This is a genomic window from Nocardia sp. CS682 (assembly GCF_004634405.1).
Taxonomy (GTDB): Bacteria; Actinomycetota; Actinomycetes; order Mycobacteriales; family Mycobacteriaceae; genus Nocardia; species Nocardia ninae.
In genome coordinates this window covers 5035828-5093498 of sequence record NZ_CP029710.1, presented here as the reverse complement: position 1 = coordinate 5093498, position 57671 = coordinate 5035828, and the positions used below count along the sequence as shown (strand labels likewise).

Sequence of the window (57671 nt, the reverse complement as noted above, 5' to 3'; positions counted from 1 at the left end):
GTGACCCAGCCGGCCCCCACCCCCACCGTTGCGGATGCCGCGCGCACGCTCGGCGTCGACGTGGGCGCCATCACCAGCTCGCTGGTCTTCCTGCTGGACGAGGATCCGGTGCTGCTCCTGGTTTCCGGCGCGCACGAGGTAGACCTCGAGTCCACCGGAAAACGCCTGGAGGGCACCCTGACTCACGCCCCCGCCGACATGATCCGCCAGGTAACCGGCCAGCCGATCGGCGGCGTAGCCCCGGTAGGCCACCCCACCAACCTGCCCACCTGGGTAGACACCGCCCTCTCGAACCACCGCGAGGTCTGGGCCGCGGGCGGCCACCCGAACACGGTGTTCCGCACCTCTTTCCACGAACTGGTCCGGATAACCGCAGGCCTACCGATAGACGTCGATTAACGAAGCCCCGGAGTCAACCAGCCTTTCACCCCCGATCCCACTGATCTCGCAAGTACATGGGCAACTCACCGGGCACGGGCTAACTCCCACACCTCGATCCCGCCGGTTGCCAACGTCACTTGCGTCGGCACCTAGCTCTGGCCTGAATACGCGGAGAGGCGGACAGCGTAGGTTCGAGGGGTGACCGAAGCTGAACGGCCCGCCACGGATTTCCAGATCCCTGATGATCTGAGCGGGATTACTGCCGAGCAATTCCGCGCATCCATGCGCCACTATCCGGCGGGTGTCACCGTCGTCACACTGAACTCGCCGAAGGGCCCGATCGGTTTCACCGCGACCTCCTTCGCCTCGCTGTCGCTGGCACCGCCGCTGGTTTCCTTCAATATCGCGCACACCTCGTCGAGCCTCGCCGCGCTGCTCGACGCCGACTCGGTCGTCATCCATTTCCTCGGCGAACACCAGCACCACCTGGCCCAGCGTTTCGCCCGCACCGCCGAGGACCGCTTCAGCGACCGCTCCCTCTGGACCACCCTCGACACCGGCGAACCGGTCCTGCACGGCACCCCCATCTGGCTGCGCGCGACCATCCACCAGCTCATCCCGCTGGGTGACCACACCCTCGTCGTGGGTCTGGTGACCCGGGTGCACGACAACACCAACGAAACCCCCGCCGCCGCTCCCCTGCTCTACTACAACGGCCGCTACCACCGGCCCACCAAACTCGGCGACTGAGCTAAGTTTTCGACCATGGCCATCCGGCGTAGTGCCGGGCGGCCACTTTGCACGACTACCCGGTAAGGCAGGGAGCGGCGCCGGTCGGGGCCTGGGACGTGAACGGGCGGGTCTCCGGAGTGGGGTTCCAGAGGTTGTTGGTGGTGGCGTAGTTCCAGCTCGGGCCTTGTTGGACGAGCGTGGCTACGGCTTCGATGAGGCGGTCGACGTGGGCCGCCGTGGTGCCGAGGCCGATGCTGGCGCGGAGGGCGCCGTCGAGGTCGAGGCGGGCGAGCAGCGGGTGCGCGCAGAAGCGGCCGTCGCGGACGCCGATGCCGTGTTCGGCGGACAGATAAGCGGCGACGTGGCCCGGGACGAAACCGTCCAGGGTGAAGGCGACGATGCCGACGGTGTCGGGGGCGTCGGTCCAGATGCGCAGCAGGTTGACGCCGGGGATCGCGGCGAGACCGTCGCGCAGCCGGTCGGCGAGGTGGTGTTCGTGGGCGGCGAGGGTTTCCGCATCGATCTCACAGAGCGCGTCACAGGCGGCGGCGAGGGCGGCGGCCCCGAGCACGTTGGGCGAACCGCCCTCGTGGCGCTGCGGCGCGTGCGCCCATTCGGTGCCCGCGGTGGTGACCTCGCGGACCGCGCCACCACCGGCGAGGTACGGCTCGGCGTTGTCGAGCCAGTCGCGGCGGCCGACGAGCACGCCCGCGCCGAACGGCGCGTACAGCTTGTGGCCGGAGCAGGCGAGGTAGTCGATGCCGGTGTCACGCAAACTGATTCGCCGGTGCGGCGCGAGCTGGGCGGCATCGACGAGGATGCGGGCGCCGCACTGGTGGGCGACGGTGGCCAGCCGCTCCAGCGGCAGCACCTCGCCGGTGACATTGGACGCGCCGGTCACCGCGAGCAGCGCGGCGGGCTTGCTGCACAGCTCGGCGACCAGCCTGCCGATGGTCTCCTCGACGGTGGCCCCGGCCTGCACGACGCGGCGGCCGTGCTTGGTCCAGGGCAGGAAGTTCGCGTGGTGCTCGATATCGAGCACCACAGTGTCGCCGGGCACGCAGGACGCGAGCAGGTTCAGCGAGTCGGTGGTGTTGCGGGTGAAGACCACCACCTGGTCGTCGGCCGCGTCGAGGAACCGGGTGACCGAACCGCGGGCCGCCTCGTAGCACTCGGTGGAGATCCGCGACGCGTAGCCCGCGCCGCGGTGCACGCTCGCGTAGAACGGCAGCAGCTGCTGCACCCGGTCGGTGACCTGCGCCAATGCGGGCGCGCTCGCGGCGTAGTCGAAGTTGGCGTAGGTGGTCGTCCCGCCTTGGACGAGCGGCACCTGGAGATCGTCGCCGGAAACCCGGGCAAGGGGGGCACAGTTCTGGGTTACCACAGCAGTCATCACGAAAATCCCATCGGCTCCGGGACCCGCAATCAGGAGATTCGTCGAGTCCGCGCTTGCCGCGCCCGGTCGGGCGTCGGCCTGGTCGTCACCCGGAGCACCCCACCGCGGAGGAGGGTTGCCGACCAGCAAGCCGGGGCTGAACGCTGGTACTCATGACCTGACCAGAGATTGGCAGATGAGAACCCGAGCTGTCAAGACCAACGGCCGGGTGGGCGCGGCGGCGGAAATGCGTTGCCAATCCGGCGGCATTGGGGTCACATCATTGGGTGTCGCTTTCCCTGCTGCTGAGCTTTATCGGTCTGTGCGTGCTGCTGTCGATCACGCCGGGCCCGGACTCGTTCCTGGTGCTGCGGTTTTCGCTGGTGGACGCGCGACCCGGGATCGCCGCGGCGATCGGGTCGGCACTCGGCGGGATCTTGTGGGCGGTCGTGGTCGCGGCCGGCGTCGCGGCGCTGCTGGAGCAGTCGGCGACCGCGTATCGAGCGCTCAAGGTGATCGGCGGAATCTACTTGGTGTACTTGGGGATTCGCGCGTTGATCGATCAGCGGCGGCAGCGCAGGGCCGCGCGGGCAGCCGACGGCGTCGGGGTTCTGGCGGACAATGCGGCGGGCACCCGGACATCGGTTCGCTCAGCGTTCACCGCGGGGGTCGTCTCGTGCATGTTCAACCCGAAGGTCGGCCTGTTCTATCTCGCGGTGCTGCCTCAGTTCCTCACCGAGGTCACCTTCGTCAACACCCTCGCCCTCGGTGCCATCGAATCGGTGATCGCCGCGGTAGAGATGGTGCTCTTGGCCTTGGTCGCCTCCCGCGCGGTCGCGCTGCTGCGCCGCCCGAAGATCCGGGAGCGGCTCGAACAGGCCAGCGCCGCCATTCTCACCGCCCTCGGCGTGGGTACCGCCGCCTCCGCGGCCTGACCGCTGCGGCGCGAAACGCGCTGAGCTGCAAGATCACCAGCGGGATGAGGGGAATCACAGCGGCGCGTGCGGGGCGGCCCAGCGACCGCCCGGCGAACCCACCGGGTAACCCGCCCACCAGGCGTTGCTTCGGCGCGTCCGACGGAAATCGCCACGACCTGCAACAACCTCGCCCACTACCGCCAGCGCGGCAACCGCGGCGGTGAACAACAAACGTCGACAACCCCGAGTACCGTGGACAACTGGTCACCATGGTGTTTGCCCATTGGTAACCCAGCTATGACACAACAACACCAGGGAAGTGCGAGGCAGGTCGAATGGGAGGTGGGCAGGGCGTCATGCTCCAGCCACAGGTTGACGCGACGGTACACCCGCTACTACGGACCGCGCACACGCCACCGGCCCGCACCCTCGTCGACATCCTGACCGCTACCGCACTGACCCATCCCGACGCACCCGCCATCGATGACGGCGACACGGTGCTCACCTATCTCGAACTCGTGGTGGAGATCGAGAAGACGATGGCCCGCCTCGCCACCGCGGGCGTGCGCCCGGGCGACCGGGTCGGCGTGCGGATGCCGTCGGGCTCGCGCGAGCTCTACCTCACCATCCTCGCCGTCCTGTACGCGGGCGCCGCCTACGTGCCGGTCGACGCCGACGACCCGGACGAGCGCGCCCAGCTGGTCTTCGGCGAGGCACAGGTCACCGCGATCGTCACCGCGGCGGGTATCGAGACGACACCGGCGGGAATCCGTGCGGCAGCGGACAATCCGGCCGACGCCGCCACGAGCACCCTGCCCACCCCCGCCGACGACGCCTGGATCATCTTCACCTCCGGCTCCACCGGAACACCGAAAGGTGTTGCGGTGACCCACCGTAACGCCGCCGCGTTCGTGGACGCCGAGGCCAGGCTCTTCCTGCCGGACGCCCCGATCGGCCCCGGCGACCGCGTGCTCGCCGGACTCTCGGTCGCCTTCGACGCCTCCTGTGAGGAGATGTGGCTGGCCTGGCGCAACGGCGCCTGCCTCGTCCCCGCCCCGCGCGACCTGGTCCGCACCGGCGCCGATCTCGGACCGTGGTTGGTGCGCCGGGAGATCAGCATCGTCTCCACCGTGCCGACGCTGGCCGCGACCTGGCCCGCCGAGGCGCTGGACGCGGTGCGGTTGTTGATCTTCGGCGGTGAGGCCGTACCGCCCGAACTCGCCGAACGCCTTGCCGGCAATGGCGATACGGAGCGCGAGGTCTGGAATACCTACGGCCCCACCGAGGCCACGGTGGTCGCCTGCGCCGCGCTGCTCGACGGCGAGTGGCCCATCCGGATCGGGCTGCCGCTCGACGGCTGGGATCTCGTGGTGATCGACGCGGCCGGAAACCCGGTGGGCGAGGGCGAGTCCGGCGAACTGGTGATCGGCGGCGTCGGCCTGGCCCGCTACCTCGATCCCGCGAAGGACGCCGAGAAGTACGCGCCGCTGCCCTCGGTCGGCTGGGATCGCGCCTACCGCAGCGGCGACCTGGTCCGCAACGACAGCGCGGGCCTGGTCTTCCTCGGCCGCGCCGACGATCAGATCAAGCTCGGTGGCCGCCGTATCGAGCTCGGCGAGATCGACAACGCGCTGCAACACCTGCCCGGTGTCACCGGTGCCGCCGCCGCGATCCGGACAACCAAGGCGGGCAACAAGATCCTGGTCGGTTACCTCACCGGCCCTGGTCCTGATTTCGATCTCAAAGCGGCCAGAACTCAACTGGCCGAACACCTTCCGGCTCCCCTGGTGCCGCGGCTCGCGGTCGTCGACGAACTGCCGACCCGCACCTCGGGCAAGGTCGACCGCAACGCGCTGCCCTGGCCGCTGCCCAACAGCGCCGACGACGAGTCGGACAACGATCTCACCGGTACCGCGCAGTGGGTTGCCGGACTGTGGGATTCGATCCTCGGCGGCGAGGTGCTCGACCTCGACGCCGACTTCTTCGACCTCGGCGGCGGCTCGCTGGCCGCGGCCCAGCTGGTGACCGCGCTGCGTGCCCGTTATCCCCAGATCACCGTCGCCGACCTGTACGACCATCCGCGCCTCGGCGCGCTGGTGGAACTGCTTGAGCAGAGCACCCCGGCCGTCGCCGTCGAGGAACGCGTGGTGCGCCCGACACCGCGGCGCGCGCAGTGGACCCAGGTGCTGGCCACCATCCCGCTCACCACGCTCACCGGCCTGCAGTGGCTCACCTGGCTGGCCATCGTCGGCAATATCGCGGCCTGGTCCGGCTCGCTGCCGTGGCTGCCGCAGCTGTCCTGGTGGTGGACGCTGGTGGCGTTCCTGCTCTTCATCTCCCCGCCCGGCCGGATGGGGATCTGCGTGGTCGGCGCCCGCCTGCTGCTGCGCGGGGTCGAACCCGGACGGCATCCGCGCGGCGGCTCAGTGCACCTGCGGCTGTGGGCCGCGGTACGCCTGTCCGAGGCCAGCGGCGCCGAAAACCTTTCCGGCGCACCGTGGATGGTGCCGTTCGCGCGGGCGCTCGGCGCCAAGATCGGCAAGGGCGTCGACCTGCACACGCTGCCGCCGGTGACCGGCATGCTCGAACTCGGCGACGGGTGCAGCGTGGAACCCGAGGTCGACCTGTCCGGCTATTGGATCGACGGCGACGTCGTCCACATCGGCCCGGTGACCGTCGGCGCGGGCGCGGTGGTCGGCTCGCGATCGATTTTGTTGCCCGGCACCAGGATCGGTAAGAACGCCGAAGTCGCGCCTGGCTCCGCCGTTTCCGGCAAGGTCAAGGCCGAGCAGGAGTGGGCGGGCTCGCCCGCCGCGAAAATCGGTAAGGCACATCATCGCTGGCCCGCGCACACGCCCGATCGCGCGGCGCACTGGGTGGCAATCTTCGGCGTCACCTCGATGGCGCTGGCCGCGGTGCCCATCCTCGGCCTCGGCGCCGGTGGCCTGTTCATCGCCTGGTTCATCCGCGACACCCGCACCCTCGCGGGCGGTTTGGGTCGCGCCTTCGCGATCCTGCCGGTCGCGACGCTGCTCAGCCTGGCGGTGTACGCGGCGATCACCATCATCGCGGTGCGGCTGCTCAGCTTCCGGCTGCGCGAGGGCTATCACCCGGTGCGCAGCCGCACCGGCTGGCAGGTGTGGTCCACCGAGCGCCTGCTCGATTCGGCGCGCACCTTCCTGTTCCCGCTGTACGCGAGCCTGCTCACGCCGATCTGGCTGCGGCTGCTCGGCGCGAACATCGGCAAGGGCGTCGAGGCGTCGACGGTGCTGCTGCTGCCCAAATTCACCACGGTCGCCGACGGCGCGTTCCTGGCCGATGACACCATGATCGCCAGCTACGAGCTCGGCGGCGGCTGGCTGCGCATCGGCGAGGCGAAGGTCGGCAAGCGCGCGTTCCTCGGCAACTCCGGCATGACCGCGCCGGGGCGGCGAGTACCGAAAAACGGTCTGGTCGCGGTCCTTTCGGCCGCGCCGTCCAAGTCGAAGGCGGGCTCCTCCTGGCTGGGCAGTCCGCCGGTGCGGCTGCGCCGCGCCCCGGAGAGCTCCGACACCGCACGCACCTTCGATCCGCCGCCGAAGCTGCGGATCGCCCGCGCCATCGTCGAAACCTGCCGCCTGTTCCCGGTACTGGTGACCTTCGCGATCGGACTCGGCGTGCTGTTCACCCTCGCCTGGCTCGCCCGCACCCTCGGTCATCTGCCGACCGCCCTGCTCAGCGGGCTGGTGCTACTGGCCGCGGGCGCGGTGGCCGGGGCCAGCTCGGTGGCCGCGAAGTGGCTGCTGATCGGGCGGATTCGTGCCGAGGAGCATCCGCTGTGGAGTTCGTTCGTGTGGCGCAACGAGGTGTCCGACACCTTCGTGGAAACCGTTGCGGCGCCGTGGTTCGCGCGCGCCGCGACGGGTACCCCGGTGCTGAACCTGTGGCTTCGTGGGCTCGGTGCCCGGATCGGCCGCGGGGTATGGTGCGAGTCCTATTGGCTACCGGAGGCGGACCTGGTGACACTCGGTGACGGCGCGACCGTGGAACGCGGCTGCGTCGTGCAGACCCACCTGTTCCACGACCGCATCATGTCCATGGACACGGTCACCCTCGGCGCGGGCGCCACCCTCGGCCCGCACTGCGTCGCACTGCCCGCCTCGACCATCGGCGAGGGCGCGACGATCGGCCCCGCCTCGCTGGTCATGCGCGGCGACACCGTTCCCCCGTCCACTCGCTGGTGGGGCAACCCGATCGCGCCTTGGTTCGGAGGCGACCCGGGGGCGGCCCGCTGATGCCGGGCAAGTTCTACGAGGCGCCGATCGACGAATACCTGCCGCAGAACGGAAATCGGGGCTACCGGGTATCGCGGTACGAGCTGGACCTCGTCTACAAGGTGGCCAGCAACCGGCTGGCGGGCCGCGCCGAGATCACCGCGGTGACCACCGTTGTGCAGCCGCGGTTCTCGCTGGATCTGTCCCAGGCGCTGACCGTGTCCAAGGTGTTCGTCAACGGCGCGAAGGCCGCCAGATACGCCCACCAGCGCGGCAAATTGGTGATCACGCCGCAGCAGCGTATTCCGGCGGGCGGTGCGCTCTCGCTGGTCGTCCAGTACAGCGGCGTGCCGCGGCCGGTGCGCGGACCGTGGGGTGCGGTCGGCTGGGAGGAGCTCACCGAGGGCGCGCTGGTGGCCAGCCAGCCGAACGGCGCCGCGTCCTGGTTCCCCTGCGACGATCATCCGAGTTCCAAAGCCAGCTACCGGATTTCGATCACCACCGACAGTCCGTACTACGCGCTGGCCAACGGCACGCTGCTGCGTAAGCAGGTCAAGGCGAGTCAGACCACCTGGGTGTACGAGCAGGCCGAACCGATGGCCACCTACCTGGCGACCATCCAGATCGGGCCGTACCAGAAGCACCGCATCGTTTCCCCGCCCAGCTCGGTGCCCATGCACGCGGTGGCTCCGCCCCGGCTGCGCGCCAACTTCGAGCACGACTTCGCGCGGCAGCCACAGATGATGGAGCTCTTCACCGAACGGTTCGGGCCCTACCCGTTCGAGGTCTACACGGTGGTCGTCACCGACGACGACCTGGAGATTCCGATCGAGGCCCAGGGCATCTCCATCTTCGGCGCCAACCACTGCGACGGCAGGCGCGGCGCCGAACGGCTGGTCGCGCACGAGCTGGCGCACCAGTGGTTCGGCAACAGCCTCACCATCCGGCAGTGGCGCGACATCTGGCTACACGAGGGCTTCGCCTGCTACGCCGAGTGGATCTGGTCCGAGGCGGCAGGCGGCCCGACGGCGGACCAGCTCGCCCGCGCGGCCAGGCACAATCTGTCCAGGCAGCCGCAGGACATCGCGGTCGGTGATCCCGGACCGCAGCACATGTTCGACGATCGCGTCTACAAGCGCGGCGCGCTCACCCTGCACGCGTTGCGGCTGGAACTGGGCGATCAGGCCTTCTTCGATCTGGTGCGGGAGTGGACGATTCGCTACCGCCACGGGTCGGTGAGTACCGAGGAGTTCACCGATCTGGCCGGGCATTACAGCCGGGTTCCGCTGCGGCCGCTGTGGGACAGCTGGTTGGCCGGGAAGTCGCTGCCGCAACTGCCGCCCTCGGCTGCGTAGGTCAGAACACCAGGTATCGGGAGGCGAGTTCCTCCACCAGCGGGTCGTCGTCGGGGACGCTGTTGAGGGCCTCGAGGTCGGCCTCGACCGAGACCTGGCGGGGGTCGTCGTGTTCGGCGTCGGGGCCGCCGTCTTCGGCGAGTTGACGCAGTAGCTTCGCCCTGATGCGGTCTTTCAACGAATCACTCATGGTGCCAGCTTGCCCGGTTCGCGGCGCGGGAATCGCCCCGGGCGCGCCGGACGGGTCTAGACCGGGGCGAACCAGGTGCCCCATGGTGTATTGCGCAGCACGGTGTACACCGCGAGGAATGCGAAGAAGGTCCACATCGTCACGGAGCCGATCGAGGGTAAGCGCATGCGTTGACCACGCCAGGCGCGCAGACCCCAATCGGTTGTCCACAGCAAGAAGGCGAGCACCAGCGGAATCGCAAGCAGGTTGCTGTGCAACGAATCCAGCACCTGGCCGTCGGTGAGGTTGTGAATGGCCCGCATGCCGCCGCAGCCCGGACACCACCAGCCGGTCAGCGCGTAGACCGGGCACACACCGTAGGAACCCTCGACGTGCGGGTCTCGGACGTGCAGCAGCACGCCGATCCCGATGCCGACGCCCGCCACCAGCAGCGGAACCCCCACGCCGCGCCAACCGGATCTGGCCGGATCCTGCTGCGCCGCCGATTCCGGTGCCACGTGCGTGCTCTCCACAGCACCAACGGTAACTGTGGCGCGCCCGTCGCCGCCACCGGATGGACGGGGCGCTATTCGGGCTGAGCGAAGCGCAGGGTGTTGCCGAACGGGTCGGCCAGCTCGAATCCGGGTCCACCGGGCCCGTCCTCGGGGCAGCCCGGTTTTGCGTAGCGGTACTCCTTGCCTGCCAGCTCGGTGTGCCACGCCTGGATGTCGTCCACCGCGATCCACACGACGGTGCCCGGTGTCCCGTCACCGTGGTGCTCGCTGAGGTGCAGTTGCGCCGAGCCGCGCGAGACCTGCGCGTACAGCGGGAAGTCGTCGCCGAATCGGTGTTCCCAGTCGACGGTGAAACCCAAATAGTCGCAATAGAACTCGTACGCTTTGGCGACGTCGAACATGCGGAGAACCGGGATGGGTGCTGCGAAGCCGATCTCATCGGAAGCCACACCGACGATCATCGCACCGGGGTACGACATTTCGTGGATCGTCCACCTATGACGCCTACCCGGACGACCAGGTGCGCGCCTGCCGCCTGATCTGTGTGTCCGCAGTACCGAACCGGGGCATCGCGGTCCGACGTGATCACGCAAAACCGTTACTGGATCGCCACTTTCGCGCGCTAACGCAACCAGCCTGGACGGGCGATGAAGTCAGCAGAGCTAGCTCCACCATGATTTTTTTGTGAACAGAGACAGTGTCACTGCACCGAATTACGGGTATTCCTCCCTTCGAGCCAGAAGATCCGTTGCGGTGCGCTTGCACTAGCAAGCACCCAGCTTGCACTGTACTGTGGCGGCAGACACAAAGGAGTGCCCGATGCTGGTGAAGTCGATGAAGACTTTGGCGGACGCGCGTAATGGCGCCCTGACCGCCGCTTATCGTGCCGGACTGCGATCACGCACCTTCCGGACCGCGTCGTTGAACGCTCCTACCGCTCCCCTCGAGGTCATCCCGGTCACCACCGTGGACGGCGCCCGCCTGCGGGTGCACGCCTACGGCCCCGCCGACGGCGAGGTCATCGTGCTGATCCACGGCTGGAGCTGCAGCATCGAGTACTGGAACCCGCAGATCAACGCCTTCGCCGACCGGTACCGCGTGGTCTGCTACGACCAGCGCGGCCACGGCGAGAGCCAGCTCGGCCGCCTACTGCCCAGCCGGGAAACCCTCGCCGACGACCTGTCCGCCGTGCTCGACGCGACCCTGCGACCCGGTCAGCGCGCCGTGCTCGCCGGCCACAGCATGGGTGGGATCACCCTGCAGGCGTGGGCGGCGCGCTATCCCGAGCAGGTCCGGCGCCGGGCCGCCGCGGCCATCCTGCTCAACACCACGTCGGGCAATATCCGCTACGACACCGACCTGCTGCCGCTGCTGAACAAGCAGCTCACGGTGCAGAACAAGCCGATCACCCTGCTCGGCGCCCCCGTCCGGCTGCCGAACTTCGTCTCCGAAACAGTGCTGACCACCCCGGTTCCGCTGCCCGGCGGCTGGCTGGTCGGCGCGGTCCTGAAGGACCGGGTGATGAACAAGCGAGCGACCGTCGACGAGGTGAACTTCGCCCTCGGCATCGTCCGCTCCTGCCGCCCACTGACCCGCGGCCGCCACGCCGCCGCCCTGGCCGACCTCGACGTCACCGACGGCGCGGCGCACTTGACCGTGCCAACCACGGTCATCGCAGGCCGCCACGACCGGCTGCTGCCGGAGCGGATGGCCCGCCGGATCGCCGACACCCTGTCGCGCACCGGCCACCTCGCCGCGTACCACTGCTGGCCGACCGGCCACCTCGGCAATATCGAGGCCGCCGAGCGCTTCAACGCCGAACTCGCGCACGTCGCCGAGCAGGCGACGCTGCGGACAGCCGCCGCGGGCTGACCCCTCAACTGTTCTCCCGGGCCGGTCAACGGCGCCCGGCCCGGGAGCAACATCCGACCGCACCGGTGAGTTCACCGGGCGCGCCTCGTCCTTACTGCTGAGAACGCAATCGTCCTTCGGCAGAAGAGGTTCCGCCTGTGTTGATCATCGCCGGTTACGCGGAAGTCGACCCCGGCCAGCGCGACGCCTACGTCAGCGCCTTCCACGACTTGCTGCGCCGCTGCCGAACAGCTCCCGGTTGCCTCGACTGCGCCATCACCGCCGACCCCGTCGACCCGGCGCGGGTGAACGTCTTCGAGCTCTGGGATACCGCCGCGAACATGGAAGCCTGGCGATCCGTCGCCGACGCGCCGGACCCCGGCATCGCCATCAAGAACAACTCCGTGCTGAAGTACACCGTCACAGATGCGCGCCCACCCTTCGACTGACGGGTTGTGGCCCAACACTTTTCGTGCACATACGGCGTATCGATAGTGCACTGCCGTGCCCGGATCCGCTGTGCCGCCGGGATGCTGTCCACTGAACAGCGGATATTCGGCAACCGCTCCCGGTGGCATCGTGTTCAACGGACGTTCCCCAACCATTTGTGAAGGAAATACGTTGAGCACTAACAGAATTCGGCATTTTGGTGTGCGCAGTGCGACAGCAGCGGTACTGGCAGGCGCGGCGACCCTCGCAGTTGCCGCAGGCGTTTCCGCAGCACCTCCCTCAGGAAGCAGCGGAAGCGGTAGTGGCAGCAGCGGAAGTGGGAGCGGCAGCGGACCGGCCGCACCGCCCACCCAGCAGTGCAATCAGTCGACCAAGTCCGGCGGCGCGGGCGTCACCGAGACCACGCATCACCTCGGCCGACCCGGCCCCGCCTCCTTCGTCCTGTCCTACGAAACCTTCGCCATCCCCGACCAGATCGAGGTCTTCTACCAGGGCAGCCGAGTCCACAACACCGGTTACATCGGCGACAACATCAACGAAGGCACCGGCTCCGCAGTAATCAACATCCCCGCAGGCACCGCGACCACCGTATCGGTCCGCGTCACCGGCCCAGGCGGCACCGACTGGAACTACACAGTCCACTGCCCCCGCTGACCCGGCCGACCGACCGTTCGGTCGACCAGGGAATTCGTGGAGCCGCCTGCGAGAATCGAACTCGCGACCTTTTCATTACGAGTGAAGCGCTCTACCGACTGAGCTAAGGCGGCGTGCCTTTCGGCGTGGCGAGTCTATCGTCTCGGGGGGTGGAACGCGAAAACGGGTGGTCACCGGGCCGATCGGTCGGCGTCAGGTGGTTTGGGCGGCCATCAGGGCGGCGGCCAGGGCGGCCAGGGCGAAGCGGGGTTTGACATTGAGGTCGAGGGCTTCGCGGCAGGCCAGGACGGCGTCGATGGATTTCAACAGACCCTCGGGGCGGACGCGTTGGGCCAGGTCGTGGATCTGGTCGGACATGTCGGGGTGGGTGAGGGCGACGCCGGAGCCGTTGCGGGCGGCGCCGAAGCGGACGGCGAGGGCGTCGCGGTAGACGCCGGCCACGTCGATGAGGGCGCGGTCGAGGGAGTCGCGGCCGGTGCGGGTGGCGCGCGACTTCTGCCGTCGCTCCAGGTCTTTCAGTACGCCTGCGGAACCGCGAGTGGCGCCCGCGGCACCTTTACCGGTTCCGCCCGCGCCCATCGCGGTGGCGAGTTCTTCGCGTTCGCGGTCGTCGCGGGTGGCGCTCATCTGCTTGGCTTCGTCGTCGGCCGCCTTGACCAGCTCGTCGGCCGCGGCATAGGCGGCGCCGGGCTTCGAGGCGGCGCCGACCAGGGCCAGCGCCCGCTGGCGACGGGCCCGCGCCTCTTCGTCGGTGGCCAGGCGCCGGGCCCGGCCGACGTGTCCGCCGCTGATCGAGGCGGCCCAGTTCGCGGTTTTCTCGTCGAGTTTGTCGCGGTCGCGCAGCACCTGTGCGATGGCGGGCACCGACGGCGTGACCAGGTGCACGTGCCTGCAACGGGAGCGCAGGGTCACCGAGATGTCTTCGGGATCGACCGACGGCGCGCACAGCAGGAACACCGTCCGGTCCGGCGGCTCCTCGACCACCTTCAGCAGCACGTTGCCCGCGGCCTCGGTCAGTCGGTCGGCATCCTCGATGACGACCACCTGCCAGCGCCCGGTGCTCGGCCTGCGCGAGGCGATCTGCACGATCTCGCGCATCTCCTTGGTGCTGATGCTCAGCCCCTCCGGGATCACCCGGCGCACGTCACCGTGCGTGCCCGCCATGGTGGTGGTGCAGGCATGGCAGCGGCCGCAGCCCGGCGAGCCGGGGTCGGTGCATTGCAGCGCCGCCGCGAAGCACAGTGCCGCAACGGATCTGCCCGATCCGGGCGGCCCGGTGAACAACCACGAGTGCGTCATCGCGCCCTGCACCACCTCGGCGCGAGCCGCGACCGAGGCGGCCGTCAGCGCGGACTCGACCGCATCCTGGCCGACCAACCGATCGAAGACACCTGCCACGCCGTACACCCTAGCCGCCCGTACCGACACCGATCGCGGGGTCGGCTCGGTGCGACGCGCGGACCGGTATTGACCCGTTCGCGGGCCGGGCGGATCCTCGAGAGGGAGGTGTAATGACCGTGAAAATTCTGTTGATCACCGGCGATGCGGCCGAAGACCTCGAGGTCATGTATCCGTATCAGCGCCTGCTCGAAGAGGGCCACGAGGTGGACATCGCGGCCCCCGCCGTCAAGAAACTCCAGTTCGTGGTGCACGACTTCGTAGACGGCTTCGACACCTACACCGAAAAGCTCGGGCACAGTTGGCCTGCCGACGTCGCGTTCGCCGACGTCGACCCGGCCGGTTACGACGCGTTGGTCGTGCCGGGTGGCCGGGCACCGGAGTATCTGCGCAACAACCCCGACTGCCAGCGCCTCGCGCGGCACTTCGCGGAGGCGGGCAAGCCCATCGCCGCGCTCTGCCACGGACCGCTGATCCTCGCTGCCGCAGGGGTTTTGGTCGGCCGCTCGTGCAGCGCCTACCCGGCCTTGGCCCCGGATATCGAGGCAGCCGGGGCCAAGTTCGTGGACAGCGCGGCTTATGTGGACGAGAACATCGTCACCGGCCGCGCCTGGCCCGATCACCCCGCGTGGATGCGTGAATTCCTCAGGGTGCTCGGCACATAGCGCCGGCTGAGCACAGAGCTCAGGAGATCCGTGCGTAGGTGGTGTTCGCGCCGTCGAGTTCCTCGCGGATGATGTCGGCGTGCCCGGAGTGGTGCGAGATCTCGCGCAGGATGTGCAGCAGCGTGTAGCGCACCGTCCACCACTCGCGCTCCGGCGACCACGGGGCGGTCGGGGTCGGGACCGAGGTGTCCAGGCTGTCCACCGTACGGATCAGCTCCGCTGTGGCCGCCGCGACCTCGTCCCATTCGGCGAGCAGATCTTCGACGGTCTCGCCCTCGGCCATCAGGTACTCGCCCTGCATTCGCGAGACGTCGAGCTGGGCGTTCTCGTCACGCTCGGTGAGCACGGTGACCCAGTGGCGTTCGCAGCTGATCAGGTGGTGCAGCAGCCCGCCGAGGGTCAGTTCGCTGGCGGTGGTGCGCCTGCGTGCCTGTTCATCGTCGATGCCGCGCACCGTGATGCGGAACAGTTCTCGCTGGTTGGCGAGGATGCTGATCAGCTCTTCGCGTTCCTGGTCGGCCATGGGCAATCCTTTCGCGGGTCGTGCACTTCGGACCGTAGGTTACGGCCCGGCACGACCCGCGAGCTCAGGAATTACCGACGCCGGTCTTCTTCGCCGCCGCCTTCTTGGCAGCGGTCTTCTTGGCGACCGTCTTGGTGGTCGTCGATTTGGCTGCCGTTGCCTTCTTGGCGGCGGTCTTCTTGGCAGCGGACTTCTTCGCAGGCGCCTTCTTGGCCGCAGCCTTCTTCTTCACCGGCCCACGGGCCCGGCGGTCCGCGAGCAACTCCATCGCCCGCTCCGGGGTGATCGACTCGATCTCGTCGCCCTTGCGCAGCGTCGCGTTGGTCTCACCGTCGGTGACGTACGGGCCGAAACGACCGTCCTTGATCACCATCGGCTGACCGGAGGCCGAGTCGTTGCCCAGTTCACGCAGCGGTGCCGCGGCGGAGGCCTGCCTGCCGCGCCGCTTCGGCTCGGCGTAGATCTTCAGCGCCTCCTCGAGCGTCACGTCGAAGATCTGATCCTCGCTGGTGAGCGAACGAGAGTCGGTGCCCTTCTTCAGATATGGGCCGTAGCGACCGTTCTGCGCGGTGATCTCCTCGCCGGAGGCCGGGTCCTTGCCGACCACCCTCGGCAACGACAGCAGCTTGAGCGCGTCGTCGAGGGTGACCGTCGCCAGGTCCATCGACTTGAACAGCGAACCGGTGCGCGGCTTGGGCGCGGTCGCCTTCTTCGCCGTTTTCTTGGCGGGTGCCGTCGTCTCCGCCGCGGCGGGTTCGGGCAGCACCTCGGTGACGTACGGGCCGAAACGTCCTTCCTTGGCGACGATTTCGTGTCCGGTAGCCGGATCCGTGCCCAGCGAGCGCCCCTCCTGCGGGGTCGAGAACAACTTCTCGGCGACCTCGCGGGTCAGCTCGTCCGGCGGCAGATCGTCGGGCAGATTGGCCCGCTGCGAGATCGAATCACCTTCGGGGTCATCGGGATTGGTGACCATCCGCTCCAGGTACGGCCCGTACCGGCCGACCCGGACCACGACGTCGCGGCCCTCGTCGTCGGCGAACAGCTTGATGGAGTTGATCTCTCGCGCGTCGATGTCGTCGAGCCGCTCGCCGACCATCTTCTTCAGCCCGCCGGAGCGCGCGACCGAGCCCTCGACGCCGGTCTCGCCGCCGAAATAGAAGCTGGACAACCAACTTCCGCGCTGTTCGCGCCCGCCGGCGATCGCATCGAGGTCGTCCTCCATGCCCGCGGTGAAGTCGAAATCGACCAGCCTGCCGAAATGCTCTTCCAGCAGCCCGATTACGGCGAACGCCACCCACGACGGCACCAGCGCGCTACCGCGCTTGTACACATAGCCGCGGTCGAGAATCGTCTTGATGATCGACGCGTAGGTCGACGGGCGGCCGATGCCCAGCTCTTCGAGCGTCTTGATGAGCGAGGCTTCGGTGTATCTGGCGGGCGGATTCGTGCTGTGCCCATCGGGATTCAGCTCGACCGCGGTGACGCCTTGGCCCTCGTCCAGCGCGGGCAGCCTGGACTCGGCGTCGTCGGATTGACCGCCCGCCTCCTCGTCCACGCTCTCCACGTAGGCCTTGAGGAAGCCGGCGAAGGTGATGGTGCGACCGGAGGCCGAGAACACACATTCCTCGCCGGTGGTCGCGACGCCGGTGATGCGCAGCGTCAGCGTGGTGCCCCTGGCGTCGGCCATCTGCGAGGCGACCGTGCGCTGCCAGATCATCTCGTAGAGGCGGAACTCGTCGTTGTCCAGCCGCGCGTGCAACTGGCCGGGGGTGGCGAAAGTGTCGCCGGCCGGGCGGATCGCCTCGTGTGCTTCCTGCGCGTTCTTCACCTTGCGGGTGTATTGCCGCGGCGTGGGATGCACGTACTCGGCGCCGTACAGCTGAGTCGCCTGCGACCTGGCCGCGGCGATCGCCGACTCCGACAGCGTGGTCGAGTCGGTACGCATGTAGGTGATGTAGCCGTTTTCGTACAGTCGCTGCGCGACCCGCATCGTGCGCTCGGAGTTGAAGCGCAGCTTGCGCCCGGCCTCCTGCTGCAGCGTCGAGGTCATGAACGGTGGATACGGCTTGCGGCTGTACGGCTTGGCCTCGGCGGAGGAGACGACCAGGTCGGCGCCGTCGAGGGCCTGCGCCAGGCGGCGCGCGTAACCCTCGTCCAGCACGACGACACCGGAGGCGGTCTTGAGCTGACCGTCCGAGCCGAAGTCACGGCCGCTCGCGACGCGCGCACCGGCGACACTGACCAGCCGCGCCCCGAAGGTCCGCGGATTGCTGGTGTCGCCGTCTTCACCCGGGCCCGCGTCGAGTTTCGCGGCGATGTCCCAGTATTCGGCGGAACGGAAAGCCATCCGCTCGCGCTCGCGCTGGACGATCACCCTGGTGGCGACGGACTGCACCCGGCCTGCCGACAGTCGCGGCATCACCTTTTTCCACAGCACCGGGCTGACCTCGTAGCCGTACAGCCGGTCCAGGATGCGGCGGGTCTCCTGCGCGTCGACCAGGTCGTTGTCCAGGTCGCGGGTGTCGGCGGCGGCCGCCTGGATGGCGGGCTCGGTGATCTCGTGGAACACCATGCGCCGGACCGGGACCTTGGGCTTGAGCGTTTCCAGCAGGTGCCAGGCGATGGCCTCGCCCTCGCGGTCGGGGTCGGTCGCGAGGTAGAGCTCGTCGGCGTCCTTCAGCAGGTTCTTGAGCTCGGCGACCTTGGCCTTCTTATCGGGGCTCACCACATAGATGGCCTCGAAGTCGTGGTCCACGTCGACGCCGAGCCGGGCCCAGGACTCGCCCTTGTATTTGGCGGGAACGTCCGCCGCACCACGCGGCAGGTCCCGGATATGTCCGACCGAGGCCTCGACCGTGTAGTTACGGCCTAGATAGGGCGCTATCTTGCGGGCCTTGGTTGGGGACTCGACGATCACGAGACGACGCAGGGGACGGCCCTGGTCGGCTGCACCGCGGTCTCGTGTTGCCACCGGCGAATACACCTTTCCTGTCGACCCGCGCGGGCGCTTTTCGGCGCTGTGCGCGGCTGGGGCAAGCGGGGACGACGGCTGGGCGTCGCCACCAGACACGTTTATACCTTGACGCTACGTGTGGCCGAGTGCTTGCGACTTGAACCACAGAGCGTACGCGCGTCACTGCGACTCAGTATGCCTTGTGTTCAGGCCCAGGCTGTGCCACGGCGTGTTCACAGGCTCCTGACCTCAGTCGCCGGGTGTGTCTTTGCCCCGGATATAGCTCGTCCCCCACCTCCGGCTGACCGGCGGTGAGGGACGAGTGTGTTGGATTGCGTCGCTCAGCTGAGCGCGCGAACTCCGGTGGCCTGCGGGCCCTTGGTGCCCTGGCCGACCTCGAACTCGACCTTCTGGTTCTCTTCGAGGGTGCGGAAGCCCGACCCCTGAATTTCGGAGTAGTGGACGAAGACGTCAGCGGAGCCGTCCTCGGGCGCGATGAAGCCGAACCCCTTCTCCGCGTTGAACCACTTCACAGTTCCCTGTGCCATTCTGTTCCTTCTCTTTTCTTACCGGAACGGCGGACAACTGGGTTCGTCCACCGGGCCCGTTCCGACCGCTGTACTGTTGGTTCCCCCTGCAGGAAAGCACCAAGCACACCGTTCGCAACATCGATCCTGCTGACGGTTTGGACTTTGGATCCGACCCTCGAACACAGAAGCTTGCGACCAGGAACCAGTGAACCATGTCTTCGAGCAATTCAACAGTCGAGTTACCGACAATTTGCAAAAAAGTTGATCTTGCGAATGCGCAGGTGAGGGACACAATGCCGGAATCCAGACTTGAGGTTCGTTTGCCTCCCGATAACCGAGTGCGCGTATGGCAAAGGGCCTGTGACCCAGGTCGCTATTTGGTATCGAATTGGCAGGTAGACGTTCCTAACCGTCCACGTTTCACACTTTCTGAGCGTGTCGTGGCGCGCGCCGCATGAATCCGACCAACTCGACCGCTCGCCCGGCACCCCCTAACGGCATCGGCTACGGGACATCGTTGCTGAATCGTGTCCTAGTCGGAGTGCCCGCCGACGAGCCCCGGTTGACCCACGTCGTCGAGCTACCCGCCCGCGCCGCCGAGCTCACCACCTGGCCCGATTGGACATCGCCGGAGGTGATCTCGGCATTACGGGACACGGGCGTCGACGCGCCGTGGAGTCATCAGACCCGCACCGCCGACCTCGCGCACGGCGGCGCCCACGTGGTGGTCAGCACCGGCACAGCATCCGGCAAGTCGATGGGATATCAGCTACCGGTATTGAGCGCGCTGCGTGAAGACCCGCGCGCCACTGCCATTTATCTGGCACCCACCAAAGCGCTCGGCGCGGATCAGCTGCGGGCCGTCGGCGCGCTGACGCACGAGGGACCGCTGCGCGATATTCATCCAGCAACCTATGACGGCGATACTCCTGCCGAGATCAGGCAGTGGGTGCGGGCGAACGCACGCTGGGTTTTCACCAATCCCGACATGCTGCATCTCGGCATCTTGCGCTCGCATCAGCGCTGGGCGCGGGTGCTGCGCAGGCTGCGGTACATCGTGGTCGACGAATGCCATGCCTACCGGGGCGTTTTCGGCTCGCACGTGGCGCTGGTGCTGCGCAGGCTGCGGCGGATCGCCGCACGCTACGGCGCGGATCCGGTGTTCGTGTTGTGCTCGGCCACCACCGCGGAGCCCGCGGCCGCCGCCTCCCGGTTGATCGGGGCGCCGTGTGTCGCGGTCACCGAGGACGGGTCACCGCAGGGGCCACGCACCGTCGCGCTGTGGGAGCCGCCGCTGCTCACCACCGTGACCGGCGAAAACGGCGCGCCGGTGCGGCGGGCGGCCACCACGGAGGCCGCGCGGATCATGGCCGACCTGGTGGTCGAGGGCGCGCGGACGCTGACCTTCGTGCGGTCCCGCCGGGCCGCCGAGCTCACGGCGATGGACGCGCGGCGGTTGCTGAGCGAGGTCGATCCGGACCTCGCCGAGCGCGTCGCCGCGTATCGGGCCGGGTACCTCGCGGAGGATCGGCGCGAGCTGGAGACGGCGTTGTCGGACGGTTCACTGCTCGGTGCGGCCACCACCAACGCACTCGAACTCGGGGTCGATATCGCCGGGCTCGACGCCGTGGTGATCTGCGGTTTTCCGGGCACTGTCGCCTCGTTCTGGCAGCAGGCGGGCCGGGCGGGCCGGCGCACCCAGGGGTCCTTGGTCCTGCTGGTGGCCAGGGACGATCCGCTGGATACCTACCTCGTGCATCACCCGGAGGCGCTGCTGGACAAGCCCGTCGAGGCCACCATCACCGACCCGCGCAATCCCTATGTACTGGGTCCCCAGTTGCTTTGCGCGGCGTTGGAGCTGCCGCTCACCGACGCCGAGGTGGACGAGCTCGGCGCGCGGGAAGTGCTGGCCGGTCTCGCCGAGAAGGGATTGATCAGGCGTCGCGTGGTCACGGGCGCCGAGGAGCGGGGGCGCTGGTACGTCACCGCGGAGACGCAGCCGCACGACGCCGTCGATGTGCGCGGCGGGATCGGTACGCCGGTGGCCATCGTCGACGGCGAGACCGGGCGATTGCTCGGCACGGCCGATGCCGGGCGTGCGCCGGCGACGCTGCATCAGGGCGCTGTTCACCTGCATCAGGGCGAGACCTTCGTGGTCGACGAGCTGGATCTGGAGGGTGGCGTCGCGTTCGTGCACGCCGCCGAACCGGGGTGGACCACCAGCGCTCGCTCGGTCACCTCGATCGCCATCGACGAGCTGACCGACGAGCGGCGCTACGGCCGGGTGACCACCGCATTGGCACAGGTCAGGGTGACCAGTCAGGTGGTCGGGTATCTGCGCACCCTGGTCACCGGCGAGGTGCTCGACCTGGTCGAACTCGACATGCCCGAACACACCCTGCCCACCAGGGCGGTGCTTTATACGGTGTGCCCGGAGTTGTTGGCGCTGGCCGGCATCGACCCGGCGGACGTGCCCGGCGCGCTGCACGCCGCCGAGCACGCGGCGATCGGGCTATTGCCCCTGGTGGCGACCTGCGACCGGTGGGATATCGGCGGCGTCTCCATCGCCGAGCATCCCGATACCGGGCTGCCGACGGTGTTCGTCTACGACGGTCAGCCGGGTGGGGCGGGCTTCGCTGAGCGCGGGTACGCCCAGTTGCAGCGCTGGCTGTCGGCCACCCTCGCCGTGATCGAGTCCTGCGCCTGCGCCGCGGGCTGCCCGTCGTGCGTCCAGTCGCCCAAGTGCGGGAACGGGAACCATCCGCTCGACAAGGCCGGTGCGGCGCGCCTACTCACCGCAGTGCTGGCCGAGCTGTCGGCCCGGTGACGACGCCGAGCTCGGTTCGTGACGGCGCCGAGCTCCGCGTGTGATCGAATGTCTACCTGACCTGGGGCGATCTGCCTGGATCCGGACGCGGTGCGGGCAGACCGCGCTCCGGGCTCCCCGGTCGAATAAAGAGGAATGCATTCAGGTTAACTGTGCTATTGCCCAGTTGTCGCCTGCGCACATGCGCATTCGTTCGTTTCTTTATCCGCGTCCCTGCGGACAATTGTGCCGTCTGAAATTATTTGGCCAGGCTATTTACCGATTTCCGCTACTCGCGACAACGTCCGGGTGCGAGTCCACACTTAGGTTTCTCTCAGTTTTCAACAGGCCCGGCTCGTGCGACAGCGCGCACCGTGTGGGTTCCTAACAGACCCATTGGTACATTCCTGTTAACAATCACAGTCGCATCCCACTCGGCGACTTCGCACTGTTCCATCCAGGCCGCCATCCGCCGCACCACCGCTGCCGCCGCAGCGCATCCCGCGTCGGCCCCCTCGGCTAATGCCGCAGCTGCCGCCAGCGCCGCCAAGTCGGCTGCTGCCTGCGCCCGATGCCGGGTGACAACCACCACACCGACCTGCCCGATCATCAGCGTCGCCGCGATGAGCGCGGTGAGGGCGAGACACGCGAAGACCGTCGCCGCGCCGTCATCGGCCCGAAGCTTGCCCCTCATCCCCTCCCCCGCCGCTCGGTGACTGCTTCTCTGTTCACGCGCTCTCATGGTGTCGTTCCCGGCTCGCGGACCGCGACGGCGTCCGCGTGCAGCGTCAGCAGCGGTAGCAGGGGCGCGCGGGTGGTGACTCGGGCGATCACGTGGTTGCCCTCGCTGCGCAGCGAGATGTCCGCGGCCGGAGGTGCGACGCGGCGGGCCGCGGCGATCGCGTTCGCTTCGTCGCCGCGGGCGGACAGGCGGGCCGCCTCGCGGGCGGCGTCGACACAGCGCACCTGCGTCGACGCCGCCAGCAATGCTCCGATACACAGCACGACCGCGACGACCAGGGTGGTGAGCGCGATCGCCGCCTCGACCGTCACCGAACCCCGATCATCACCGAGAGTCTTTGCGCTCCACTGTTTTACCCGAAACGGCCAGGCTGCTACACGGTGGTGTTGAGGGCGCGGTCGATGATCTTCGTCAGCGCGTTCACAATGCTGTCGCCGGTCACCACCCCGTACAGCACGGCACCGAACGCCGCGGCGGCGATGGTCCCGATCGCATACTCGGCCGTGCTCATCCCGTCGTCGGCGGTCGCCGCGTGCAGGATTCGCGAACGCAGCTCCATATATACAGCCCTCGAACCGTGGATCGCGTTGCTCGTCACTCGCTCGATCAGCACCTGATTCCCCTCTCACTGCGGCCCGCGCGGCCGATCCGCGCGGACACGTTCCGGTAGGCCGAGCAAGCGGTGCGGGCACGGATCCAAGCACGCCGACGACACCCTTCGTGACGTAGTCGCCTGCGTGCGGGCTCAGCAGGCCCGCAGGCGCACAGCGCCTTCGACGCACGCGGCGGCGCTCGCCCATGTCCCTAACCGCACTGGCACCGAGTCCCGCAGCACACGAGGCCATCCCGATCCTGCTGCCCAGCGGCTGGTGCTCGTTCGCAACGCCACCTGGCTGAGGCGGAGCCCCGCCGTGCACGAGAGCACTTGGTCTGCAGCCCACCCGCCAGCGCTCGCTCACAGCAGCCCACCGCCGAGCACCCGGCCAGCGAGACCGATCACCACCGGCACGATGCCGAGGCAGACGAACGCGGGGAGGAAGCAGAGGCCGAGGGGGCCGCCGATCAGTACGCCGGCCCGCTCGGCCTTCGCTGCGGCGGCATCCTCGACCGCACCCCGTCGCTGTTCGGCCAGTTCGCCGACCGCGACCGCCAGCGAGGCGCCCGATCGCGCGGACCGGCGCGCCATCCGCGCCAACGACTCCACCTCTTCGGCGCCCGCCCGGCCGGTCTCGGCTGCCGCCGCGCGCTCCCAGGCCGTCGCAGGATCGGCACCGAGGGCGAGCAGATCCGCGGCTCGTCGCAGCGCCTCCCCCAGCGGTTCCGGCGCACCGGGTGCCACCGCCCGCGCCGCGCCCGCCATCGGCAGTCCCGCTCGCAGGCACGCGGCCAGCAGATCGAAGACCGAGGCCGTGGCCAGCGGGTCGAGCTGCTGGTTCGACGCGGGCACGACGGCGCGCACCACCGCGGGGCGCCGGAGTGCCTGCAGGCGACGACTCACCGCCACCCGGCCGGGCAACAGGAGCAGCGCGACCGCGAGCAACACCACCGGCAGAGCCGGATACATGGCCGGCTCCATCCAGCACCTCATCCCACCAATTCGACTCGAACACAGCACAATTCGCATAGCCAGGGCCGAATGGGCCCGGACGGTCCGAGGGATTTCTCGAATTCGTTTGCCACACAGGGGATCGGCCGCGCTTACGGCAACGCTCTCGATTCATACGAGCACCTTTCGGGTGATGGCATCGGTCCACAGCAGGCCCGCGCAGGCGAGAGCGGCACCGAGTGGGAGCAGCACAGCCCCTGCCGACGAAGCGAAAAGCACGTGCAACGGAGCGGCGCCCATCAGTTGACCGAGACCGAGCCCGAGCAGTGGCAGGGCGGCCAGCACGGTGGCGGTGGCGCGAGCACCGGCGAGAGCGGCGGTGGTGCGGCCGTGGAAACGGATGCGGCCCACCAGGTCCGTGCGCGCGGCGGACAGCAACTCCGCCAGCGCCAGACCGTGCTGCTCGGCCACCTGCCACGCGTCGGCGATGCGGGACAGCTCCACCGCGACGATGGAATCCGGCTGACGCAGCCCCGCGGCCGCGGAACCCCCCAGCCTGCTGCGCCCGGCGCTCACCGCGAACGCCTCGGCGGCTTCGCCGCGCGCCTCGCAAGCCGCGACCTCGGCCGCCGCACTCGGATGGGCACCGACCCGCAGCTCCCCGATCACCGCCTCCAATGCGTCCAGCAGGTAGGTACATTCGGCGCTTCTGCGCCGATCCACGCTCGCCCGGCGAACTCGGAACCCGACCGTTCCCGCCACCATCGCCGTCGCAAGCAGTGGACCGATCCCGAAGACCGACACCACAGCCACGCCGACGCAGACTCCGAGCCGGAGCACCCTGCCGCGCTGCATCTTTCGCGCCACCACCGGTACGGCGAACAACCCGCCGAACCGACGACGAGACGGCGATGTCGGTGCCGCCAGCAGTGCGAGCGCGAGACACACCAACGCTGCGCTCATCGGTCGAGCCGCTCATCGAGCAACCGATTCAGTTCGCCCGCCGCAGGAGCCGGGGCGCACGCGTGCCATGCGGGAGCGATGTGGACGCGGCCGTTGTCGTCGCGGCGGACGAGACCGATCTCGCGCAGGCCCCGCGAACCGTCTGTCCGACGGTGGACGTGCAGCACGACCTGGACGGCGGCGGCGAGTTGGCTGTGCAGTGCGGCGCGGTCCATTCCACCGAGTGCCGCAAGGGCTTCCAGCCGGGCGGGCACCTCCTGTGGCGAGTTCGCATGGACAGTTCCGGCACCGCCGTCGTGGCCGGTGTTCAGCGCGGTCAGCAGGTCGACCACCTCGGCACCTCTGACCTCGCCGACCACGATCCGGTCGGGACGCATGCGTAGCGCCTGCCGTACCAGGTCGCGAACGGTCACCGCACCGACGCCCTCGACGTTCGCGGTGCGCGCGACGAGTCGCACCACATGCGGATGCGGCGGCGCCAGTTCGGCGGCGTCCTCCACACACACGATGCGTTCGCGCGGACCGACCTTGGCCAGCAGACCGGAGAGCAGCGTCGTCTTACCCGCACCGGTACCGCCGACCACCAGAAACGCCAGTCGGGCTCGAATGATCCGCTCCAACAGCCGCTTTGCGTCGGCTGGTACCGCGCCCGCGGCCGCCAGTGCGTCCAGGCCCTGGGTGGCGGGCCGCAGCACACGCAGCGACAGACAGGTGCCGCCGTGCGCGACCGGAGCGAGCACGGCGTGCAGTCGCACACCGAACGAATCCCCCAGCGCCGCTCCGGTTCCAGACAACCTGCCGTCGACCCACGGCTGCGCGTCGTCCAGTCGCCGACCGGCCGAGAGAGCCAGCCGCTGGGCCAGCCTGCGCACCGCGGCCTCGTCGGGGAAGGTGATCGCGGTCTTCTCCAGACCGTGCCCGCGATCTATCCACACCGCGTCCGGCGCGGTCACCAGCACATCGGCGACCTGTGGATCGTGCAGCAGCGGCTCGAGCACTCCGGCGCCGGTCATCTCGGTCTGCAACAACCGCAGCGCCCGCAGCAGATCCGTATCGCCGAGTACCGCACCAGCCTCGGCCCGAATAGCGGCGGCCACCTGGGCCGGGTCCGGATCACCCGAACCACCGGACAGCCGTTCCCGCACCCGATCCAGTAGCTCGGAGGTCACCAGCGCACTCATCGCCATCCCCGTTCAGCCGTGCTTGCCGCCGATGATCGAGGGCCCGCAGGCGACGCGGATCGAAGACGATCCGGCGGGCATGCTGTCGCAGGGATACATCTGCCCGGGCACCCACGAGATGTCCCGTCCGCCTGTCGCACTCGCCAACCACCCACCGCCCCCGATCGACGATCGATCGTTCGAGCGCACCGCTCGCTGAGCCGACCCACCTGCTCGACTCTCATCGCCGCTGCCCAGCAGGCGCACTCAGCACCGCGAGCACCGCATCGGCCGCGTCGCGCAGCGGCCCGCGCCGGTGCACGGTGAGACCGCCTCGTTCCAGCCGGGCAGCCAAACCTGCTTGGGCGCGCACGGCGGCGAGCAGTGGCAGGTCGAGGACCTCGGCGACCTCGGAGCCACGCAGACCGCCGGGGGCAGGCCCGCGAACGATCAAGCCCTGATTGGGGTTTCGGCGCCCGATGTGCGCGGCGACCGCCTCGGCGGCGGCTACGGCGCGCAACCGCGCGGGTACCACCAGCACGACCAGGTCGGCGGAGTCGAGCATTTGATCGGCGTGCGGGCCGCGTTCGCCGGAAATGTCGCAAACCACCAAATCGCCTGCGGCACGGCCTGCTTCGATGACCGCGCGGACAGCCGCGGAACCGATCTCGCGTGGCAACCGGCCCGCACCGCAGCGTCCACAGGCGAGCACGGCCAGGCCGGGCGCCGCAGTGGGCAACGCGGAGTGCAGCGCCGCCGCGGAGACCCTGCCGTCCTCGACGACCAGGTCCGGCCAGCGCGGTCCGGTGCTTGTTTCGATGCCGAGCAGCAGGTCGAGGCCGCCGCCGAGGGGCGCGCCGTCGACCAATACGGTGTCGCGGCGGAACCCCTCCGCTGCGGCTCGCAGCGCGACGGCGGCGGCCAGGGTTGACGCGCCTGCCCCGCCTGCCGCGCCTGCGACGGCGACGACCACACCGTCTCCGGTGCGGTGCTCGCCGTACTCAGCAAACATCTCGATAAGTCCTTCGGCGGCACCGGGCAGCGCGATGACCCGCTCGGCGCCGACGGCCGCGGCGGCTTGCCAATCGGGCAGTCCCGGTTCGCCGTCGGTGGCCAGGACGACGCCGACCCGGCGCAGATATCCGGCGTCGGCGGCCGCCCGCGCGGCGGTTGTGTCCAGGATCACCAGTGGCGCCGCGGTCCATGCATGCCGTCCGACGGGTAGCGGGCGTTCGTCGAGTCCGCGTTCGGCCGCGGCGGCCACACGCCGCACTTCGTCGCGAAGCCGGGGGTCGTGCAGGAGCACGAGGGCCGGTGGCGGGCTGCTGTTGTCCGGCGCCACTTCAAGATTCATGCGGCTGAGCGTGGCCGAAATCGGCGGACGGCAGAAGAGGCGATGTGCCGATTGTGGATAACTCGGGGGTGTGTAGAACTTTCGAGTTCCGCGACGAGGGGATTCGGCACCGGCGAAGGGGGAGGTGAACCGTCCTCGGAATAGAGGACGGCCCCAGCCGGGGGGGGAGGAGGCTGGGGCCGTCGGGTTCAGCCCCGGGGGGTCGGGCTGAACGCGCCTGGACCATGTCCAGGTGCCAGCAATACTACACCCAAGCCCCGCCCACAACGCAAGTCTGTTGCGACAGAACTTTCCGGCGATTACGGGCTCCGCAGGGGTGCGGCAAACTCCCCGCTCGCGGCCGTGGATACCGCCGTGTGGGCCGCCGCAGCCCCCGTCGCACCGCCCGCGCTCGATCCCCAGTCGGATCCCCAGTTCCGCGCCGCCCGGCGGCCACTGCGGGCCCGCGCGTGCCGGAAGGGTGGGGGCGGTACGCCTATGCTGGTCGGGTGGACTCACCCACCGCGGACGGACGCGTCGCCGCCTTCTTCGATCTGGACAAGACCGTGATCGCCAAGTCGAGCACGTTCGTCTTCAGCAAGCCCTTTTACGCGCAAGGCCTGTTGAATCGCCGCGATGTGCTCGAAAGCAGCTACGCGCACTTCCTGTTCATGCTGTCCGGCGCCGACCACGACCAAATGGAGCGGATGCGCGCCCATCTCACGAACATGTGTGCCGGGTGGGACGTCGAGCAGGTGAAAACCATTGTGGCCGAGACGCTTCACGAACTGGTGGATCCGCTGATCTACGCCGAGGCGGCCGATCTCATTGCCGACCACAAGATCCGGGGCCACGATGTGGTGATCGTGTCGGCTTCGGGCGAGGAGATCGTCGGCCCGATCGCGGAAGTGCTCGGCGCCTCGCACACCGCGGCGACGCGGATGGTCGTCGCGGACGGCAAGTACACCGGCGACGTCGAGTTCTACTGCTACGGCGAGGGCAAGGTCGCCGCGATCGAAAAGCTCGCCGCCAGTGAGGGTTACGATCTCTCGCGCTGTTACGCGTACTCCGATTCGGTCACCGATCTGCCGCTGCTGCACGCGGTGGGCCATCCGACTGCGGTCAATCCGGATCGCGGCCTGCGCCGCGAGGCACTCGCCGAGGGCTGGCCGATTTTGGCCTTCTCGAATCCGGTGTCGCTGTGGGCTCGGTTCCAGGCACCGTCGTCCACCACCCTTGCCGCCACCGCGGTGGTCGGCCTGAGCGCCTTGCTCGCCGGCGCGATCAGCTATCGATTGCTGCGCCGGCGCAGCTGAGCTTTAGCCACCACCGGCACAGGCGCGACCGCCGCTGCTCGAGCGGAAGCCTGGTGCTTGCCGGAGAGGTTTGCTGAGCGCACGCGCAAGAAGTTGCGACCAGGCATTGAACCACGAAACGCCGATCGACACGCCGCAAATCGAATGTCTGAGCAGCTCTTGATGTGAAGGCTGTCACAGAGTAGAAAGGTAACTACGGAAGGTCGGAAGGCCAAGGCAGGACCGGAAGAGAAGGTTCCGTCTCCCGTCCATCCTTCCCAGCACGGGCACCAGGCACCCACGCGGAGCGCGCCGCGACAAGGGCAGAAGCGTTGTGGGCCTGCGAAATCCGGGTCTTCGTCGGCGATGGCCTCGCACAGGTTGCGGGGATGAACCGCCGGAGGTCGGACTCTCGCCGAGGCCGTAGAACACAACCCACCCAGCACGCTTGGTAACCGGGTAGTCCGTGCTACGCGGGCGGTGAAGTCGGCAACGACGCGCCGCCCGCTTTGACGTGTAGCGCTTACCCCGATGCCGAATCGGCGATCGACGTGGCCTCCCGCGCACCGTCCTCCAGCGCGCCGCAGCACAGCAGCACCCAGCTGCCGACAGCGTCCGCCGCACCGGTCCCGAAAGCGGCTGCGGCCTCGAGATACGCCTGCCTGCGCCGCAGCCAGAAAACCTCGGGCACTCCCAAACTGTGCGGGTCCAGCCCGCTCGACACCGCGACCAATCGCGAGGCCGCGCGTGCGACCACCCCGTCCGCGGTCCCGAACGGCCGCAATGCGAGCAGCTCGCCGTGCACCACGGCGGCGATCACCGGAGCGGGCGCACGCGACCCGAGCACCGTCTGCACCAGCAGATCGAGCCGCTCCGCCACTCCGGCATCCGACCGTGGCCTGCCGAGCGCCGCCTCGTCGGCAACCAGATCGGCCGCGGCGAGCAGATGCAATCGAGCCAGCGCCTGCAATGGCGCCCGCTGCCAGGTGCCCACCAGATTGCGCAGCGCGTCACCGTCCAAGGCCTGGCCAACGCGCAGCGACCCGGCCAGAATCGGGTCGCCGACCTGACCGTCGGCGGGCAATTCGGTGCTACCGCCGTCGATGGCGGCCGACGATCGGGCGGCCCGCACCGCGGCTTCGGCGGCGGTGGTCGGCCAGCCACGCCGATTCGCCTTGTGCCGATGCACCTCGGCGAGCGCATCGCGGGCGCGGTCGGCCGCGGCACGGACACCGGGGAGATCGACGAGAGGCTGCAGCGGATCGGTCACGGTTTACGAGGCTACTTGCGCCCGCCCCGCCCCCGGATCCAAGCCCACCCCGCTGCGGCCGGACCCCACCCGACCCCAGCTCGTGCCCGCCCCGGTCGGCCGCGCGGTGCAGCGCGGTCCGGGGCAGCGCGATGCCATGCCGTGCCGTGCACTGCTGTCCGTGCCCGCAGTGCTGTGCGATGCAGTTCAGTTCCGGGCATCCCTGGCACCGGACAACGCCCCAGAACTGCGCGAGCAGGTCCGTGCACAGCCGCCGCTGACTGACCCCATACTCGGCGCTGCACAGCGAGCGGCCACCCCAACCCAACGGGCCGGGGTGGCCGCCGAACTTCGAGTGTGCCGCCGATCTCGACGAGCCGATTGTTCAGCTCACCAACAGATCTCGGCCCGGGATGGCGTCGAGCAGCCGCCGGGTGTACTCCTCCCGAGGATTGTCGAAGACCTCCTGTGTGGACGCCGCCTCGACCACCTTGCCGGTCTGCATGACCAGCACGTCATCCGCGATCTGCCGGACAACAGCCAGGTCGTGGGTGATGAACACATACGACAGACCCAACTCGGCCTGCAGATCATTCAGCAGTCGCAGAATCTGCGCCTGCACCAGCACGTCGAGCGCGGACACCGCCTCGTCACAGACCACGACCTCGGGCGAGAGCGCGAGGGCGCGGGCCACAGCGACGCGCTGACGCTGACCACCCGACAACTCGTTCGGGTACCGGCGCATCACAGTGGACGGCAGCGACACCTTGTCGAGCAGCTCGCGCACCGTGGCCTCGCGCTCCTTCGGGGTGCCGATGTCGTGCGTGCGCAACGGCTCCTCGATGGTGCGGTAGATCGAGTACATCGGGTCCAGCGAGCCGTACGGGTCCTGGAAGATCGGCTGCACCCGGCGCCGGAACGCGAAGGCGCTCTTGCGATCCAGCTTCGCCACCTCTTGACCGTCGAAGGTGACCTTGCCCGACGTCGGCTCGAGCAGACCGAGGATCATCTGCGCGACCGTCGATTTACCCGAGCCGGATTCGCCGACGATGGCGGTGGTCGTGCCGCGCCGAAGCCGGAACGAAACATCCTGCACCGCAAGGAAGTCAGTCGACTTCCACGGGACGCTGCCGCGGATCTTGAACGCCTTGGTGAGGTTCTCGACCACCACTACGTCGTCGGGCACTACGGACAGCTCGGTGTCGGCCGCCGCGATCTGCTCGGCCACCTGCACCGCCTGCTCGCGGATCTCGATGCGCTGCTTCACCGAGGACAACCGCTGCGACGCGAGCGAGGGCGCCGAGTTCACCAGCCGCTTGGTGTACAGGTGCTGCGGTTCGCGCAGAATCTGCAGGGCCGGACCGGATTCCACGACGCGACCGCGATACATCACCACCAGATGCTCCGCGCGTTCGGCGGCGAGGCCGAGGTCGTGCGTGATCAGCAGTACCGCGGTACCGAGCTCGTTGGTGAGGCCTTCGAGGTGATCGAGGATCTGCCGCTGCACGGTGACGTCGAGCGCCGACGTCGGCTCGTCCGCGATCAGCAGCTTGGGCCGGCACGCCAGACCGATGGCGATGAGCGCGCGCTGGCGCATGCCGCCGGAGAACTCGTGTGGGTACTGGTTCACCCGGCGTTCCCCGTCGGACATGCCCGCTTCGTGCAGCAGTTCGATGGCTCGCTGTTTGGCCGCCTTACCCTTGGCGATGCCGTTGGCCTCCAACGTCTCCCGGATCTGGAAGCCGACCTTCCACACCGGGTTCAGGTTCGACATCGGGTCCTGCGGGACCAGCCCGATCCCGCTACCACGAACCGCGATGACGTCTTTCTTCGACGCCTTCGCGAGATCCTTGCCGTCGAACAGGATCGAGCCGGAGGTCACCTGCCCGGTGCCGGGCAGCAGATCGATGATCGCGTGCGCGGTGGTGGACTTGCCCGAGCCGGATTCGCCGACGATCGCGACGGTCTGGCCCGGGTACACCGACAGGTTCACATCGCGGACGGCGGGTATTTTCTTGCCGTCGGAGGTGAAACAGACGTTCAGGTCCTTGATTTCGAGCAGGGGCGACTGTGCGCTGCGGGACTCACTCATCGCTTCCTAGCCTTCGGGTCGAGGGCTTCGCGCAGTGCGTCGCCCAGCAAGATGAAGCTCAGCACCGTGAGCGCGAGTGCCGTTGCCGGATAGAACAGGATCGCGGAGGTGCGAATCTCCTTCTGCCCCGACGAGATATCGGCGCCCCACGACACAATCGTGCGCGGCAGGCCGACACCGAGGTAGGACAACGTCGCCTCGGTGACGATGAACACGCCGAGCCAGATCGTGGTGACGACGATCAACGGGCCAGCCGCGTTCGGCACCACATGGCGCAGCAGTGTGCGTATTCGAGAGACGCCCAAAGCCTTTGCCGCCGTGACGTAATCGCTGTTCTTCGCCTGGATCACCGCACTGCGTGCGATCCTGGCCGCCTGTGGCCAGGTGAACGAGGCGAGGACCAGGACCACGGTCCAGATGGTCCGCGCATCGAGCAGCTGCATGATCACGATCGCGGCCAGCATCAGCGGGATCGCGAAGAAGACTTCCGCGATACGCGACACGATCGAGTCGAGTAGCCCGCCGTAGAACCCGGACAGTGCGCCGAGGACGCCGCCGATCAGCACGAACAGGACGGTCGAGCCGACGCCTGCCAGCACCGAAGCCCGTGCGCCGTAAACGGTTCGGGCGTAGATGTCACAGCCCTGTTTGTCGAAGCCGAACGGATGACCAGGACCGCGCGGATCCATGCTGAAGTCGCCGTTGCAGTAGCGCGGATCCTGGCTGGTGAACAGGCCGGGCCAGAGGACGACGATGAGCACGAACAGGATCATCAGCATGGCGACGATGAAGATCGGGTTGCGCCGCAGTTGTCGCCAGGCGTCCTGCCAGATGCTGGTCGGCGAGCCCGCGTCGACGACCATGTCGGTGGCGAGCACCTCGACCTCGTCGGGCGGGGCGACGAAGTAGGTCTGCCTGCCGCGGGCCGCACTCTCCGCGAGGTCGATTCCTTTTCCTTTGTCGAGGTCAGGCATAGCGAATCCTCGGATCGAGTGCGGCGTAGAGCAGGTCGACGACCAGGTTGGAGATCAGGAAGATGATGATCAGGACCGTCACGAACGACACCACGGTGGGCGGTTCGCCGCGGGTGATCGCCTGGAACAACGTGCCGCCGACGCCGGGAATGTTGAAGATGCCCTCGGTGACGATCGCGCCGCCCATCAGCGAGCCGAGTTCGGCGCCGAGGAAGGTGATCACCGGGATCATCGAGTTACGCAGGATGTGCACCGTCACCACCCGGGGCCTGCTCAGCCCCTTGGCGGTCGCGGTGCGGACGAAGTCGGCGGACATGTTCTCCGCCACCGAGTTCCGGGTCAGCCGCAGCACATAGGCGAACGACAACGACCCGAGCACGAAAGCGGGGACCAGCAATTCGGTGAAACTCGCCTTGCCGGTGACGGTCACCGGTGCGATCCCCCACTTCACCCCGAGCAGGAACTGCGCGAGGAAGCCGATGACGAAGATCGGGACCGCGATCACGACCAGGCTGACGACCAGCATGGTCGAGTCGAACAGCTTGCCCTTGCGCAGCCCGGCCACCAGGCCGAAGATGACGCCGAACACGGCCTCGATGCACACCGCCATGGCGGCGAGTTTGATGGTGATCGGGAAGGCCCGCGCCAGCTCGTCGCGCACCGGCCTGCCGGAGAAGGCGGTGCCGAAGTCGAACGTGACAATGCCCTTCAGATACAGCAGATACTGCATGATGAAGGGCTGGTCGAGGTGGTACCGCGCGCGGAGCTGGGCTTCCACCGCGGGGGTCATGGGTTTGTCGCCGGCGAGGGCCTGAATCGGATCGCCGGGAATGAGGAATACCAGGGCATAGATGAGCAGCGTCGCCCCGAGGAACACGGGGATCATCTGAAGCAGACGCCGCACGACATACCAGGCCATTTCGTCTCCTGGGTCAGTGGTGAGCCGCGCCGTCGGGTTCGACGGCGCGGCTCATCAGCGGCTACTTCTCGATGTTTTCGAAGTCGAACAGACCGTTCCAGGCGAGCTCGGCCTTCTTCACCTTGTCCGAGCGACCGGCGTTGGCGATGTAGTCGAGCACCGGGATGTCGGCCATGTCCCTGAGCATCAGGGTCTGCGCCTGCGCGACGATCTTGTAGGACTCTTCCTGGGTCGGCGCGGCGAGCGCGGCGTCGAGCAGCTTGTCGAACTCCAGGTTCTTCCAGTCGACGTTGTTGGTCTCGGAGTAGCTGTAGTACTGCGAGGTCAGGAACTGCAGCATGGTCGGGTAGTCACCCTGCCAGCCGTAGCGGAACGCCTTGCCGATGCTCTTGGCGTTCACCTCGTCGCGGATGTTCTTGAAGGTCGGGTACGGCGCGCCGACGGCCTCGATGCCGAGGGTGTTCTTGATGCTGTTGGCCACGGCTTCGATCCAGGCCTGGTGGCCGCCGTCGGAGTTGTAGGCGATCTCGTAGCGACCCGACCACGGGGAGATGGCGTTGGCCTGGGCCCACACCTTCTTGGCCTCTTCGGGGTTGAAGTTCAGCGCCTCGGAGCCGGGCAGGTTCGGATTGAAGCCGGGCAGCGAGGCCGAGGTGAAGTCGCGCGCGGGCAGCCGGGAGCCGTGGAAGATGTTCTGGCAGATCTGCTCGCGGTTGATCGCCATCGACAGGGCCTTGCGGCGCAGGACGCCTTCCTCGCCACTGAAGTGCGGGACGTTGGCCTGGATGCCGATGTGCTGGTTCTGCGCGGTGGGCTTGGTGATCGCCCGATCGCCGAGGTCCTGCTTGTAGGACGCGAGCGCGCTGTCGGGAATCGTGTCGAGCGTGTCGAGGTTGCCTGCGAGCAGATCGGCATAGGCCGTGTCGAAGGACTGGTACATCACGAACCGCAAGCCCTTGTTCTTCGGCGCGCGGCCGCCCTTGTAGTCCGGGTTGGGCACCAGGTCGATCTGGACGTTGTGCTGCCACGCACCGTTACTGGCGAACTTGTACGGGCCGTTGCCGATCGGGTTCTCGCCGAAGGCCTTGATGTCCTTGAACGCGGCTTCGGGCAGCGGGTAGAACGGCGCGTAGCCGAGTTCGGTCTCGAAATCGATGGAGGGCGACTTGAGCTCGACAGTGAAGGTGCGGTCATCGACCACCTTCAAGCCCCGGAGCGTCTGGGCCGTCGGCTTCTCCGCGGACACCTCCTCGAACCCGACGATCGGGGTGAACACGTAGCTCTGCAACTGTGCGTTGGTGCCGAGCGCGCCGTAGTTCCACGCGTCGACGAACGACTTCGCCTTGACCGGGGTGCCGTCACTGAACTTCCAGTCCGGCTTGAGGGTGATCTTGTAGTTCTTCCGGTCGGACGACTCGATCGACTCAGCCATCTCGTTGTGCGCCACACCGTTGGCGTCGTAGTACTTCAGGCCGGCGAACAGCCGGTCGACTACGCGGCCGCCCATGTTCTCGTTGGTGTTGGTGGGCACCAACGGGTTCTGCGGCTCACCACCACCGGTGGTGACGATGCCCTCGTCGGCACTGCTGTCCGACGAACACCCGGCCAGGCCGAGGCTGGTAGCCAGCAGCGCGGCCGCGGTCAGCGCCATTGCTCTGTTGAATCTCAACGCGTTCTCCCGTTTTCGAGAAGGGCGGAATCCGTGGCATGCGCATGAGGTCACCAGGCGCATGCCAGCACAATCCGCCTTGGGTGTCTCGGAGGGTAGCCACCGAAACGGACTCTGTCATCGGATTGACCAAGGTTCATTCCACTTGTTCCCAATCCGGCAACACGGTCGAAACACCAAAAACATCGCGCGAAAACGACCTATCCACCGGAACATTGCCTCCGTAGAGGTCGCCCGGCATCTCTCGGGTCGGACCCTTCCGTTGCGGATTGCGCGACGGCGTGACGGGACCGAAACCCGGTGGACACACCGGACGCGGCGTAGGTCACAGTTGATTACTGTCGAACGTGCTGCGTTTGAATTGTGCGCTCAGGCTACGTGGAAAGAAGAACCGAGATGACCGAAACCGCCGACCACAAGGACTCGTACTCGCCGATCGCGGAGTTCGCGGCCGCGGCGAACGCCGGTGCCGAGCTCTACGAGCAGGCGTCGGCCGATCGCGACGCGTTCTGGGCCGAGCAGGCGAGTCGGTTGCACTGGCATCAGCCGTGGGGTCAGGTACTGGACTGGAGCGACGCGCCGGTGGCGAAATGGTTCGCCGACGGCAAGCTCAACGTCGCCTACAACTGCGTGGACCGGCACGTGCTGGACGGCCACGGTGACCAGGTCGCCATCCACTGGGAGGGCGAACCGGGCGACTCGCGCGCCGTCACCTACCGCGAGTTGCTCGCCGAAGTCAGCCGTGCCGCAAACTACTTCACCGAGCTCGGCCTCGAAGCCGGCGACCGTGTCGCCATCTACATGCCGATGGTGCCCGAGGCCATCGTCGCGATGCTGGCCTGCGCCCGGCTCGGCCTCACCCACTCGGTGGTGTTCGCCGGCTTCTCCCCCACCGCGCTGCGCCAGCGGGTCGACGACGCGAGCGCCCGGCTGATCGTCACCACCGACGGGCAGTGGCGCCGCGGCAAGGCCGCCCCGCTCAAGGAGGCGGTGGACGAGGCGTTGTCCGCGAACGGCGATGTGCCGCGCCCGGGGACGGCAGGCGGCGGAGCCGACGGGGTGGGTAAGCACAGTGTTGAGCATGTCTTGGTCGTCCGGCGCACCGAAATCGAGGTGCCGTGGACCGAAGGCCGCGACCTGTGGTGGCACGAGACCGTCGCCGAAGCTTCACCGGAACACGAGGCACAGCCGTTCGATGCCGAGCACCCGCTGTTCATCCTCTATACATCCGGCACCACCGGAAAGCCGAAGGGGATCCTGCACACCTCCGGTGGCTATCTGACCCAGGCGTCCTACACCCACCACAACGTCTTCGATCACAAAGCGGGACAAGACGTCTACTGGTGCACCGCCGACATCGGCTGGGTCACCGGGCACAGCTACATCGTCTACGGACCACTGTCCAACCGCGCCACCCAGGTGGTCTACGAGGGCACGCCGAACTTTCCGGACGAGCACCGGCACTGGCAGATCGTGGAAAAGTACGGCGTCAGCATCTATTACACGGCGCCGACGCTGGTGCGCACGTTCATGAAGTGGGGCCGCGAGATCCCCGCCGCGCACGATCTGTCCAGCATCCGGCTGCTCGGCTCGGTCGGCGAGCCGATCAACCCGGAGGCCTGGCGCTGGTACCGCGACGTGATCGGCGCGGGCACGGCGCCCGTGGTGGACACCTGGTGGCAGACCGAGACCGGCGCCATCATGATCTCGCCGCTGCCCGGCGTCACCGCGACCAAGCCCGGCGCGGCGATGGCGCCGCTGCCCGGTATCTCGGCGCTCGTGGTGGACGAGGAGGGCAAGCCGGTGCAGCGCGGCGAGACCGAGGCCAACGGCTACCTCGTGCTCGACCAGCCGTGGCCGTCGATGCTGCGCGGCATCTGGGGCGACATGGAGCGGTACCGGGCCACCTACTGGGAGCGCTACGCCGCGCAGGGCTGGTACTTCGCCGGCGACGGCGCCAAGCTCGACGCCGACGGCGACCTCTGGGTGCTCGGCCGGGTGGACGACGTGATGAACGTGTCCGGCCACCGGATCTCCACCGCCGAGGTGGAGTCGGCGCTGGTCGGGCACTCCGGCGTGGCGGAGGCCGCGGTGGTCGGGGCCAGCGACGAGACCACCGGGCAGGGCATCGTCGCGTTCGTCATCCTGACCGCCGAGGCCAAGGACACCGGCGCCGCGCTGGTCGACGAGCTCAAGGCCGAGGTGTCGCGCGAGATCAGCCCGATCGCACGGCCGAGGGAGATCCACGTGGTGCCCGAGCTGCCCAAGACGCGCAGCGGCAAGATCATGCGCCGGTTGCTGCGCGACGTCGCCGAGGGCAGGGAACTCGGCGACACCTCCACACTGGTCGATCCCAACGTCTTCGAGGCGATCAGGGCGACCAAGGCGTAAGCCGTTCAGCGGGGCACACATAGTAGGGCCGGTGGCGGTGTTCCGTCACCGGCCCTACCCGTTAGGATTGCGTAAGGTGTGCCGGGAAGTCTGGTCGGCCTGCGAGCGTGCCCGACTGCCGAGTCGGTGGATGGCGTGGTCGCAGCGTTGACCGACCGACGCCGAAAGGTTCTCCGTGATCACGCAGGTGCGCTCGGAACTATCCCGCTATCTCCGCACCGAAACAGTCGGCGGCGCAATCCTTCTCATCGCGGCCGCCGTGGCGTTGCTGTGGGTGAACTCGCCGTGGGGCGACAGCTACGTGACGATGACCGAGACGCCGCTGGCCATCGCGCCGCTGCACCTCGACCTCACGCTGGCGGACTGGACCAAGGACGGTCTGCTCGCCATCTTCTTCTTCGTCGCCGGGCTGGAACTCAAACGCGAGCTCGTGGTCGGCGAGCTGGCCGATCCGAAACGGGCGGCGCTGCCGATCATCGCCGCGCTCGGCGGCGTGGTCACCCCCGCATTGATCGCCCTGGCGGTCGGCTTCGGCGAGCCAGGGATGGATCGCGGCTGGGCCATTCCGGTGGCCACCGACATCGCGTTCGCGCTGGCCGTGCTCGCCATGACCGGTTCGCGCATCCCGGCGAGCGCGCGGGTGTTCCTGCTCAGCCTCGCGGTGGTCGACGACCTGGTGGCCATCATCCTCATCGCCGTCTTGTTCACCACCACGCTGTCGCTGCTGTGGCTGCTGGCCGCCGCGGCCTGCTTCGCCGGCTGGGCGCTGGCCCAGCACAAGCGGGTCAGCACGCCGTTGCTCTATGTTCCGCTGGCGCTGGTGTCCTGGTACGCGCTGCACGAGGCGGGTATCCATCCGACGCTGGCCGGCGTGGCCCTCGGCCTGCTCACCAGGGTGCGCCTGGACCCCGGCGAGGAGCAGGCGCCCGCCACCCGGTTGGAGCATCTCGTCCAGCCGATCTCGGCCGGGCTGTGTGTGCCGCTGTTCGCGTTGTTCGCCTCCGGAGTTCCGTTGGACGGCAAGGTGTTCGGCGAGCTGTTCAGCGACAGGCTGGCGCTGGCCGTGATTCTCGGCTTGCTGCTCGGCAAGACGGTGGGAATCTTCGGGATCAGCTGGCTCGCAATCCGGTTGGGCGTGGCGAAGCGCCCGGCCGGATTGGGCTATCGCGACATGTTCGCCCTGTCGGTGCTCGGCGCGATCGGGTTCACCGTTAGCCTTCTGGTGGCAGAACTCGCGCTTGCCGACGTCGACGACGGCTCCGCGGTCGAATTGGCGAAGGCGGCTGTGTTGGTCACATCAATGGCGGCGTCGCTCGCCGGTTCGGCGCTACTGTTGCGACGTGGGCGTGTCCACCAGGCGCGGCGGGACGCCCGTGCGCTACAACGAAAGAGTGAGGCCGAAGCAGTGCCTGGACAGGGAGAAGGGTCTACCAAGTGAGTTTCACAAACGGCGGTAACGGAAACGACGCACAGCGCGGTCGTACGGTGACCTCCATTCCCCTGTCCGACGCCAACCCCAGCGGCAGCGCCAGCTTCGGCACGCTGGTGCGCGACGCGACCGAGCAGATGTCCACCCTGGTCCGCGCGGAGGTCGCCCTGGCCAAGGCCGAGGTGACCGGCGAGATCAAGAAGGGCCTGCAGGGCAGCGTCTACTTCATCCTCGCGCTGACCGTCCTGCTGTTCAGCACATTCTTCTTTTTCTTCTTCCTCGGTGAGCTGCTCGACGTGTGGCTGGCCCGCTGGGCCGCCTTCCTGATCGTGTTCGCGCTGATGATCGTCGCGACCGCGCTACTCGCCTTCCTCGGCTATCTGCGGGTGAAGAAACTGCGGGCGCCGGAGAAGACGATCGACTCGCTCAAGCAGGCCAAGGCGGTGCTGCCGCACGGCTTCGGCGCGGCCGCGCACGACGACTACCGTTCGCTGGAAAAACCCGCTTCGTAACCGCTCGCTCGCGCGCGGATACCCCGAACTACTAGGCTGCCTCGGCGTGTCGTCGCACTTCATTCCGGATCCGTCCAGCGTCCGTTTCGACGGGCCGTGGGCGCATCGGGACGTTCATGCCAACGGCATTCGATTCCACGTGGTGGATGCCGCCCCCGAGCGCACCGACGCGCCGCTGGTCGTGCTGTTGCACGGCTTCGCCGACTTCTGGTGGTCCTGGCGACATCAGCTGACCGGGCTCGCCGAGCTCGGATATCGCGTGGTGGCGGTCGACCTGCGCGGGTACGGCGACAGCGACAAACCGCCGCGCGGCTACGACGGCTGGACCCTGGCAGGCGATATCGCCGGGCTCATCCGCGCGCTCGGCTACACCGACGCGACCCTGGTCGGGCATGCCGACGGCGGACTGGTGTGCTGGGCGACCGCGGTGCTGCACCCCCGGCTGGTTCGGTCCATCGCGGTGGTGAGCTCACCGCATCCCGCGGCCCTCAAGAGCGCGGTGCTGCGCAACCGGCACCAGCGCGCGACCTGGCTGCCGAACTTTCTGCGCTACCAGCTGCCCCGCTACGGCGAACGGCTGCTGACCACCGGTGACGGCTTCGAGGTCGAGCGCATGCTGCGCGCGAGGGTGAGCGGATCCTGGTCCGGCACCACCGAATTCGTCGACACGGCGCGGCGCATGCGCTCGGCCATCCAGATTCCCGGCGCGGCGCACTGTGCGCTGGAGTATCAGCGCTGGGCCTTCCGCAGCCAGTGGCGGCCTGACGGCCGCCGGTTCATGGCCACCATGCGCGAGCCGATCCGCATCCCGGTTCTCGCCATGCGCGGTGACCTGGACCCCTATGTGCTCGGCAGCACCTTCCGGCGCGGCAGCCACCTCTCCCCGGACCGCCGCCTGGCCACCATTCCCGCTGCGGGGCACTTTGCGCACCAGGAGAATCCGGATGTGGTGACCGCGGAGCTGGCGAAGCTGCTGGCATAGTGCGGCGGTGACCCCGGCGGCTCTCGGGTCGAATCCGCGAGTGCTGAACGCGACATCAGCCGGGTCCTGGTCGAATTCCGACAGATGCCAGACGCGACATGAGCCGGGTCCCGGTTGAATTCGACGCTGCAAGCCAACCCAGCCGGGGCCCGGGTCGAGTACGGCGACGCCGAACCAGACCCGGGAGTAGCGCTCAGCTCAGTACGCAGGCACCGGTGCCCACCGGGATGTTCGACCCGGTCGCGGCGTCGAGCTGGGCGCGGACCTCGGCCAACGTGAGCACGTAACCCGTGTCGTCGTCGGTCACGGCGGCGCCGAAGACGACTCCGAGCACCTCACCCTCCGTGTCCACCAGCGGCCCACCGGAGTTGCCCGCGCGGACGCGGCCACGCACGGTGTAGACCTCACGTTCCACGGTGCCGTCCCGGTAGATCGTCGGACCGGTGAGGTCCAACGTCTCGCGGATACGGGCCGCGCTCGCCGTGTACGGACCACCGCCGGGGTAGCCGAGCACGATGGCACTGTCGCCGGGCCGCGCGGCGGCGGGCGCCTGCGGCACCACCGGGGCGGTGAGCCCGGGCACCGCGAGCACCGCGACGTCCTTGGACGGGTCGAACAGCACCACGTTCGCGTCCAGCGGCCCACGCACCGTGTCCACCACGACGCTGGTGGTGCCGGCGACCACGTGAGCGTTGGTCATGATCCGCTCGGGGGCGATCACGAAACCCGAACCCTCCAGTGCCCGCTGGCAGCTCGGCGCGACGCCGCGGATGCGCAGCACGCTCTGCTGCAGTGCGGCGGCGACCGGGCTGGACAGCACGCTCGGGTCCGGCGCGTCGACGGCGGCGATCGGGGCGCGGCCGAAGGGGCCGATCACGTCCGGCAGGCCGGAGGTGTTGAGCAGCTTGGAGAACTCGTTGGGCAGGCGGCGCAGCCAGTTCGGCGCGACCTCGTTGACGTCGGTGAGCACCCGCGAACCGTTGATCGCGGTGGCGATCGACGGCTGCGACGAGGTGGCCAGCGGCAGCGCGAGCAGCCACGCGGTGACCAGCACGGCCACCGCCTGCAGCACGGCACCGACCACGCTGTCCACACTGCGGGTGAACGGATGCCGCATGCCGCTGCGCGCGGCGCGCCCGAGCACCATGCCCGCGACCTCACCGATGATCACCAGCACCACGATCAGCAGCACGCCGGTGAGCACCCGGGTGCGGCCCTCGTCGACATGGACCAGGATGTGCGGCGCGATGAGGATGCCTGCGACCGCACCGAGCACCACGCCGAGGAAAGCGAGGGCAGACGCGACCGCGCCTTGCCGCCAGCCCGAGGAGGCGGCCAGCAGCGCGAGCAGCACCACCGCGATATCGAGCCAGGCCGAGGAGGTCATAACGTCATGCCCACGTCGGCGAGGGCGGACTCTAGGTCACGAACGTCCTTGTGGTCCCAATCGCGTTCCCAGCCTGCGGCTTTGAAGATGCCCGCCAGGATGCCGCCGGTGAGACCCCAGACCAGCATGCCGTCCACCTGGAAGGCGGGGCTCTGGTAGCCGAGGCTGCCGCGCACCAGGAAACGGTTCGCCGGATCGAGCAACGCGGACAACGGCACTCGCACCACCCGTTCGGTCTCGCTCTCGTCGACCACGCCGACCTCGCTCGGCGTGCGCCAGTAGGCCACCACCGGTGTCACATCGAAACGCGACGGCGGCACGAACAGCTTCGGCAGCACCGCAAGGGGTTCCACGCCGGAACGTTCGAGTCCGGTCTCTTCGCAGGCCTCGCGCAACGCGGTGTCGATCGGTCCGGTGTCACCGGGATCCACCGCGCCGCCGGGGAACGCGACCTGGCCGCGATGCTGGCGCATGGTGGCGGCGCGCTGGGTGAGCAACACCTCCGCGTCGGCGGGCAGTCCGCCCGGCGCGGCCGGATCGACCTCGGGCGAGCCGCCGAACAGCACCAGGACCGCCGCTTGCCGCGGGGTCGCGGTGAGCGACATGGCGCGACGCAGCGTGCGCGCGAGGGTGAGCGTGTCCGAGGCATCCGCCGCGGGCTCGGTGGCTTTGCTCAGCCACTTCGGGATGTCTTCGGGTACCGGGATGGTCATGCGGCCACTCCCAGTTCCCGCGCGACGGTGTCGCTGATGTCGTCCACTCCGCTGAACGCGCGCACCACGACCTGCGCGACCGAACCGTCCGCGCGCAGCAGCACTGAAATGGGCAGCACCGCGGGAGCGCCGACGGCCGTGCGCACGCGTGCGTCGGCATCGAGGACACCAGGGAGTTTCACGTTCAATCCGGTCAATCGTGAAATCGCCTTGGCCTCATCGGGGTCGCTGTGCACGGTCAGCACGGTAATCGCGTTTCCGGCACGTTGGGCGAACTGCTGCAAATACGGCAATTCTTGCGCACACGGTCCGCACCAGTATGCCCAGAGATTCAGCAGCGCAGGCTTACCCGCGAGCGCGGCGGAAAGCTCGACGGTCCCGCCGTCGGCCAGGCAGCCGACGGTGAGGCCGGCCAGCGGGCCGGAACCGGTGGCGCCCGCGGCGGGTCGCGGGCAGGCCGCGAGGTTCGCGGCGAGACGTTGCTGCTCGGATACCCCGGCACCGGCGCGGGCCGGCCGGCCGTTGTCCGCCGCGTTATCGGCAGCACGGTCCCGCGGCCACAGTGCAACCGCCAGCGCGATCACCGCGATCAATCCGGCCAGCGCCCATCGCCAGGCGACCGGGAGTTGTCTCACCGGCCCACCAGCTCGAGCAGATGCTCCTTCTCCGGACCCTTGACCAGCTCGGCGGCGGTGTCCGGGTCGGTGGGGCCGGTCCCGAACGAGGGGCAGTCCTTGGCGAGCACGCACACACCGCAGGCCGGCTTGCGGGCATGACACACCCGGCGGCCGTGAAAGATCACCCGGTGCGAGAGCATCGTCCAGTCTTTGCGCTCGATGAGCTCGCCGATGATGTGTTCGACCTTCACCGGGTCTTCCTCGGCGGTCCACTGCCAGCGCCGCACCAGCCGGCCGAAATGGGTGTCGACGGTGATGCCGGGCACACCGAACGCATTGCCGAGAATCACGTTGGCGGTCTTGCGGCCGATCCCGGGCAATTGCACGAGTTCGTCCATGGTGTGAGGCAATTCACCATCATGTCGCTCCAGCAGTGCCTGACCGAGGCCGATGAGCGAGTTGGCCTTGTTGCGAAAGAAACCCGTCGAGCGGATGTATTCCTCCAGCTCGGCCCGGTTGGCCTCGGCATAGGCGCGCGCGTCGGGGTACTTGGCGAACAGCGCGGGCGTGGTGAGATTCACCCGCACATCCGTGGACTGCGCGGAAAGTATTGTCGCGACCGCTAATTCGAGCGGCGTGGTGAAGTCCAGCTCACAATGCGCATCCGGGAAAGCGGCGGCCAGTGTGCGATTCATCCGGCGCGCCCGGCGGACGAGTCCGAGCTGGGTTTCCGCCTGTCGCGCCCGGGATTTCCGTTTCGGGGCTGCGACCGCGGCGGGTTGCGCATCGGTCGCCTCGGGGGCGGACGCACGCCCGTTTCCGGCGGCTGTGGAGGGGGTGACACGCACCTGTCCACCATACGGAACCGTCGGCCAACGTTGCCCGTCCAGTTCGGTTGCCGTGTTCCATCTGAGACCTAGACCGTGTTTACTCCTCCGTATGCAAGGACTCGCTGTGGTGCTCTTCCCAGTGCTGTTGATGCTGTTCGCACTGGGTATGGAGCGGGTCGAGAACCGGCTCCGCAAACTTCTCGAACCCGACGAAGAGGTTCAGCAGTACCTGGACAAAGCAAGCAACGCAGAAGTGAAAGAGCTGACGAGGCTCGGCCTGCCGGCGGCCGTGGCACGGATGCGCAAGCGCCGTACCCGCGGCGAAGAGCTGGATGTGGCCCGGGCGAGTTAGCGCTCGCCTGAGGCGGGAACCGCGCACCGGCCACCGGGGCCGCGACGGGCCCGGCGGCGGCAGCGCGGGTAATCACGCAGGGACCTGCGAACACCGCCGACAAACACTGGTACGGTTCTTCGCTGCGCCACGCAATCCACTCGTTACGTGGTGTCTGTCACTACGCTGTCATCATGCCGCGTAGACTGCGCTGTTGGCCGAGTCGCTTTCGGTCCAGTACGGAGCCATTTCCCATAAGGAGCACATAAGTGGACGAGGCCCTCGCCAGAGCAGGCATCTTCCAGGGCGTCGAGCCCACTGCGGTGGCCGCCCTCGCCAAGCAATTGCAGCCGGTGGATTTTCCGCGCGGCCACGTCATCTTCAACGAGGGTGAGCCAGGAGACCGGCTCTACATCATCACCTCGGGCAAGGTGAAGATCGGCCGCAGATCACCGGATGGCCGGGAGAACCTGCTGACCATCATGGGCCCGTCGGACATGTTCGGCGAGCTGTCGATCTTCGATCCGGGCCCGCGTACCTCCACCGCCACCACGGTGACCGAGGTCCGCGCCGTCACCATGGATCGCGACGCGCTGAAGTCCTGGATCGACCAGCGACCCGAGATCGCCGAGCAGCTGCTCCGCGTGCTCGCGCGCCGCCTGCGCCGGACCAACAACAACCTGGCCGACCTGATCTTCACCGACGTCCCCGGCCGGGTCGCCAAGGCGCTGCTGCAGCTCGCGCAGCGGTTCGGCACCCAGGAGGCAGGCGCGCTGCGGGTCACGCACGACCTGACCCAGGAGGAGATCGCCCAGCTGGTCGGCGCCTCCCGCGAAACCGTGAACAAGGCGCTCGCCGACTTCGCGCACCGCGGTTGGCTGCGGCTGGAGGGCAAGAGCGTGCTCATCTCCGACTCGGAGCGACTGGCGCGCCGCGCGCGCTGACGCGAGCTCGCGACGACCGGACAACGCGCTGGGTTCAGAGCTCCTGGAGCCCAGCGTGTTGTCGTGCGCTCAGCCTTCGGCGGGTTTCAACTGCTCAGCCTTCGGCGCGTAGGTACTCCAGCTGCGCCTGCACCGAGCTGCGGGCGGCCAGCCAGAGTCGCTTGTCGACATCGGCGTAGACACGACGGACCACGGCCATCGCGCTCGCCTTCGGGCCGAGCACCCGCAACGCCTCACGCACCTGCTCGAGGCGTTCCTGCCGGTGCGTGATGTAGTACCGGGCGACCGGCGCCAGATCGGGATGGTCCGGTCCGTGCGCGGGCAACAGCGCCTTCCCGGCACCGATCTCGACCAGACGGTCCAGTGAGGCCAGATAGTCGGCCAGGGTGCCGTCGCTGGAATCGAGCACGGTGGTGCCGCTGCCCAGAATCGTGTCACCGGTGAGCACCGCGTCGTCGAGCAGGAAACTCGTCGAATCCCCGGTGTGGCCCGGCGTCGCCACCACGGTGAGGCGCAGGCCGGCGGCCTCGATCACCTCACCGTCGACCAGCGGCGCGTCCGAACCGCGCAGAAAACCGGTGTCCTTGGCGCGCACGGGCGTTCCGGTCAGTTTCACCAAATGATCGATGCCGCCGGTGTGATCGTGGTGCCGATGCGTGATCAGCGTGAGTGCGATATTGCCCCCGGTGACCTCGGCGATCCGGGCGCCGTGCGCCTTGTCCTTCGGACCGGGATCGACCACCACACAGTCCGACCGCCCCGGCGCCCGCAGGATCCAGGTGTTGGTGCCGTCCAGCGTCATCTGGCCGGGGTTGTCCGCCAGCAGCACCGCTGCCGTCGGGGTCACCTGCCGTAGTTGTCCGTACGCGGGATGAGTCAGCGTCATCGATGTACCCCAGTCGATCGAATCCCAGTCCGGGACTTTTCAGTTGTTACCGCACCTCGGCGATGAGTTCTACCTCTACGGGAGTGTTCTTGGGCAGCTCGGACACGCCGACCGCAGAGCGCGCGTGCACGCCCGCGTCACCGAAGACCTCCGCCAGGAACTCCGACGCGCCGTTGATCACGACCGGCTGGTCGTTGTAGCCCGGTGCGGAGGCGACGAACCCGACCACCTTCACGATGCGCACCACCGCGTCCAGGCCGACCAGGCTGTGCACCGCCGCCAGCGCGTTCAGCGCGCACAGCCGCGCGGCTTCCTTCGCCTGCTCGGTGGTTACCTCGGCGCCGACCTTGCCGACCGCCGACAGCTCGCCGTCCACGAACGGCAACTGGCCGGAGGTGTAGACCAGCGAACCGGTCCGGATCGCCGGAATGTAGGCGGCCACGGGCGCGGCCACCGGAGGCAGGGTCAGGCCGAGGCGGGTGAGGTTGGTCTCCCATTCGGTCACTGCGGTCATCCCCTTCTCCTTTACTTCGGGCGCTTGAGATAGGCGACGTGCTGCTCGCCGGTCGGCCCGGGCAGCACGGTCACCAGCTCCCAGCCGTCGGCGCCCCACTGATCGAGAATCTGCTTGGTCGCGTGCGTCAACAACGGCACGGTCGCGTACTCCCACAAGCTCGCTTCACTCATGGAGGTGAGCGTAGCTGTGTCTAATTGGCGGCGCCTGCGGCGGCGCGTGTTCGGTCTCGCTTCGCTCGGAAGCCTGGTCTGCCGACGAGAATGCCTTGCGTTGCTTACCACGCAATCATCCGCTGTCTGGTACAGATACACGCCCTGGACCAGGCACTAGGCGGATCCCTCGGGCGCGATCTCAGAACGGGTTATAGGCTCGCGAGCGTGGGAGTACCAACAGCAGTGCCTGTTTCGGCGGAGCCGGGACTGGAAACAGGGTGGCCGAAGCGGGCCGAGAAGGCGCGTCTGCACTATGTCTCCGGGAAGGGCGGCACGGGCAAGTCCACGGTGGCCGCGGCGCTCGCCTTGGCGTTGGCCGCGGGTGGACGCCGGGTGTTGTTGGTGGAGGTGGAGAGCAGACAGTCGATTGCGCAGCTGTTCGATCTGCCGCCGCTGCCGCCGACCGAGACCAGGATCGCCACTGCCGACGGTGGCGGCGAGGTGGTCGCGCTCGCGCTCGACATCGAGCATGCGTTCCTCGAGTACCTGGACATGTTCTACAACCTCGGCTTCGCGGGCCGGGCGATGCGCCGGATGGGCGCCATCGAATTCGTCACCACCATCGCGCCCGGTCTGCGGGACGTCATCCTGACCGGCAAGATCAAGGAGACTGCGGTCCGGGTGGACAAGGCGGGCAAGCGGGTCTACGACGAGATCGTGGTGGACGCCCCGCCGACCGGCCGGATCGCCAGCTTCCTCGATGTCACCCAGGCCATGCTGGAGGTGGCCAAGGGCGGGCCGATCGCCTCGCAGGCCGAGGGCGTTTCCAAGCTGCTGCACTCCGATCAGACGATGATCCATCTGGTCACCCTGCTGGAGGCGCTGCCGGTGCAGGAGACGGCCGACGCGGTCGCGGAGTTGAAGGCGGCGGATCTGCGCATCGGCACGGTGATCGTGAATCGCGCCACCGAGGGCCAGCTGCCCACCGAGCTGCGCGCCAAGGCCGCACAGGGACATGTCGACACCGACGCTGTCCGGGCCGGACTCGCTTCGGCGGGAATCACCCTTTCCGACAACGACTTCCAGGGCTTGATCACCGAAACCGTCGAGCACGCAGCCACTTTGCAGGCGCAGGACGACAGCGCAGCCGACCTCGCCAAGGTCGATGTGTCCCGCATGTACCTACCCGCCCTGCCGGACGGCATGGACTTGGGTGGCCTGTACGAACTAGCCGAACACCTGAGCAAACAAGGGGTCCGATAGTCATGACGACGCCGACTGTGGCCGCGCCACTGGATGTTTCGGACATCATCGACGACCGCACGGCGCGGGTGATCGTCTGCTGCGGCTCCGGCGGCGTCGGTAAGACGACCACCGCGGCCGCGATCGCATTGCGCGCCGCCGAGCAGGGTCGCAAAGTGGTGGTTCTCACCATTGATCCGGCGCGTAGGCTGGCCCAGTCACTCGGCGTCGCCGATCTCGGCAACACCCCGCAGCGGGTGCCGCTCGGCCCCGAGGCCAAGGGCGAGCTGCACGCGATGATGCTGAACATGCGGCGCACCTTCGACGACATGGTGCTCGAGCACACCAGCCCGGACAAGGCCGAGCAGATCTTCGCCAACCCCTTCTACCAAACGGTCGCCTCCTCGTTCGGCGGCACGCAGGAGTACATGGCGATGGAGAAGCTCGGCCAGTTGGCCGGGCGCAAGGAGTGGGACCTGATCGTGGTCGACACTCCCCCGTCGCGCAACGCGCTGGACTTCCTCGACGCGCCGAAGCGGCTCGGAAACTTCTTGAACGGCAGGATGATCCGGGTGATCATGGCGCCGGGCCGCGGCGTCACCCGGCTGGTCACCGGCGCGATGAGCCTGGCGGTGCGCGGGGTGTCCACCATCGTCGGCGGCCAGATGCTCAAGGATGCGTCGAACTTCCTGCAGTCGCTGGACTCGCTGTTCGGCGGCTTCCAGGATCGGGCGGACCGCACCTACGCGATGCTCTCGAAGCCGGGCACGCACTTCCTGGTGGTCGCCGCCGCCGAGCCGGACGCGCTGCGCGAGGCGTCGTTCTTCGTCGACCGGCTCTCCACCGAGCGGATGCCGCTGGCCGGGCTGGTGCTCAACCGCACGCATCCGGCGCTCAGCTCGCTGTCCGCGGACCACGCGCTGACGGCGGCAGAGCAGCTCGGCGACACCGATCCGCTCACCGCATCGGTGTTGCGTATCCACGCGCGCCGGGTGGCCACCGACAAGCGCGAACAGCATCTGCTGCACCGGTTTACCGGCGCGCATCCCCGGGTACCGATCGTCGCGGTGACCGCGCTGCCGTTCGAAGTGTCGGATCTTGCGGCACTGCGCGCGGTCGGTGATCAGCTCACCGGCCACCGAGCATCTGCTTGATACATAGACGCATCGGCTATTGGTCCAAACGGAAGTATTTGCCCCCAAACGGAACTGAGCCCGCTTTCGCAGGCTCAGTTCCGAATGTCGGTCGGGGCTACATGGCCACCTGATGTTGGCGTTGGGCCTGGAAGAAATCGGCCCACGAGGTGACCTCGGGATGCTGCTTGAGGAGCGCGCGACGCTGCCGCTCGGTCATACCGCCCCACACGCCGAACTCCACTCGATTGTCGAGGGCGTCGGCACCACACTGCATCAGCACCGGGCAGTGCCTGCAGATCGTCGCGGCTTTGCGCTGCGCAGCGCCGCGCACGAACAACTGATCGGGATCCACTTCCTTGCATCGGGCCTGGGCTACCCAGGCGATCCTTGCTTCGGCCTGCTCCACGTCCAATCGAGCGATGGGGGTTGTCATGTGCATTTGGTGTGCCCCTTTGCAGTCCGAACACCGGGTCAACGGCGCTCCAGAATCGCGTGTCAGCGTCGCAGCAACCCAAACCCCGCTGCGAACTGCACCACATTCCACTTTGAGTGTTAGCTCTATCACACTGGGTTCTCAATCTAGGTAAAGGTATGGGCCTAGCGCAAGACCGCCCTCGGAATTTTTGGTACGTCCGTCCCTGCAAAATGCCGGGAGCGGCGGCGGGTCCGGCACATTCGCGGCGCGCCGTCCCGCGACACGCCAGACTCGCGGCCGCGACACGCCCAATCGTCCGCACGAATCGCCTTCCGGTAAACGCCCGGAAGAACCCTCGGACCCCACCCCGTAGGCTGGGGATCGTGCCGATCACACAAACGCTAGCGAGGCTGGCCGGCAGCTGCGCGCTGGCCGCCGTGCTCGTCGCCGGGTTGCTGTTCCCGCTCGCCGGTGGCTTCGGGTTCGTCTCGAACCGAGCCGCCGACGCCGTCGACAACGTGTCCTCGGAACTGGTCGAGGGTACGGTCCCCGCCGTCTCGACCATGGTCGACGCGAGTGGAGCACCGATCGCCTGGCTGTACGAGCAACGCCGCTTCGAAGTCCCCAGCGACAAGATCTCCAACAACATGAAGCTGGCGATCGTCTCCATCGAGGACCGGCGCTTCGCCGAGCACGAGGGTGTCGACTGGCAGGGCACGTTGCGCGCGTTCCTGACCAACACCTCCAGCGGTGAGGTCCAGCAGGGCGCGTCCACCCTCGACCAGCAGTACGTGAAGAACTTCCAGCTGCTCGTCGTGGCCAAGACCGACGCTGAGCGCCGCGCCGCCATCGAGACCACGCCCGCGCGCAAGATCCGGGAGATCCGGATGGCGCTCACCCTGGACCGCGAGCTGACCAAGGACGAGATCCTCACCAGGTACCTGAACCTGGTGCCGTTCGGAAACTCCTCCTACGGCATCCAGGATGCGGCGCAGACCTACTTCGGCGTCGACGCCTCCGAGCTGAACGTGCCGCAGTCGGCGATGCTCGCGGGCATGGTGCAGAGCTCGTCCAAGCTGAACCCGTACACCAATTCCGAGGGCGTGCTGGCCCGCCGCAACACGGTGCTGGACACGATGATCCAGAACATCCCCAGCCGCGCCGACGAATTCCGCGAGGCCAAGACCATGCCGCTCGGCGTGCTGCCGGAGCCGAAGGGCCTGCCGCGTGGCTGCATCGCCGCCCACGACCGCGGCTTCTTCTGCGACTACGCCATCCAGTACCTGGCCAACGCGGGCATCAGCAGGGAGCAGATCGACAAGGGCGGCTACCTGATCAAGACGACGCTCGACCCGGTCGTGCAGGACTCGGTGAAGCGGTCGGTGACCGAGGCGGCCAACCCGAACCTCGACAACATCGCGCAGGTGATGTCGGTCGTCGCGCCGGGCCAGGACTCGCACCCGCTGATCGCGATGGCGAGCAGCCGCACCTACGGCCTGAACCGCGACGCCAACGAGACCGTGCAGCCACAGCCGTACTCGATGGTCGGCGACGGCGCCGGCTCGATCTTCAAGCTGTTCACCACCGCCGCCGCCATGGAGAAGGGCCTGGGCATCAACGCCCAGCTCGACGTGCCGAGCCGGTTCGAGGCCAGGGGCATGGGTAACGGTGGCGCCCGCGGCTGCCCGCCGGCCACCTACTGCGTCGAGAACGCGGGCAAGTACAAGTCACCGATGTCGGTGACCGAGGCGCTGGCGACCTCGCCGAACACCGCGTTCGTCAAGCTCATTCAGGCCGTCGGCGTCACGCCGACCGTCGACATGGCGGTCCGGCTCGGCATGCGCTCCTACACCGAGCCGGGCAGCTCGGGCCACGGCAACCAGAGCCTCGCCGACATGATCAAGGAACAGAACCTCGGTTCGTTCACCCTCGGCCCGGTCGCGATCAACCCGCTGGAACTGTCGAACGTCGCCGCGACGATCGCCTCCGGCGGCAAGTGGTGCCCGCCGAACCCGATCAAGGAGGTCGTCGACCGCCAGGGCAAGCAGGTGCCGCTCACCCAGCAGGCCTGCGAGCAGGTCGTCGAGCCCGGCCTGGCCAACACCCTGGCCAACGCGATGAGCAAGGACGACATCAGCGGCACCGCGGCGGGCGCCGCCAAGTCCGTCGGCTGGAACGCACCGATGTCGGGCAAGACCGGAACCACCGAGAGCCACCGCTCGTCGGCCTTCGTCGGCTTCACCAACGCGCTGGCCTCGGCCACCTACGTCTACGGCGACAGCCCGACGCCCGGTGAGATCTGCTCGTTCCCGCTGCGCAACTGCGGCGACGGAAACCTGTTCGGCGGTAACGAACCCGCGCGGACCTGGTTCAACTCCGTCAAGCCGATCCTCGACCGGTTCCCGGCGCCCGCGCTGCCGCCGCTGGACGACAAGTACGTCCGCGGCTCGAACAACGCGCAGGTGCCCGATGTGGTCGGGATGACCCAGGGTCAGGCGACCGCGGCGCTGGTCGGCGCGGGCTTCCAGGTGACCCCGGTGACCGGTCCCGGTGCGCAGGCCAAGGGCACCGTGATGGGCACCGCGCCGAACGGTTCGGCGATCCCCGGTTCGGTGATCACCCTCTACATCAGTGACGGCACCCAGCGCGCCGCACCGCCGCCCGGCCCGCCACCAGGGCCACCGGGGATCCCCGGGCTGCCACCGCCACCGCTGTTGCCGCCCATCCCGATCCCCATTCCCATCCCGCGTTAGCCGCAAAGGACCGCCGACCCCAACAGGGTCGGCGGTCCTTTTTCCTGGCCAACTGATTTCGCGCGCACATGGGTAACTCGTCGGGTACCGGCGAACTCAACCCACTACGCCGCCGCCGGTCGCCCGCGCGACAGCCATGACACTCGAGTCCGGCCTGAATACGCGGAGAGGCGGGACAGCTACAGCCGGGCTTTCACGGCCGCCGACAGCCGGGAGCCATCGGCCTTGCCCTCCGCCAACGCGGTGGCGACCTTCATGACCTGGCCCATCTGCCGCATACCCGGCCGCTCACCGAGTTCCTCGGCGACCTGCGCGATCGCGGTGTCGGCGACGTCGGCCACCTCCGCCTCGCTCAGCTGGGTGGGCAGGTACTCGTCGATGATCCGCGCCTCGGCGTGCTCGTTGGCGGCCAGCTCACCGCGACCGTTCTGGGTGTAGATCTCGGCCGACTCGCTGCGCTTCTTCGCCTCTTTCTGCAGCACCGCGATCACGTCGGCATCGGAGAGTTCGCGCGCCTCGGTGCCTGCGGTCTCGGCCGTCTGGATGGCGGAGAGCAGCATCCGCAGCGTGGCGAGGCGCAGCGTGTCCTTGGCTTTCATCGCGGCGGTCATGTCCGTCCGCAGTTGCGCTTTGAGTTCCGACATGAGGCTCACGGTAGCTGGTCCTTCGCAACCCGCCCACCACATTTGCGCTGCTGCGGCGAATCCCGACGCTGTTTTCCGGGGCATGCGCAAGCACTTGTGCGTAAACACACTCGGCGTTCCACAACGGGGTCACCTATGCTGGGCAAATGCCCGTAATCTCGACCTCTGCTGTCCGCACGACCGCGTTGGGAGCCGCCGGGGCGGCCGTGGCCGGAATCGGCTATGCCTCGCTGGTCGAACGCAACGCCTTCGTTCTGCGGGAGGCCACGATGCCGGTCCTCGCGCCGGGGTCGTCGTCGCTGCGGGTGCTCCACATCAGCGATCTGCACATGACCCCCGGTCAGCAGCGCAAGCAGCAGTGGCTGCGGGAACTGGATCGGCTGGAGCCGGACCTGGTCATCAACACCGGCGACAACCTCTCGCATCAGAAGTCGGTACCCGCGGTAGTCCAGGCCCTCGGCGGATTGCTTTCCCGCCCGGGGCTTTTCGTTTTCGGGAGCAACGACTACTTCGCGCCGGTGCCGAAGAACCCGATGAAGTACTTCAAGAAGGACCACCGCCGCGTCTACGGCGCCCCGCTGCCGTGGAAAGACCTGCGCGCGGCCTTCACCGAGCGCGGCTGGCTGGATCTGACGCACATCCGCCGCGACCTCGAGGTCGCAGGCATCCGGATCGCCACCGCCGGCGTCGACGACCCGCATCTGCACCGCGACCGCTACGACACGATCGCGGGCGCCCCGAACCCGTTGGCCGACTTGCGCATCGGCCTGACCCACTCGCCCGAGCCGCGCGTGCTCGACCGCTTCGCCGAGGACGGCTACGACCTGGTCATGGCCGGGCACACGCACGGCGGTCAGCTGTGCCTGCCCGGCTACGGCGCGCTCGTCACCAACTGCGGTATCGACCGGTCCCGGGTCAAGGGCGCGTCCAAGTGGGGTGAGCACACCCAGCTGCACGTCTCCGCGGGTGTCGGCACCTCGCCGTGGGCGCCGTACCGTTTCTGCTGCCGCCCAGAGGCCACCCTGTTGACGCTGGTCGCCGCGCCGCCGAAGCGGCCCTCGGCCGACACCGGCCAGGGCGTGTCCACATCGGAGGCCGTCGCCCGCTAAGGTCGCGTGCCGAGACGTGTGTCAGGCAGGGGACAACTGTGAGTGGATTCGACGACCGGCGCAACGACCCGACGGTTCTGGGCCGCCCCGGTGCGGCCCACCCAAATCAGCAACAGCCATCCGGCGCTGACCAATTCGACCAGGCAGGCGCGCAGGACGAGGCCGCGCGGCAGGCGCCCGCGCGGCCGTGGAAGCGGGATTCGGGCTTCCACGAGCAGGTGCAGTGGCCGCCTGCCGACCCGGGTGCGCAGTGGCAGCAGGGTGCGGCGGGTTCGAGCGGGTCGCCCACTCCTGATCCCACCGTGCAGTGGCAGCCGAGTCAGACGCCGGCGGCCGACTATCAATGGCAGCCCGGCCCCAGCGGGCAATCTCAACCGGCACAGCAGTGGCAGGCCGGCGGCTCACCCGCGGCCAACGCCCAGTGGCAGCCGACCGGCTCGACCCCCGACGCCAACGCCCAATGGCAGCGCAGCGGCAGTTCGGCGCCCGACGCGCAATGGCAGCCCGGCGGGAGCGGCCAGGCACCGTCGGCGCCGCAATGGCAGGCCCCCGCAGCGGGATCCGGTCGCGCCGACCCAACGCAACTGGCACAGCCCGTATCCGGCGGGCAAGCGCAGTGGCAGCCATCGACCGCCACGCCAGGGCAGGCTGACCCGACCCTGTTGGCACAGCCGCTTTCCGGTGGACAAGCCCAGCCCGCGCCGTGGCAACCGCCGACCGCCACGCCGGGGCAAGCCGACCCAACCCTGTTGGCACAGCCGCTTTCCGGTGGACAAGCCCAGCCCGCGCCGTGGCAACCGCCGACCGCCGCACCGGGGCAAGCCGACCCAACCCTGTTGGGACAGCCACAGTCCCGCGATTTCGGTGAACCCGTCGGCTTGTGGCAGCCCAGCCTCGGCACGCCCGAGCCGAGTCAGCAGGCGCCGAGCGAGGCGGCACCGACCATGCTCGGCTACCCCAACGCCACTCGACTAGGCCAGCCCGACCCCGCCCTCCAATGGCAGCCTGCGCCATCGGCACCCACCTATGCCGCGCCGCAGTACGGACAGCCGGTAGCGGGTGCGTACGCGCCGCAGAGCGGGTTCGGCGGACCGCCGGGGCAGCAGCCACCCGGCTACGGTGCGGGCGGTCCACCGCCCAGCGGGCGCGGGAAAGCGGTACTGCTGGTCGGACTGGTGGTGCTGCTGGTCGCGGCGGGCGCGGTGACCGCGGTGACGCTCGCGAAGCGCGGCTCGGACAACTCCGATTCGCAACGCAACTCGCCCTCGATGGTCAGCGCACTGACCACCAGCGCGGAGGCTTCCTCGACCCCGTCGAAGTCCAGCGCCCCGCCCACGCCGGCCAACGGCCGCAACGAGCCTCCCCTGATCCCCGGCTACCAGGTGGTCGTCGCCCCCGACCGGGGTGCGGCCTACGACGTGCCCGCAGGCTGGACGATCGCACCGGAGACCGCCATCGGCGGGTTCGGTGAGCCGCCGAACGCGGTGGCGGGCAAGGGCTACGCCAGCGATGGCAAGGGCTACTGCCCGGGCTCGACCCGCACCGCGTCGTTCCTCACCGGCTCGAAGGACCCCGATTCCGGCGCCGCCGCAACCGAACTCGGCACCAGAACGGCCAAACTCGCCTACACCGCCTCCGCCGACGCCCACCCGTCCCCGCCCGTCCCGATCGACTCGCTCGACGGGACGCAGCACGGCATGTTCGTGGAAACCAAGGGCACCGTCACCCAGGCCAAGCCCGGCTGCGCCACCGCGTACTCCGTCTACACCGCCGCGTTCCCCACCGAGAACGGCAGCTTCGTCATGGTGATCGCCGCCGACACCGGCGTCCCCAACGCGCTGGACGCCGAGACCGCCAAGCGCATCTTCACCAGCATCCGCCCGCACGACAACTGACGGCCTACCCCGAATCGCTCCGCGATAACCCCCTCTGAGCTGGGGGTTTAACGTCTACACCGACCTTGTTGTAAGGTAGTCCAGGTTCGATTCACGGGGTGTGGCGCAGCTTGGTAGCGCGCTTCGTTCGGGACGAAGAGGTCGCAGGTTCAAATCCTGTCACCCCGACTCGTGGTTGAGACGAACACTTTGCCCCCGGCCTGCCAAGGCCGGGGGCAAAGTGGTTTCCGGGGGTGCTATCGGCGCGGACCCGTTGAGACGCAAGCCATTCAGCTGAGTAAAGCCGATCGTGGTCGAGCAGTATCCGAATTAGTATCTATCATATAGTATCTGCCACATACTTATTACCCGCACGATCGACGGAAGCCGGAAACCATGACCGATCAGCTGGTCGCCCCCCGCGCCCGCATCTACGACGTAGACGCCCTGCGCGGGTTCGCGCTGCTGGGGATCTTCATCGTCAACATCACCTTCATGTCCTCCGGATACCCCGGCAACCTGGCGATCGACCCCGCCTACACCGCGCCACTCGACGACCTGGTCCGCGCGCTCTCGTCGGTCTTCGTCGACATGAAGTTCTACCTGCTGTTCTCATTCCTGTTCGGCTACAGCTTCACGCTGCAGACGATCGCCGCGGCCCGGGCGGGCGCCGCCTTCGAACCACGCATGCTGCGCCGCATCGCAGGCCTGTTCGTGCTCGGCGTGCTGCACATCGTGTTCCTCTACGGCGGTGACGTTCTCACCACGTACGCGCTGGCCTGCCTCGTCCTGTTCTGGCTGCGCGGGGTCACCGACCGCACGGCGCTGCGGGTGGTCGCCGCGATGTACGCCTTCGTGCTGGCGAGCCTGCTGCTGAGTGGCCTGCTGCTGGACACCTCGGCAATGCTGCCCTCGGCCGCCGAGGCGCAAGCCAACGGCAGGCAGGCCACCGAGGCGCTGCTCGGCGGATGGGGCGACATCATCGGCGAGCATCTCGCCGGACTGCCGCTGCTCGTCCTGCAGGCAGTCACCCTGCAAGGACCGACGGCGCTGGCGATGTTCCTGCTCGGCCTGATCGCCGGGCGCCGGAAACTGCTGGCGCAGGTGCGCGGCGACGAACCGATCCTGCGGCGCGTCCAGTGGATCGGCTTCCCGGTGGGCCTGGCAGGCAGCGTGCTCTACACGCTGGGCGGCGGCACCGGCACCGCGCTGCCCGTCGCGGTCAGCGTCGCCACCGCACCGCTACTCGCCGCCGCGTACGTCGCGACCCTGCTGCGCCTGATGCACAGCCCACGCACTGCCTGGCTGCGCACCGCTCTCGCGCCCGCCGGACGGATC

General features: G+C 68.3%; 53 protein-coding genes, 2 tRNA genes and 1 riboswitch (2 of these 56 only partly in view). Of the genes, 25 read left to right on the top strand and 30 right to left on the bottom strand.

Annotated elements, in window-relative coordinates; genetic code table 11:
• Positions 1-399: the 3' portion of a YbaK/EbsC family protein gene (locus DMB37_RS22965; RefSeq protein ID WP_107653807.1), read on the top strand. The gene continues 78 nt to the left of window position 1, outside the view; only the last 399 of its 477 coding nucleotides appear in the window; the start codon falls outside the window, past its left edge; it ends in the stop codon at positions 397-399.
• Between the two features lie 180 nt (positions 400-579).
• Positions 580-1131, top strand: coding sequence for a flavin reductase family protein (locus DMB37_RS22960; protein ID WP_135234466.1), 552 nt, complete (start codon positions 580-582; stop codon positions 1129-1131).
• Positions 1132-1186: 55 nt separating this feature from the next.
• On the opposite strand, the gene DMB37_RS22955 is transcribed toward DMB37_RS22960, so the two are convergent.
• The gene (locus DMB37_RS22955; protein ID WP_135234465.1) at positions 1187-2506 is read right to left on the bottom strand and encodes an aminotransferase class V-fold PLP-dependent enzyme; all 1320 of its coding nucleotides are present in this window, start codon (positions 2504-2506) and stop codon (positions 1187-1189) included.
• Between the two features lie 47 nt (positions 2507-2553).
• A riboswitch (SAM riboswitch) is annotated at positions 2554-2667 on the bottom strand.
• Positions 2668-2775: 108 nt separating this feature from the next.
• Here DMB37_RS22955 and DMB37_RS22950 point away from each other — a divergent pair.
• The 3 genes from DMB37_RS22950 to DMB37_RS22940 all read left to right on the top strand — a co-directional run bounded on the left by DMB37_RS22950 (position 2776) and on the right by DMB37_RS22940 (position 9013).
• Positions 2776-3423, top strand: a complete 648-nt coding sequence (locus tag DMB37_RS22950; RefSeq protein WP_135234464.1) for a LysE family translocator — start codon at positions 2776-2778, stop codon at positions 3421-3423.
• Between the two features lie 338 nt (positions 3424-3761).
• Complete coding sequence (locus DMB37_RS22945; protein WP_135234463.1) at positions 3762-7679, top strand: Pls/PosA family non-ribosomal peptide synthetase; 3918 nt, start codon at positions 3762-3764, stop codon at positions 7677-7679.
• Complete coding sequence (locus DMB37_RS22940) at positions 7679-9013, top strand: M1 family metallopeptidase (protein ID WP_135234462.1); 1335 nt, start codon at positions 7679-7681, stop codon at positions 9011-9013. Before DMB37_RS22945 ends, DMB37_RS22940 begins: the two co-directional genes overlap by 1 nt.
• A 1-nt stretch (position 9014) precedes the next feature.
• On the opposite strand, the gene DMB37_RS22935 is transcribed toward DMB37_RS22940, so the two are convergent.
• Genes DMB37_RS22935 through DMB37_RS22925 form a run of 3 tightly spaced genes read right to left on the bottom strand, consistent with a single transcriptional unit; the run spans position 9015 to position 10176 of the window.
• Positions 9015-9203, bottom strand: coding sequence for a hypothetical protein (locus tag DMB37_RS22935; RefSeq protein ID WP_135234461.1), 189 nt, complete (start codon positions 9201-9203; stop codon positions 9015-9017).
• A gap of 56 nt (positions 9204-9259) precedes the next feature.
• Positions 9260-9715 carry a DUF2752 domain-containing protein gene (locus DMB37_RS22930; RefSeq protein ID WP_135234460.1) on the bottom strand — a complete coding sequence of 152 codons (456 nt, stop codon included), beginning with the start codon at positions 9713-9715 and terminating at the stop codon, positions 9260-9262.
• Between the two features lie 53 nt (positions 9716-9768).
• Entirely contained in the window at positions 9769-10176 is a 408-nt protein-coding gene (locus tag DMB37_RS22925) for a glyoxalase superfamily protein (RefSeq protein WP_240771623.1), read from the bottom strand.
• Between the two features lie 340 nt (positions 10177-10516).
• Between DMB37_RS22925 and DMB37_RS22920 the strand changes: the two genes are divergently transcribed.
• From DMB37_RS22920 to DMB37_RS22910, 3 genes are all read left to right on the top strand, one after another.
• Positions 10517-11569 carry an alpha/beta fold hydrolase gene (locus DMB37_RS22920; RefSeq protein WP_135234459.1) on the top strand — a complete coding sequence of 351 codons (1053 nt, stop codon included), beginning with the start codon at positions 10517-10519 and terminating at the stop codon, positions 11567-11569.
• A 137-nt stretch (positions 11570-11706) separates the two neighbouring features.
• Positions 11707-11997: a putative quinol monooxygenase gene (locus tag DMB37_RS22915; RefSeq protein WP_135234458.1), complete on the top strand. Its 291-nt coding sequence runs from the start codon at positions 11707-11709 to the stop codon at positions 11995-11997.
• Positions 11998-12169: 172 nt separating this feature from the next.
• Positions 12170-12652: a hypothetical protein gene (locus DMB37_RS22910; RefSeq protein ID WP_240771622.1), complete on the top strand. Its 483-nt coding sequence runs from the start codon at positions 12170-12172 to the stop codon at positions 12650-12652.
• Positions 12653-12689: 37 nt separating this feature from the next.
• Here DMB37_RS22910 and DMB37_RS22905 read toward each other — a convergent pair.
• Together DMB37_RS22905 and DMB37_RS22900 are read right to left on the bottom strand one after the other, a co-directional pair.
• A tRNA-Thr gene (locus DMB37_RS22905) sits at positions 12690-12765 on the bottom strand.
• A gap of 79 nt (positions 12766-12844) precedes the next feature.
• Positions 12845-14050 (bottom strand): DNA polymerase III subunit delta', encoded by a 1206-nt coding sequence (locus DMB37_RS22900; RefSeq protein WP_135234457.1) that lies wholly within the window; start codon positions 14048-14050, stop codon positions 12845-12847.
• Positions 14051-14163: 113 nt separating this feature from the next.
• Here DMB37_RS22900 and DMB37_RS22895 point away from each other — a divergent pair, with 113 nt between their 5' ends.
• Positions 14164-14715, top strand: a complete 552-nt coding sequence (locus tag DMB37_RS22895; protein ID WP_135234456.1) for a DJ-1/PfpI family protein — start codon at positions 14164-14166, stop codon at positions 14713-14715.
• A gap of 19 nt (positions 14716-14734) precedes the next feature.
• On the opposite strand, the gene DMB37_RS22890 is transcribed toward DMB37_RS22895, so the two are convergent.
• The 3 genes from DMB37_RS22890 to DMB37_RS22880 all read right to left on the bottom strand — a co-directional run bounded on the left by DMB37_RS22890 (position 14735) and on the right by DMB37_RS22880 (position 18739).
• A complete protein-coding gene (locus tag DMB37_RS22890; protein ID WP_135234455.1) occupies positions 14735-15238 on the bottom strand; it encodes a DinB family protein in 504 nt (167 codons plus the stop codon).
• Positions 15239-15302: 64 nt separating this feature from the next.
• The gene (gene topA / locus DMB37_RS22885; protein ID WP_135234454.1) at positions 15303-18209 is read right to left on the bottom strand and encodes a type I DNA topoisomerase; all 2907 of its coding nucleotides are present in this window, start codon (positions 18207-18209) and stop codon (positions 15303-15305) included.
• A gap of 323 nt (positions 18210-18532) precedes the next feature.
• The gene (locus tag DMB37_RS22880) at positions 18533-18739 is read right to left on the bottom strand and encodes a cold-shock protein (RefSeq protein ID WP_011206895.1); all 207 of its coding nucleotides are present in this window, start codon (positions 18737-18739) and stop codon (positions 18533-18535) included.
• A 436-nt stretch (positions 18740-19175) separates the two neighbouring features.
• Between DMB37_RS22880 and DMB37_RS22875 the strand changes: the two genes are divergently transcribed.
• Positions 19176-21548: a DEAD/DEAH box helicase gene (locus DMB37_RS22875; protein ID WP_135234453.1), complete on the top strand. Its 2373-nt coding sequence runs from the start codon at positions 19176-19178 to the stop codon at positions 21546-21548.
• Positions 21549-21861: 313 nt separating this feature from the next.
• Here the strand turns inward: DMB37_RS22875 and DMB37_RS22870 are convergent, their stop codons facing one another.
• The 6 genes from DMB37_RS22870 to DMB37_RS22845 all read right to left on the bottom strand — a co-directional run bounded on the left by DMB37_RS22870 (position 21862) and on the right by DMB37_RS22845 (position 25959).
• Complete coding sequence (locus DMB37_RS22870; RefSeq protein WP_135234452.1) at positions 21862-22221, bottom strand: Rv3654c family TadE-like protein; 360 nt, start codon at positions 22219-22221, stop codon at positions 21862-21864.
• Positions 22222-22265: 44 nt separating this feature from the next.
• Positions 22266-22580 carry a TadE family type IV pilus minor pilin gene (locus tag DMB37_RS22865; protein ID WP_135234451.1) on the bottom strand — a complete coding sequence of 105 codons (315 nt, stop codon included), beginning with the start codon at positions 22578-22580 and terminating at the stop codon, positions 22266-22268.
• 62 nt (positions 22581-22642) lie between these two features.
• Positions 22643-22828 carry a DUF4244 domain-containing protein gene (locus DMB37_RS22860; RefSeq protein ID WP_135237768.1) on the bottom strand — a complete coding sequence of 62 codons (186 nt, stop codon included), beginning with the start codon at positions 22826-22828 and terminating at the stop codon, positions 22643-22645.
• Positions 22829-23224: 396 nt separating this feature from the next.
• Positions 23225-23845, bottom strand: coding sequence for a type II secretion system F family protein (locus DMB37_RS22855; RefSeq protein WP_240771621.1), 621 nt, complete (start codon positions 23843-23845; stop codon positions 23225-23227).
• A gap of 141 nt (positions 23846-23986) precedes the next feature.
• Entirely contained in the window at positions 23987-24778 is a 792-nt protein-coding gene (locus tag DMB37_RS22850; protein WP_135234450.1) for a hypothetical protein, read from the bottom strand.
• On the bottom strand, positions 24775-25959 hold the full coding sequence (locus tag DMB37_RS22845) for a TadA family conjugal transfer-associated ATPase (protein ID WP_135234449.1): 1185 nt from the start codon (positions 25957-25959) through the stop codon (positions 24775-24777). Before DMB37_RS22845 ends, DMB37_RS22850 begins: the two co-directional genes overlap by 4 nt.
• Before the next feature lie 31 nt (positions 25960-25990).
• Here DMB37_RS22845 and DMB37_RS40625 point away from each other — a divergent pair, with 31 nt between their 5' ends.
• Complete coding sequence (locus DMB37_RS40625) at positions 25991-26158, top strand: hypothetical protein (RefSeq protein WP_167768908.1); 168 nt, start codon at positions 25991-25993, stop codon at positions 26156-26158.
• 21 nt (positions 26159-26179) lie between these two features.
• Here the strand turns inward: DMB37_RS40625 and ssd are convergent, their stop codons facing one another.
• A complete protein-coding gene (gene ssd, locus DMB37_RS22840) occupies positions 26180-27292 on the bottom strand; it encodes a septum site-determining protein Ssd (RefSeq protein WP_135234448.1) in 1113 nt (370 codons plus the stop codon).
• A 356-nt stretch (positions 27293-27648) separates the two neighbouring features.
• Here ssd and DMB37_RS22835 point away from each other — a divergent pair, with 356 nt between their 5' ends.
• Positions 27649-28587 carry an HAD-IB family hydrolase gene (locus tag DMB37_RS22835; protein WP_370465182.1) on the top strand — a complete coding sequence of 313 codons (939 nt, stop codon included), beginning with the start codon at positions 27649-27651 and terminating at the stop codon, positions 28585-28587.
• A 502-nt stretch (positions 28588-29089) separates the two neighbouring features.
• On the opposite strand, the gene DMB37_RS22830 is transcribed toward DMB37_RS22835, so the two are convergent.
• The 5 genes from DMB37_RS22830 to DMB37_RS22810 all read right to left on the bottom strand — a co-directional run bounded on the left by DMB37_RS22830 (position 29090) and on the right by DMB37_RS22810 (position 35451).
• On the bottom strand, positions 29090-29836 hold the full coding sequence (locus DMB37_RS22830) for an oxidoreductase (protein WP_135234446.1): 747 nt from the start codon (positions 29834-29836) through the stop codon (positions 29090-29092).
• Positions 29837-30200: 364 nt separating this feature from the next.
• Positions 30201-31907: an ABC transporter ATP-binding protein gene (locus tag DMB37_RS22825; protein ID WP_135234445.1), complete on the bottom strand. Its 1707-nt coding sequence runs from the start codon at positions 31905-31907 to the stop codon at positions 30201-30203.
• Entirely contained in the window at positions 31904-32881 is a 978-nt protein-coding gene (locus DMB37_RS22820) for an ABC transporter permease (RefSeq protein ID WP_135234444.1), read from the bottom strand. The genes DMB37_RS22825 and DMB37_RS22820 overlap by 4 nt, the downstream gene beginning before the upstream one ends.
• Positions 32874-33800, bottom strand: a complete 927-nt coding sequence (locus DMB37_RS22815; protein WP_135234443.1) for an ABC transporter permease — start codon at positions 33798-33800, stop codon at positions 32874-32876. The genes DMB37_RS22820 and DMB37_RS22815 overlap by 8 nt, the downstream gene beginning before the upstream one ends.
• Before the next feature lie 61 nt (positions 33801-33861).
• Positions 33862-35451, bottom strand: a complete 1590-nt coding sequence (locus DMB37_RS22810; RefSeq protein WP_107653777.1) for an ABC transporter substrate-binding protein — start codon at positions 35449-35451, stop codon at positions 33862-33864.
• Positions 35452-35865: 414 nt separating this feature from the next.
• Between DMB37_RS22810 and acs the strand changes: the two genes are divergently transcribed.
• The 4 genes from acs to DMB37_RS22790 all read left to right on the top strand — a co-directional run bounded on the left by acs (position 35866) and on the right by DMB37_RS22790 (position 40783).
• Positions 35866-37860, top strand: a complete 1995-nt coding sequence (acs, locus tag DMB37_RS22805) for an acetate--CoA ligase (protein WP_135234442.1) — start codon at positions 35866-35868, stop codon at positions 37858-37860.
• Between the two features lie 178 nt (positions 37861-38038).
• Positions 38039-39298, top strand: coding sequence for a Na+/H+ antiporter NhaA (gene nhaA, locus DMB37_RS22800; RefSeq protein ID WP_240772564.1), 1260 nt, complete (start codon positions 38039-38041; stop codon positions 39296-39298).
• Positions 39295-39801 (top strand): phage holin family protein, encoded by a 507-nt coding sequence (locus DMB37_RS22795; protein ID WP_107653774.1) that lies wholly within the window; start codon positions 39295-39297, stop codon positions 39799-39801. Before nhaA ends, DMB37_RS22795 begins: the two co-directional genes overlap by 4 nt.
• A gap of 46 nt (positions 39802-39847) precedes the next feature.
• Entirely contained in the window at positions 39848-40783 is a 936-nt protein-coding gene (locus DMB37_RS22790; protein ID WP_135234440.1) for an alpha/beta fold hydrolase, read from the top strand.
• A 193-nt stretch (positions 40784-40976) separates the two neighbouring features.
• Here DMB37_RS22790 and DMB37_RS22785 read toward each other — a convergent pair whose 3' ends face one another.
• From DMB37_RS22785 to nth, 4 genes are read right to left on the bottom strand one after another with little or no spacing between them, the layout of a single operon-like run.
• Positions 40977-42170, bottom strand: coding sequence for a MarP family serine protease (locus DMB37_RS22785; RefSeq protein ID WP_107653772.1), 1194 nt, complete (start codon positions 42168-42170; stop codon positions 40977-40979).
• On the bottom strand, positions 42167-42883 hold the full coding sequence (locus DMB37_RS22780; RefSeq protein WP_135234439.1) for a CoA pyrophosphatase: 717 nt from the start codon (positions 42881-42883) through the stop codon (positions 42167-42169). The genes DMB37_RS22785 and DMB37_RS22780 overlap by 4 nt, the downstream gene beginning before the upstream one ends.
• Positions 42880-43518: a TlpA disulfide reductase family protein gene (locus tag DMB37_RS22775; protein WP_167768907.1), complete on the bottom strand. Its 639-nt coding sequence runs from the start codon at positions 43516-43518 to the stop codon at positions 42880-42882. The genes DMB37_RS22780 and DMB37_RS22775 overlap by 4 nt, the downstream gene beginning before the upstream one ends.
• On the bottom strand, positions 43515-44348 hold the full coding sequence (gene nth, locus DMB37_RS22770) for an endonuclease III (protein WP_135234438.1): 834 nt from the start codon (positions 44346-44348) through the stop codon (positions 43515-43517). Before nth ends, DMB37_RS22775 begins: the two co-directional genes overlap by 4 nt.
• Before the next feature lie 106 nt (positions 44349-44454).
• On the opposite strand from nth, the gene DMB37_RS22765 reads away from it, so the two are divergent.
• Positions 44455-44682: a hypothetical protein gene (locus tag DMB37_RS22765; protein WP_107659949.1), complete on the top strand. Its 228-nt coding sequence runs from the start codon at positions 44455-44457 to the stop codon at positions 44680-44682.
• A 248-nt stretch (positions 44683-44930) separates the two neighbouring features.
• Positions 44931-45605, top strand: a complete 675-nt coding sequence (locus DMB37_RS22760; RefSeq protein ID WP_011206875.1) for a Crp/Fnr family transcriptional regulator — start codon at positions 44931-44933, stop codon at positions 45603-45605.
• A 94-nt stretch (positions 45606-45699) separates the two neighbouring features.
• Here the strand turns inward: DMB37_RS22760 and DMB37_RS22755 are convergent, their stop codons facing one another.
• The 3 genes from DMB37_RS22755 to DMB37_RS22745 are packed head-to-tail and all read right to left on the bottom strand — an operon-like array spanning position 45700 to position 47178.
• Positions 45700-46491, bottom strand: a complete 792-nt coding sequence (locus DMB37_RS22755; RefSeq protein WP_135234437.1) for an MBL fold metallo-hydrolase — start codon at positions 46489-46491, stop codon at positions 45700-45702.
• A 46-nt stretch (positions 46492-46537) separates the two neighbouring features.
• On the bottom strand, positions 46538-47005 hold the full coding sequence (locus tag DMB37_RS22750) for a RidA family protein (RefSeq protein ID WP_107653768.1): 468 nt from the start codon (positions 47003-47005) through the stop codon (positions 46538-46540).
• A gap of 11 nt (positions 47006-47016) precedes the next feature.
• The gene (locus DMB37_RS22745; protein ID WP_014981181.1) at positions 47017-47178 is read right to left on the bottom strand and encodes a DUF4177 domain-containing protein; all 162 of its coding nucleotides are present in this window, start codon (positions 47176-47178) and stop codon (positions 47017-47019) included.
• Positions 47179-47403: 225 nt separating this feature from the next.
• Here DMB37_RS22745 and DMB37_RS22740 point away from each other — a divergent pair, with 225 nt between their 5' ends.
• Positions 47404-48423 carry an ArsA-related P-loop ATPase gene (locus DMB37_RS22740; RefSeq protein WP_107653767.1) on the top strand — a complete coding sequence of 340 codons (1020 nt, stop codon included), beginning with the start codon at positions 47404-47406 and terminating at the stop codon, positions 48421-48423.
• Positions 48424-48425: 2 nt separating this feature from the next.
• Positions 48426-49556: an ArsA family ATPase gene (locus tag DMB37_RS22735; protein WP_135234436.1), complete on the top strand. Its 1131-nt coding sequence runs from the start codon at positions 48426-48428 to the stop codon at positions 49554-49556.
• A gap of 97 nt (positions 49557-49653) precedes the next feature.
• Here DMB37_RS22735 and DMB37_RS22730 read toward each other — a convergent pair whose 3' ends face one another.
• On the bottom strand, positions 49654-49977 hold the full coding sequence (locus DMB37_RS22730) for a WhiB family transcriptional regulator (RefSeq protein WP_014981178.1): 324 nt from the start codon (positions 49975-49977) through the stop codon (positions 49654-49656).
• Between the two features lie 359 nt (positions 49978-50336).
• On the opposite strand from DMB37_RS22730, the gene DMB37_RS22725 reads away from it, so the two are divergent.
• Positions 50337-52706, top strand: a complete 2370-nt coding sequence (locus DMB37_RS22725) for a transglycosylase domain-containing protein (RefSeq protein ID WP_135234435.1) — start codon at positions 50337-50339, stop codon at positions 52704-52706.
• A 179-nt stretch (positions 52707-52885) separates the two neighbouring features.
• On the opposite strand, the gene DMB37_RS22720 is transcribed toward DMB37_RS22725, so the two are convergent.
• Complete coding sequence (locus DMB37_RS22720) at positions 52886-53350, bottom strand: GatB/YqeY domain-containing protein (protein WP_135234434.1); 465 nt, start codon at positions 53348-53350, stop codon at positions 52886-52888.
• Positions 53351-53496: 146 nt separating this feature from the next.
• On the opposite strand from DMB37_RS22720, the gene DMB37_RS22715 reads away from it, so the two are divergent.
• The 4 genes from DMB37_RS22715 to DMB37_RS22700 form a co-directional block, all read left to right on the top strand.
• Positions 53497-54459 (top strand): metallophosphoesterase, encoded by a 963-nt coding sequence (locus DMB37_RS22715; protein WP_135234433.1) that lies wholly within the window; start codon positions 53497-53499, stop codon positions 54457-54459.
• 38 nt (positions 54460-54497) lie between these two features.
• Positions 54498-56354 carry a hypothetical protein gene (locus tag DMB37_RS22710; RefSeq protein ID WP_135234432.1) on the top strand — a complete coding sequence of 619 codons (1857 nt, stop codon included), beginning with the start codon at positions 54498-54500 and terminating at the stop codon, positions 56352-56354.
• A 94-nt stretch (positions 56355-56448) separates the two neighbouring features.
• Positions 56449-56522: transfer RNA gene (locus DMB37_RS22705), tRNA-Pro, on the top strand.
• A 207-nt stretch (positions 56523-56729) separates the two neighbouring features.
• Positions 56730-57671: the 5' portion of a DUF418 domain-containing protein gene (locus DMB37_RS22700; RefSeq protein WP_135234431.1), read on the top strand. The gene runs 249 nt beyond the window's last position; the window shows 942 of its 1191 coding nt (coding positions 1-942); its start codon is at positions 56730-56732; its stop codon lies off the right edge, out of view.

Bases quoted from the DNA above. Each gene is read 5' to 3' on its own strand.
- DMB37_RS22955 (WP_135234465.1), bottom strand. From the start codon at position 2,506: ATGACTGCTGTGGTAACCCAGAACTGTGCCCCCCTTGCCCGGGTTTCC.
- DMB37_RS22945 (WP_135234463.1), top strand. From the start codon at position 3,762: ATGCTCCAGCCACAGGTTGACGCGACGGTACACCCGCTACTACGGACC.
- DMB37_RS22940 (WP_135234462.1), top strand. From the start codon at position 7,679: ATGCCGGGCAAGTTCTACGAGGCGCCGATCGACGAATACCTGCCGCAG.
- DMB37_RS22935 (WP_135234461.1), bottom strand. From the start codon at position 9,203: ATGAGTGATTCGTTGAAAGACCGCATCAGGGCGAAGCTACTGCGTCAA.
- DMB37_RS22925 (WP_240771623.1), bottom strand. From the start codon at position 10,176: ATGTCGTACCCCGGTGCGATGATCGTCGGTGTGGCTTCCGATGAGATC.
- DMB37_RS22920 (WP_135234459.1), top strand. From the start codon at position 10,517: ATGCTGGTGAAGTCGATGAAGACTTTGGCGGACGCGCGTAATGGCGCC.
- DMB37_RS22895 (WP_135234456.1), top strand. From the start codon at position 14,164: ATGACCGTGAAAATTCTGTTGATCACCGGCGATGCGGCCGAAGACCTC.
- DMB37_RS22890 (WP_135234455.1), bottom strand. From the start codon at position 15,238: ATGGCCGACCAGGAACGCGAAGAGCTGATCAGCATCCTCGCCAACCAG.
- DMB37_RS22880 (WP_011206895.1), bottom strand. From the start codon at position 18,739: ATGGCACAGGGAACTGTGAAGTGGTTCAACGCGGAGAAGGGGTTCGGC.
- DMB37_RS22875 (WP_135234453.1), top strand. From the start codon at position 19,176: ATGAATCCGACCAACTCGACCGCTCGCCCGGCACCCCCTAACGGCATC.
- DMB37_RS22870 (WP_135234452.1), bottom strand. From the start codon at position 22,221: ATGAGGGGCAAGCTTCGGGCCGATGACGGCGCGGCGACGGTCTTCGCG.
- DMB37_RS22860 (WP_135237768.1), bottom strand. From the start codon at position 22,828: ATGGAGCTGCGTTCGCGAATCCTGCACGCGGCGACCGCCGACGACGGG.
- DMB37_RS22855 (WP_240771621.1), bottom strand. From the start codon at position 23,845: ATGGAGCCGGCCATGTATCCGGCTCTGCCGGTGGTGTTGCTCGCGGTC.
- DMB37_RS22850 (WP_135234450.1), bottom strand. From the start codon at position 24,778: ATGAGCGCAGCGTTGGTGTGTCTCGCGCTCGCACTGCTGGCGGCACCG.
- DMB37_RS22845 (WP_135234449.1), bottom strand. From the start codon at position 25,959: ATGAGTGCGCTGGTGACCTCCGAGCTACTGGATCGGGTGCGGGAACGG.
- DMB37_RS40625 (WP_167768908.1), top strand. From the start codon at position 25,991: ATGATCGAGGGCCCGCAGGCGACGCGGATCGAAGACGATCCGGCGGGC.
- ssd (WP_135234448.1), bottom strand. From the start codon at position 27,292: ATGAATCTTGAAGTGGCGCCGGACAACAGCAGCCCGCCACCGGCCCTC.
- DMB37_RS22825 (WP_135234445.1), bottom strand. From the start codon at position 31,907: ATGAGTGAGTCCCGCAGCGCACAGTCGCCCCTGCTCGAAATCAAGGAC.
- DMB37_RS22820 (WP_135234444.1), bottom strand. From the start codon at position 32,881: ATGCCTGACCTCGACAAAGGAAAAGGAATCGACCTCGCGGAGAGTGCG.
- DMB37_RS22815 (WP_135234443.1), bottom strand. From the start codon at position 33,800: ATGGCCTGGTATGTCGTGCGGCGTCTGCTTCAGATGATCCCCGTGTTC.
- DMB37_RS22810 (WP_107653777.1), bottom strand. From the start codon at position 35,451: ATGGCGCTGACCGCGGCCGCGCTGCTGGCTACCAGCCTCGGCCTGGCC.
- acs (WP_135234442.1), top strand. From the start codon at position 35,866: ATGACCGAAACCGCCGACCACAAGGACTCGTACTCGCCGATCGCGGAG.
- DMB37_RS22785 (WP_107653772.1), bottom strand. From the start codon at position 42,170: ATGACCTCCTCGGCCTGGCTCGATATCGCGGTGGTGCTGCTCGCGCTG.
- DMB37_RS22780 (WP_135234439.1), bottom strand. From the start codon at position 42,883: ATGACCATCCCGGTACCCGAAGACATCCCGAAGTGGCTGAGCAAAGCC.
- DMB37_RS22755 (WP_135234437.1), bottom strand. From the start codon at position 46,491: ATGACGCTGACTCATCCCGCGTACGGACAACTACGGCAGGTGACCCCG.
- DMB37_RS22750 (WP_107653768.1), bottom strand. From the start codon at position 47,005: ATGACCGCAGTGACCGAATGGGAGACCAACCTCACCCGCCTCGGCCTG.
- DMB37_RS22745 (WP_014981181.1), bottom strand. From the start codon at position 47,178: ATGAGTGAAGCGAGCTTGTGGGAGTACGCGACCGTGCCGTTGTTGACG.
- DMB37_RS22735 (WP_135234436.1), top strand. From the start codon at position 48,426: ATGACGACGCCGACTGTGGCCGCGCCACTGGATGTTTCGGACATCATC.
- DMB37_RS22730 (WP_014981178.1), bottom strand. From the start codon at position 49,977: ATGCACATGACAACCCCCATCGCTCGATTGGACGTGGAGCAGGCCGAA.
- DMB37_RS22720 (WP_135234434.1), bottom strand. From the start codon at position 53,350: ATGTCGGAACTCAAAGCGCAACTGCGGACGGACATGACCGCCGCGATG.
- DMB37_RS22715 (WP_135234433.1), top strand. From the start codon at position 53,497: ATGCCCGTAATCTCGACCTCTGCTGTCCGCACGACCGCGTTGGGAGCC.